This window comes from Streptomyces sp. NPDC085931, assembly GCF_044540565.1.
In the GTDB taxonomy this organism is placed as follows: Bacteria; Actinomycetota; Actinomycetes; order Streptomycetales; family Streptomycetaceae; genus Streptomyces.
Map to the genome: position 1 here is coordinate 348,346 of NZ_JBITSK010000008.1, position 56,932 is coordinate 405,277.

The window sequence follows — 56,932 nt, forward strand, 5'->3', positions numbered from 1 at the left end:
GCCGCCCCCCCGGGCCCCCCCGCCGGCCCCCCCCCCCCGCGCGGCGGCCCCGCCGGCGGGGCAACCCCCGGGGGGGGGGGGCCGCCCCGCGGGGGGCCCCCCCCCCCCGGGCGCCACGTTTCTGCTGGCTTCGCGGGCGGTCCCGCGGAGCGGTCAGCCCTCCTCGTGGGTGGCCACCGCGCGGCGCGCGTCCGCGTCCAGGACACCCCAGCTGATCAGCTGCTCGGTGAGCACCGAGGGCGACTGGTCGTAGATGACGGCGAGTGTGCGCAGGTCGTCCTGGCGGATCGAGAGCACCTTGCCGTTGTAGTCACCGCGCTGCGACTGGATCGTGGCCGCGTAGCGCTGCAGCGGGCCCGCCTTCTCGGCCGGCACCGTGGCCAGGCGCTCCAGGTCCAGGACCAGCTTCGGCGGCGGCTCGGCGGCACCGCCCGGGGTCGTGCCCGGGAGCAGCTCCTGCACCGGGACGCCGTAGAAATCCGCCAGCTCGGCAAGGCGCTGCACGGTCACGGCACGGTCACCGCGCTCGTACGAACCGACCACGACCGCCTTCCAGCGTCCCTGGGACTTCTCCTCGACACCGTGGAGGGAAAGGCCCTGCTGGGTGCGGATCGCCCGGAGCTTGGCCCCGAGCTGTTTGGCGTATTCGCTGGACATATAGCTCCCCGGCACTGTGTCGACGCGTCTGGCGTGGGTGCCAGCCCGCGCGGCTGGTAACTCACTGTGAGGTTACGCAGCGTTACTCTGCCGCGTCAAGCCGAATGGTCCGCACCGACTCTTCCGTGGTAGTGGCGCCGCGTTGGGCCGAATAGGTGATCCGAGGGGGCCGTTCGGGGGATCGCGGAGGCCTGCTACCGTGGATGGCGCAATCCCGACGTCCTTTAAGGTCCGTCCCGTGAGGCGGAGAAGGAGGTCCGTTTCGTATGGACACGCACGACTCGCAGTCCGATGCCCGGCCCGTTCTCGAAGGGCCCGACATCGCGCGGGTACTGACCCGCATCGCCCACGAGATCGTCGAGCGCGCCAAGGGCGCCGACGACGTGGTGCTCCTCGGCATCCCGACCCGGGGCGTCTTCCTCGCCCGGCGGATCGCCGACAAGCTGGAGCAGATCACCGAGCGCAAGGTCCCCTGCGGCTCGCTCGACATCACCATGTACCGCGACGACCTGCGCATGCACCCGCCGCGTGCGCTGGCCCGCACCGAGATCCCCGGTGACGGCATCGACGGCAGGCTGGTCGTCCTCGTCGACGACGTGCTCTTCTCCGGCCGCACCATCCGCGCCGCCCTCGACGCCCTGAACGACATCGGGCGCCCGCGCGCGGTGCAGCTCGCCGTGCTCGTCGACCGCGGTCACCGCGAACTGCCCATTCGCGCCGACTACGTCGGCAAGAACCTCCCCACGTCGTTGCGGGAGACGGTCAAGGTCCTGCTCGCCGAGGAGGACGGTCGCGACACCGTGCTGCTCGGTGCCAAGCCGGACGCCCAGTAGCGCCTCGGGCGTACGCCGCCGTCGTACGCCGGCTCAGTGCGCGCTCGCGCGCGCCCGTCTGCCCCGAATCTCCCGTTTGAACTGCCTTACGGAGCCTGACAGATGCAGCGTCATCTCATCTCGGCCGCCGACCTCACCCGTGACGACGCCGTCCTGATCCTCGACACCGCCGAGGAGATGGCCCGGGTCGCCGACCGGCCGATCAAGAAGCTGCCGACCCTGCGCGGCCGCACGATCGTCAACCTCTTCTTCGAGGACTCCACCCGCACCCGGATCTCCTTCGAGGCCGCCGAGAAGCGGCTGTCCGCGGACGTCATCAACTTCTCCGCCAAGGGCTCCAGCGTCTCCAAGGGCGAGTCCCTCAAGGACACCGCCCAGACCCTGGAGGCCATGGGCGTCGACGCCGTGGTCATCCGGCACGGCGCCTCGGGCGCCCCCTACCGGCTGGCGAACTCCGGCTGGATCGACGCGGTCGTCGTCAACGCCGGCGACGGCACCCACCAGCACCCCACCCAGGCCCTGCTGGACGCCTTCACCATGCGCCGCCGCCTGATCGGCCCGGACGCCGGACTCGGCCAGGACCTCGAAGGCAAGCGCATCACGATCGTCGGCGACGTCCTGCACAGCCGCGTCGCCCGCTCCAACGTCGACCTGCTGCACACCCTCGGCGCCGAGGTCACCCTCGTCGCCCCGCCCACCCTGCTGCCGGTCGGTGTCGAGACCTGGCCCTGCGCGGTCTCCTACGACCTGGACAGCACCCTGACCAAGTCCGACGCGGTGATGATGCTGCGCGTGCAGCGGGAGCGGATGAACGCCGCGTTCTTCCCCACCGAGCGCGAGTACTCCCGGCGCTACGGCCTGGACGGCGACCGCATGGCGCGGATGCCCGAGCACGCCGTCGTGATGCACCCCGGCCCGATGGTCCGCGGCATGGAGATCACCGCCGAGGTCGCCGACTCCGACCGCTGCACCGTCGTCGAGCAGGTCGCCAACGGCGTGTCCATCCGGATGGCCGTGCTGTACCTGCTGCTCGGTGGAAACGAGCCCGCCGTCACCCGCCCGCCCGTCTCCCACCACCACCCTTCCGACGAGCGCTCCGCGCACACCCCTTCTGCGGCCGAGGAGAAGTAAGACAGATGAGCAAGACCCTGATCCGTGGTGCGAAGGTGCTCGGCGGCGAGCCGCAGGACGTGCTGATCGACGGCGGGACGATCGCCGAGGTGGGCGCCGCACTGAGCGCCGAGGGCGCCGAGGTCGTCGAGGCCGGGGGCAAGGTGCTGCTGCCGGGCCTGGTCGACCTGCACACCCATCTGCGCGAGCCGGGCCGCGAGGACTCCGAGACCGTCCTCACCGGCACCCGGGCCGCGGCCTCCGGCGGCTACACCACCGTCTTCGCCATGGCCAACACCTTCCCGGTCGCCGACACCGCCGGCGTCGTCGAGCAGGTCTGGCGGCTCGGCAAGGAGCACGGCTACTGCGACGTCCAGCCGATCGGCGCCGTCACCGTCGGCCTCGACGGCAAGAAGCTCGCCGAGCTCGGCGCCATGCACGAGTCGGCCGCCGGCGTCACCGTCTTCTCCGACGACGGCAAGTGCGTCCACGACGCCGTGATCATGCGCCGGGCCCTGGAGTACGTGAAGGCCTTCGGCGGAGTCATCGCGCAGCACGCCCAGGAGCCGCGGCTGACCGAGGGCGCCGAGATGAACGAGGGCGTCGTCTCCGCCGAGCTGGGCCTCGGCGGCTGGCCCGCGGTGGCCGAAGAATCGATCATCGCCCGGGATGTCCTGCTCGCCGACCACGTCGGCTCCCGCGTCCACATCTGCCACCTGTCGACCGCCGGGTCCGTCGAGATCGTCCGCTGGGCCAAGTCCCGCGGCATCGCCGTCACCGCCGAGGTCACCCCGCACCACCTCCTCCTCACGGACGAGCTGGTGCGCACCTACAACCCGGTCTACAAGGTCAACCCGCCGCTGCGCACCGAGCGGGACGTGATGGCCCTGCGCGAGGCGCTCGCCGACGGCACGATCGACATCGTCGCCACCGACCACGCCCCGCACCCGCACGAGGACAAGGACTGCGAGTGGGCCGCGGCCGCCATGGGCATGGTGGGTCTGGAGACCGCGCTGTCGGTGGTCCAGGAGACGATGGTGGACACGGGCCTGCTGGACTGGGCCGGCGTCGCCGACCGCATGTCCTTCAAGCCCGCGCAGATCGGACAGGCCACGGGCCACGGCCGTCCCGTCTCGGCAGGTGAGCCCGCCAACCTCACCCTGGTCGACACGGCATACCGTGGGCCGGTGGAACCCGCGGGCTTCGCCTCGCGCAGCCGCAACACCCCCTACGAGGGCCGCGAGCTGCCGGGCCGTGTGACGCACACGTGGCTGCGGGGCAAGGCCACGCTCGTCGACGGGAAGCTCACGTGACACCTCAACTCCTGCTGGCCGCCGAGAAGGAATCGGCGCAAGTGACCGACTGGGCCGCCCGCATCGGCTGGGTCGTCGGCCTCGCCCTCTTCGTCGCGCTCGTCTACTGGCTGATGCGCGAGGGCTGGAAGTGGCGCGGCACCCTCCAGGGCGACCTGCCCGCGCTGCCCACCGCCCCGGCGGACCCGGGCCCGGCGCGCCTGACCATGAGCGGCCGCTACCACGGCTCCACCACCGCCGGGCAGTGGCTCGACCGCATCGTCGCGCACGGCCTGGGCACCCGCAGCCGCGCGGAGCTCACGCTCACCGACGCCGGACTGGACGTCGTGCGCCCCGGGGCGAGCGACTTCTTCGTCCCGGCGGCCGCCCTGCGCGAGGCCCGGCTCGACAAGGGCATCGCCGGCAAGGTGCTCACCGAGGGCGGCCTGCTGGTCGTCACCTGGGCGCACGGCGACCGGCTGATCGACTCCGGCTTCCGCTCCGACCACGCGGCCGAGCACAACGCGTGGGTCGAAGCCCTCACCACCATGATCGAAACGAACACCAGGGAAGGCGCCGAACGATGACCACCTCCACCAGGGGAGCCAAAACTCCCGCCGTACTCGTCCTGGAGGACGGCCGGGTCTTCCGCGGCCGCGCCTACGGGGCCGTGGGGGAGACCTTCGGCGAAGCGGTGTTCTCCACCGGCATGACCGGCTACCAGGAGACCCTCACCGACCCCTCCTACCACCGCCAGGTCGTGGTGATGACCGCCCCGCACGTCGGCAACACCGGCGTCAACGACGAGGACATGGAGTCCAAGCGCATCTGGGTCTCCGGCTACGTCGTGCGCGACCCCGCGCGCGTGCCGTCCAGCTGGCGCTCCCGGCGCACCCTCGACGAGGAGCTGGCCGCGCAGGGCGTCGTCGGGATCTCCGGCATCGACACCCGCGCCCTCACCCGCCACCTGCGCGAGCGCGGCGCCATGCGCGTCGGCATCTTCAGCGGCGACGCCGTCCGGGACGACGCGGCGCTCCTGGCGCGCGTGCAGGAAGCCCCGCAGATGAAGGGCGCGAACCTCTCCGCCGAGGTCGCCACCACCGAGCCGTACGTCGTGCCCGCGATCGGCGAGAAGAAGTTCACCGTCGCCGCCGTCGACCTCGGCATCAAGGGCATGACCCCGCACCGCATGGCCGAGCGCGGCATCGAGGTGCACGTGCTCCCCGCGACCGCGACCGTCGAGGACGTCTACGCGGTGAACCCGGACGGCGTGTTCTTCTCCAACGGCCCCGGCGACCCGGCCACCGCCGACCACGCCGTCTCCGTCATGCGGGGCGTCCTGGAGCGGAGCACGCCGCTGTTCGGCATCTGCTTCGGCAACCAGATCCTCGGCCGCGCCCTCGGCTTCGGCACCTACAAGCTGAAGTACGGCCACCGGGGGATCAACCAGCCGGTGCAGGACCGTACGACCGGCAAGGTCGAGGTCACCGCGCACAACCACGGCTTCGCCGTCGACGCCCCGCTCGACGAGGTCTCCGAGACCCCGTTCGGCCGCGCCGAGGTGTCGCACGTCTGCCTGAACGACAACGTGGTGGAGGGGCTGCAGCTGCTCGACCGCCCCGCCTTCAGCGTCCAGTACCACCCCGAAGCGGCAGCCGGCCCGCACGACGCCGCCTACCTGTTCGACCGCTTCGTTTCCCTGATGGAGGGCCAGCGTGCCTAAGCGCACCGATATCCAGTCCGTCCTGGTCATCGGCTCCGGCCCGATCGTCATCGGCCAGGCCGCCGAGTTCGACTACTCCGGCACCCAGGCGTGCCGCGTGCTGAAGTCCGAGGGCCTCAGGGTCATCCTCGTGAACTCCAACCCGGCGACGATCATGACCGACCCGGAGATCGCCGACGCCACGTACGTCGAACCGATCACCCCCGAGTTCGTCGAGAAGATCATCGCCAAGGAGCGGCCCGACGCGCTGCTGCCCACCCTGGGCGGCCAGACGGCCCTCAACACCGCCATCTCGCTGCACGAGAACGGCGTCCTCGACAAGTACGGCGTCGAGCTGATCGGCGCCAACGTCGAGGCCATCCACAAGGGCGAGGACCGCGACCGGTTCAAGCTGGTCGTCGAGGAGGTCCGCAAGAAGACCGGCCACGGCGAGTCCGCCCGGTCCTACATCTGCCACTCCATGGACGACGTGCTCAGGGGCGTCGAGGAGCTCGGCGGCTACCCGGTCGTGGTCCGTCCCTCCTTCACCATGGGCGGCGCCGGCTCCGGCTTCGCCCACGACGAGGAGGAGCTGCGCCGCATCGCCGGCCAGGGCCTCACGCTCTCCCCGACCACCGAGGTGCTCCTGGAGGAGTCCATCCTCGGCTGGAAGGAGTACGAGCTGGAGCTGATGCGCGACAAGAACGACAACGTCGTGGTCGTCTGCTCCATCGAGAACTTCGATCCCATGGGCGTGCACACGGGCGACTCCATCACCGTGGCGCCCGCGATGACGCTGACCGACCGCGAGTACCAGGTGCTGCGCGACGTCGGCATCGCGATCATCCGCGAGGTCGGTGTCGACACCGGCGGCTGCAACATCCAGTTCGCGGTGAACCCGGCCGACGGCCGCGTGATCGTCATCGAGATGAACCCGCGCGTGTCCCGCTCCTCGGCGCTCGCCTCCAAGGCGACCGGCTTCCCGATCGCCAAGATCGCCGCCAAGCTGGCCGTGGGCTACACCCTGGACGAGATCCCCAACGACATCACGCAGGAGACCCCGGCCTCCTTCGAGCCGACGCTCGACTACGTGGTCGTGAAGGCCCCGCGCTTCGCCTTCGAGAAGTTCCCGAGCGCCGACTCCACCCTCACCACCACCATGAAGTCGGTGGGCGAGGCCATGGCCATCGGCCGCAACTTCACCGAGGCCTTCCAGAAGGCCCTGCGCTCGCTGGAGAAGAAGGGCAGCCAGTTCACCTTCGTCGGCGAGCCGGGCGACAAGACGCAGCTGCTGGAGCAGGCCGTCCGCCCCACCGACGGCCGCATCAACACCGTCATGCAGGCCATCCGCGCCGGCGCCACGCCCGAGGAGGTCTTCGACTACACGAAGATCGACCCGTGGTTCGTCGACCAGCTCTTCCTGATCAAGGAGATCGCCGACGAGCTGGCCGAGGCGCCCGAGCTGACCGCCGACCTGCTGGCCGAGGCCAAGCGGCACGGCTTCTCCGACCAGCAGATCGCCGAGATCCGCGGCCTGCGCGAGGACGTCGTCCGCGAGGTCCGCCACGCGCTCGGCGTCCGCCCGGTCTACAAGACGGTCGACACCTGCGCCGCCGAGTTCGCCGCGAAGACGCCGTACTTCTACTCCTCCTACGACGAGGAGACCGAGGTCGCGCCGCGCGAGAAGCCGGCCGTCATCATCCTGGGCTCCGGCCCGAACCGCATCGGCCAGGGCATCGAGTTCGACTACTCCTGCGTCCACGCCTCCTTCGCGCTGAGCGACGCGGGCTACGAGACGGTGATGGTCAACTGCAACCCGGAGACCGTCTCGACCGACTACGACACCTCCGACCGCCTGTACTTCGAGCCGCTGACGCTGGAGGACGTGCTGGAGGTCGTGCACGCCGAGCGGCAGGCCGGACCCGTCGCGGGCGTCGTCGTCCAGCTCGGCGGACAGACGCCGCTGGGTCTGTCGCAGGCGCTGAAGGACAACGGCGTGCCGATCGTCGGCACCTCCCCGGAGGCCATCCACGCCGCCGAGGACCGCGGCGCCTTCGGGCAGGTCCTCAAGGAGGCCGGCCTCCCGGCCCCCAAGCACGGCACCGCCACCACCTTCGCCGAGGCCAAGGCCATCGCCGACGAGATCGGCTACCCGGTCCTGGTGCGCCCCTCCTACGTCCTCGGCGGACGCGGCATGGAGATCGTCTACGACGAGACCCGCCTGGAGTCCTACATCGCCGAATCGACCGAGATCAGCCCCTCGCGGCCGGTCCTGGTGGACCGCTTCCTCGACGACGCCATCGAGATCGACGTCGACGCCCTCTACGACGGCGAGGAGCTGTACCTCGGTGGTGTCATGGAGCACATCGAGGAGGCCGGCATCCACTCCGGCGACTCGGCGTGCGCCCTGCCCCCGATCACGCTCGGCGGCTTCGACATCAAGCGCCTGCGCGCCTCCACCGAGGCCATCGCCAAGGGCGTGGGCGTGCGCGGGCTGATCAACATCCAGTTCGCGCTCGCGGGCGACATCCTCTACGTCCTGGAGGCCAACCCGCGCGCCTCCCGGACCGTCCCCTTCACCTCGAAGGCGACGGCGGTGCCGCTGGCCAAGGCCGCCGCCCGCATCTCGCTCGGCGCCACCGTCGCCGAACTGCGCGCCGAGGGCCTGCTCCCGGCGCACGGCGACGGCGGCGAACTGCCGCTGGACGCGCCGATCTCCGTCAAGGAGGCGGTCATGCCGTGGTCGCGCTTCCGCGACGTGCACGGCCGCGGTGTCGACACGGTCCTCGGCCCGGAGATGCGCTCCACCGGCGAGGTCATGGGCATCGACGCCGTCTTCGGCACGGCGTACGCCAAGTCGCAGGCCGGAGCCTACGGGCCGCTGCCCACCAAGGGCCGCGCCTTCATCTCGGTCGCCAACCGCGACAAGCGCTCGATGATCTTCCCGGCGCGCGAGCTGGTCGCGCACGGCTTCGAGCTGCTGGCCACCTCCGGCACCGCCGAGGTCCTCAAGCGCAACGGCATCAACGCCACGGTCGTGCGCAAGCAGTCCGAGGGCCCCGGGCCGAACGGCGAGAAGACCATCGTCCAGCTCATCCACGACGGCGAGGTCGACCTCATCGTCAACACCCCGTACGGCACGGGCGGCCGCCTCGACGGCTACGACATCCGCACGGCGGCCGTGGCACGCTCCGTGCCCTGCCTGACGACGGTCCAGGCGCTCGCCGCCGCGGTCCAGGGCATCGATGCCCTCAACCGCGGCGACGTGAGCGTCCGCTCGCTCCAGGAACACGCGGAACACCTGACCGCGGCCCGCGACTAGCAGCCCCGAGGGGGACACCGGAAACGGTGTCCCCCTCTTCGTGAGGACACCGCGTCCTCGTGAGGACACCATGTACAAGATCTTCTTCCGTCTCGTCTTCAAACGGCTGGACCCCGAGCAGGCCCACCACCTGGCCTTCCGCTGGATCCGCCTGGCCGCCCGGGTGCCGGTGCTGCGCACCTTCCTCGCGGCCGCCCTCGCGCCCCGTCACAAGGAGCTGCGCACCGAGGCCCTCGGGCTGCGCATGCACGGCCCCTTCGGGCTCGCGGCCGGTTTCGACAAGAACGCCGTCGGCATCGACGGCATGGCCATGCTCGGCTTCGACCACGTCGAGATCGGCACGGTCACCGGCGAGCCGCAGCCCGGCAACCCCAAGAAGCGGCTGTTCCGCCTGGTCCAGGACCGGGCGCTGATCAACCGCATGGGCTTCAACAACGACGGCTCGCTGCGCGTCGCCGCCCGCCTGGCCTCCCGGACCCCCGTCTTCCGGACGGTCGTGGGTGTCAACATCGGCAAGACCAAGGCCGTACCCGAGCAGGAGGCCGTCGCGGACTACGTGAAGTCCGCCGAGCGCCTCGCGCCCTACGCCGACTACCTGGTGGTCAACGTCTCCTCCCCGAACACGCCCGGGCTGCGCGACCTCCAGGCCACGGAGGCGCTGCGCCCGCTGCTGAGCGCGGTCCGCGAGGCCGCCGACCGCACGGTGCCCGGCCGGCGCGTCCCGCTCCTGGTGAAGATCGCCCCGGACCTCGCCGACGAGGACGTCGACGCCGTGGCCGACCTCGCCGTGGAACTCGGCCTCGACGGCATCATCGCCACGAACACCACCATCGCGCGCGAGGGCCTCGGCCTGACGTCCGACGCGTCCCTGGTCGAGGAGACCGGCGGCCTGTCCGGGGCGCCCCTGAAGGAGCGCTCCCTGGAGGTCCTGCGCCGCCTCTACGCGCGCGTGGGCGACCGGATCACCCTGGTGGGCGTCGGGGGCGTGGAGAACGCCGAGGACGCCTGGCAGCGCATCCTGGCCGGTGCCACCCTGGTCCAGGGGTACAGCGCCTTCGTCTACGAGGGGCCGTTCTACGCCCGCGCCATCCACAAGGGTCTCGCCGCGCGCCTGCGCACGAGCCCGTACGCCACGCTCGCCGAAGCGGTGGGCGCCGACGTGAGGAAGACGGCATGAGTGGTCTCGAACCCTTCGGCGCGCGTCTGCGCCGGGCCATGGACGAGCGCGGCCCGCTGTGCGTGGGCATCGACCCGCACGCCTCCCTGCTGGCCGAGTGGGGCCTGAACGACGACGTGGCGGGTCTGGAGCGGTTCAGCCGCACGGTCGTCGAGGCGGTCGCCGACCGGGTCGCCGTGCTCAAGCCGCAGAGCGCGTTCTTCGAGCGCTTCGGCTCGCGCGGCGTCGCGGTCCTGGAGAAGTCCGTCGCCGAGGCCCGGGCGGCCGGCGCGCTGGTGGTGATGGACGCCAAGCGGGGCGACATCGGCTCGACCATGGCCGCCTACGCCGAGTCCTTCCTGCACAAGGACGCGCCGCTGTTCTCCGACGCGCTGACCGTCTCGCCCTACCTCGGCTACGGCTCGCTCGCCCCGGCCGTCGCGCTGGCCCGGGAGAACGGCGCCGGACTGTTCGTGCTGGCGCTGACCTCCAACCCGGAGGGCGGCGAGGTGCAGCACGCGCTGCGCCCCGACGGCCGGAACGTCGGAGCGACGATGCTGGCGCACCTGGCCGCCGAGAACGCGGGGGAGCGGCCCCTGGGCTCCTTCGGGGCGGTCGTCGGCGCCACCCTGGGTGACCTGTCGACCTACGACCTCGACATCAACGGCCCGCTGCTCGCGCCCGGCATCGGCGCCCAGGGTGCCACGCCGGCCGATCTTCCCCGGGTCTTCGGGGCGGCCGTGCGCAACGTCGTGCCGAACGTCAGCCGGGGAGTGCTGCGCCACGGCCCCGACACGGTCGCTCTGCGTGACGCGGCGGAACGCTTCGCGCAGGAGGTCAGGCACGCCGCGACGGCCCCCTGAGGCGGTCCAGACCATATCGCGAGACCTCCGATGAGTGGTCAGGGGGCCGCTCAAGTCTGAATACATCCTCAAATCCGGGGCAGTATGTCCTAAATGTCCGTTCAGATGAAGGCTGACCAGGACTTTTCCGCTGTTCTCGCTGACTCTGGCGGACTTGCCCGCTAGTCTCCGACGAGAGAGCGGGCAAGCGTGTGTTGCTCGTGGCTCCCCAGGTGTGGGGCGACTAGGTTCCTCACCGGTCCGTATCCGACAGTTCGACATCCGAGGTGACGTAGGCGTGGCTCTTCCGCCCCTTACCCCTGAACAGCGCGCAGCCGCGCTCGAAAAGGCCGCCGCGGCTCGCCGGGAGCGGGCCGAGGTCAAGAATCGACTCAAGCACTCCGGCGCCTCCCTCCACGAGGTCATCAAGCAGGGCCAGGAGAACGACGTCATCGGCAAGATGAAGGTCTCCGCCCTTCTTGAGTCCCTGCCGGGCGTGGGCAAGGTCCGCGCCAAGCAGATCATGGAGCGACTGGGCATCTCCGAGAGCCGCCGCGTGCGCGGTCTCGGGTCCAACCAGATCGCCTCCCTGGAGCGCGAGTTCGGCAGCACCGGCTCCTGAGCCGGGCGCTCCGGGCAAGCGCGTCCCGGGCACTCCCGGTTTGCTGGATAATCGCTGCATGGCAGCAACACCCCGGGGGGCGACCCCCGTACCCCCGGACGTAGGTCCGCGGCTGACCGTGCTCTCCGGCCCCTCCGGGGTCGGCAAGAGCACGGTCGTCGCTCATATGCGCAAGGAACACCCCGAGGTCTGGCTCTCGGTGTCGGCGACGACCCGCAAGCCACGCCCCGGCGAGCAGCACGGCGTCCACTACTTCTTCGTCACCGACGACGAGATGGACAAGCTGATCGCCAACGGCGAGCTGCTGGAGTGGGCCGAGTTCGCCGGCAACCGCTACGGCACGCCCCGTGCGGCCGTGCAGGAGCGCCTGGAGAAGGGCGAGGCCGTCCTGCTCGAGATCGACCTGCAGGGTGCCCGGCTGGTCCGGGAGTCGATGCCCGAGGCCCAGCTGGTGTTCCTGGCCCCTCCCTCCTGGGAGGAGCTGGTGCGCCGGCTCACCGGGCGGGGCACCGAACCGCCCGAGGTGATCGAGCGCAGGCTGGAAGCCGCCAAGATCGAACTCGCGGCCGAACCGGAGTTCGACACCACGCTGGTCAACACCTCCGTCGAGGACGTGGCGCGCGAGCTGCTAGCCTTGATGAACGTCGTGTGACCATCGCTGGCCGATCCGGCCCTCGCTGATCATCCCGACAGAATCTTTCCCATCCATCGGAAGGTAGAGCGTGTCCTCTTCCATCTCCGCGCCCGAGGGCATCATCAACCCGCCGATCGACGAGCTCCTCGAGGCCACCGACTCGAAGTACAGCCTCGTGATCTACGCGGCCAAGCGGGCCCGCCAGATCAACGCGTACTACTCGCAGCTCGGCGAGGGTCTCCTCGAGTACGTCGGTCCTCTCGTCGACACCCACGTCCACGAGAAGCCGCTCTCGATCGCCCTCCGCGAGATCAACGCGGGGCTGCTCACGTCCGAGGCCGTCGAAGGCCCGGCTCAGTAAGTAGTATTTGCAGCTTGATGCTGACTTTTCCACAGGCCCGGCAGACCGACTGCCGGGCCTGTGGTGTGTCATGGAGTCGTACGGCGGACCGGTCGCCGAGGTCCGGTCGCCGAGTCCGGGGAGAGACGGGGAGCAACGTGGACAAGCCGAAGGTCGTTCTGGGCGTCAGCGGCGGCATCGCCGCGTACAAGGCCTGCGAGCTGCTGCGGCGGCTGACGGAGTCGGGCCACGACGTGCGCGTGGTGCCCACCGCGTCCGCGCTGCACTTCGTCGGTGCCGCGACCTGGTCCGCGCTCTCCGGCAAGCCGGTCTCCACGGAGGTCTGGGACGACGTGCACGAGGTGCCGCACGTCCGCATCGGGCAGCACGCCGACCTGGTCGTCGTCGCCCCGGCCACCGCCGACCTGCTCGCCAAGGCGGCCCACGGCCTCGCCGACGACCTCCTCACCAACACCCTGCTCACCGCCCACTGCCCGGTCGTCTTCGCCCCCGCCATGCACACGGAGATGTGGGAGCACCCGGCCACCCAGGAGAACGTGGCGACGCTGCGCCGCCGCGGCGCCGTCGTCATCGAGCCGGCCGTCGGCCGCCTCACCGGCGTCGACACCGGCAAGGGCCGGCTGCCCGACCCGGCCGAGATCTTCGAGGTGTGCCGCCGTGTGCTCGCCCGGGGCGTGCGCGAGCCGGACCTCACGGGCCGGCACGTCGTGGTCAGCGCCGGGGGCACCCGCGAGCCACTGGACCCGGTCCGCTTCCTCGGCAACCGCTCCTCCGGCAAGCAGGGCTACGCCCTCGCCCGCACCGCCGCCGCCCGGGGTGCCCGCGTCACGCTGATCGCGGCCAACAGCGCCCTGCCGGACCCGGCGGGGGTGGACGTCGTCCCCGTCGGCACGGCCGTGCAGCTGCGCGAGGCGGTGCTGAAGGCCGCCGCCGACGCCGACGCCGTGGTCATGGCGGCGGCGGTCGCCGACTTCCGCCCGGCGGCGTACGCGACCGGGAAGATCAAGAAGAAGGACGACCGGGAGCCGGAGCCGATCGTCCTGGTGCGCAATCCGGACATCCTCGCCGAGATCTCCGCCGACCGGGCCCGCGCCCGACAGGTCGTCGTCGGATTCGCCGCGGAGACCGACGACGTCCTCGCCAACGGCCGCGCCAAGCTGAAGCGCAAGGGCTGCGATCTGCTGGTGGTGAACGAGGTCGGCGAGCGCAAGACGTTCGGCTCCGAGGAGAACGAGGCGGTCGTGCTCGGCGCCGACGGCAGCGAGACGCCGGTGGCGCACGGACCGAAGGAAGCCCTGGCCGAAACGGTGTGGGACCTGGTCGCCGAGCGGCTGCGCTGATGTTTCCGGCGCTTCGCGGTCCCGTGAAACCCGGCCAGTCGGGGCGTGGCGCCTCTGGCCAACGCCGCTCGGCATTGGGCAGAATGCCCGTGCCGCAGGTCACAGCACTCCCGAGTGGCGAGACGGGGGGACCGTGGCCGAAGCGTGACCCGTAAACTGTTCCACGGACGGCGCCGGGTGCAGCCCCCGCCGTCCGCCAATGATCAGCCAGCAGCCGCTGCAACCCCAGGGAGCGTTGTGTCCCGTCGTCTGTTCACCTCGGAGTCCGTGACCGAGGGTCACCCCGACAAGATCGCTGACCAGATCAGCGACACCATTCTCGACGCGCTCCTGCGCGAGGACCCGACGTCCAGGGTCGCCGTCGAGACCCTGATCACGACCGGACTGGTACACGTGGCCGGTGAGGTCACCACCAAGACGTACGCGGACATCGCGACGCTGGTCCGGAGCAAGATCCTGGAGATCGGCTACGACTCCTCGAAGAAGGGCTTCGACGGCGCCTCCTGCGGCGTCTCGGTGTCGATCGGCGCCCAGTCGCCCGACATCGCCCAGGGCGTGGACACGGCGTACGAGTCCCGTGTCGAGGGCGACGAGGACGAGCTCGACAAGCAGGGCGCGGGCGACCAGGGCCTGATGTTCGGCTACGCGACGGACGAGACGCCGACGCTGATGCCGCTGCCGATCTTCCTGGCCCACCGCCTGGCCAAGCGCCTGTCCGACGTGCGCAAGAACGGCACGATCCCCTACCTGCGCCCGGACGGCAAGACGCAGGTCACCATCGAGTACGACGGCGACAAGGCGGTCCGTCTGGACACCGTGGTCGTCTCCTCGCAGCACGCCTCCGACATCGACCTGGACTCGCTGCTGGCTCCCGACATCAAGGAGTTCGTCGTCGAGCCGGAGCTGAAGGCGCTCCTCGACGAGGGCATCAAGCTCGACACGGAGAACTACCGCCTGCTGGTCAACCCCACCGGCCGCTTCGAGATCGGCGGCCCGATGGGCGACGCCGGCCTCACCGGCCGCAAGATCATCATCGACACCTACGGCGGCATGGCCCGTCACGGCGGCGGTGCCTTCTCCGGCAAGGACCCGTCCAAGGTCGACCGTTCCGCCGCGTACGCGATGCGCTGGGTGGCGAAGAACGTGGTCGCCGCGGGCCTCGCCACCCGCTGCGAGGTCCAGGTCGCGTACGCGATCGGCAAGGCCGAGCCGGTCGGTCTGTTCGTCGAGACCTTCGGCACCGCCAAGGTCGACACGGACCGCATCGAGAAGGCGATCGACGAGGTCTTCGACCTGCGTCCGGCCGCCATCATCCGCGACCTCGACCTGCTCCGCCCGATCTACTCCCAGACGGCGGCCTACGGCCACTTCGGCCGTGAGCTTCCCGACTTCACCTGGGAGCGCACGGACCGCGTGGACGCGCTGCGCAAGGCGGCGGGGCTGTAACGAGCTCTCCAGGCTTCGGGCCCGGTTCCCCTCGGGGGCCGGGCCTTCGCCGTGTCCCGGGCCGGTCGCCGGGCGCCGCCGGATGTCAGTGGTGTTTGGTAAGAATGCAAGCGTGAGCAGCGAGAACGGACAGGCGGACGGCGGCGCGCAGGGTGCGCCGCCCGAGCAGCTCACGCTCATCCGGGAGAGCGTGCGCAAGGCGCAGACCCCCCGGGCCAAGCCGCGGACGTGGCGGGGCGCAGCGCTCGCCGGGGAACTGCCCGTCGCCCGGGTGCTCGTCGACAAGGGCGTGCTCCACCTCGACCGGTACTTCGACTACGCGGTCCCCGAGGAGCTGGACGCACAGGCCCAGCCGGGCGTGCGGGTGCGGGTGCGCTTCGGGGCCGGGCGGCACCGGGTGCGGGAGGGACGCCGTGAGGGCGGCGGGCTGATCGACGGCTTCCTCGTCGAGCGGCTGCCCGAGTCGGACTACTCCGGGCCGCTGGCCGCCCTCGCCCAGGTCGTGTCGCCCGAGCCGGTGCTGAGCGAGGAGCTGCTGGGGCTGGCCCGGGCGGTCGCCGACCGGTACGCGGGCAGCCTCGCCGACGTCCTGCAGCTCGCCGTACCGCCACGCAACGCGCGGGCCGAGCAGCGCGCCTCCCCGGAGCCCCTGCCGCCGCCCCCGGCGCCCGAGGCCGGGTCCTGGCAGCGGTACGAGCGGGGAGCGGCCTTCCTGGAGTCGCTGGCCTCCGGCGGTGCGCCCCGGGCCGTGTGGAACGCGCTGCCGGGGCCGCAGTGGAGCGAGGAGCTGGCCCGGGCGGTCGCGGCGACACTGGCCTCGGGCCGTGGTGCGCTCGTCGTGCTGCCCGACGGACGGGCCGTCGCCCGGGTCGATGCCGCGCTGACCTCCCTGCTGGGGGAGGGGCGGCACGCGGTGCTCACCGCGGACGCCGGGCCCGAGAAGCGGTACGCGCAGTGGCTCGCCGTGCGGCGGGGCTCCGTGCGGGCGGTGGTCGGGACCCGGGCCGCGATGTTCGCCCCGGTCCAGGACCTCGGCCTGGTCGCCCTCTGGGACGACGGGGACGACAGCCACAGCGAGCAGCACGCCCCGCAGCCGCACGCCCGCGAGGTGCTCCTGCTGCGGGCCGCCCAGGACCGGTGCGGCTTCCTGCTGGGGAGCTGGGCCTGCACGGTGGAGGCCGCGCAGCTCGTCGAGAGCGGCTGGGCGCGGCCGCTGGTGGCCGGGCGGGAGCAGGTGCGCGCCGCCGCCCCGCTGGTGAGGACCGTCGGGGACGGGGATCTCGCGCGCGACGAGGCCGCCCGGGCCGCCCGGTTGCCGACCCTCGCCTGGCAGGCCGTCCGGGAGGGCCTGCGGCACGGACCGGTGCTGGTCCAGGTGCCCCGGCGGGGCTATGTGCCGCGCATGGCCTGCGCCACCTGCCGGGCGCCCGCACGGTGCCGGCACTGCTCGGGGCCGCTGGAGGCGCGGGACGGGGGCGCCCTGTGCTGTGGCTGGTGCGGCCGCGCGGAGGAGAGCTGGCACTGCCCGGAGTGCGGCTCCTTCCGGCTGCGCGCCTCGGTGGTGGGGGCGCGGCGGACGGCCGAGGAACTCGGGCGGGCCTTCCCCGCGGTGCCGGTGCGCACCTCGGGGCGCGAGCACGTGCTGGACACGGTGCCCGGGGCGCCCGCGCTGGTGGTGAGCACGCCGGGTGCCGAGCCCGTCGCCGAGGGCGGCTACGCGGCGGCGCTGCTGCTGGACGGGTGGGCCATGCTCGGGCGGCCCGATCTGCGGGCCGGGGAGGACGCCCTGCGGCGCTGGATCGCGGCCGCGTCGCTGGTCCGGCCGCAGTCCGCCGGCGGCACGGTGGTGGTCGTGGCCGAGCCGACGCTGCGGCCCGTGCAGGCGCTCGTCCGGTGGGACCCCGTGGGGCACGCGGTGCGGGAGCTGGCCGAGCGGGCGGAGCTGGGATTCCCGCCGGTGTCCCGGATGGCGGCCGTGTCGGGTCCGCCGGAGGCGGTGGCCGACTTCCTCCGTACGGCCGGACTGCCGCCGGAGGCCGAGGTGCTGGGGCCGGTCCCGCTGCCGGTCACCGCGGCCGGGCGTCCGCGGCGCACGGGGGCGCCGCCGCCGGGGGAGCAGTGGGAGCGGGCGCTGGTGCGGGTGCCGCCGGGGCGGGGGGCGGCGCTGGCCGCCTCGCTGAAGGCCGCGCAGGCCGCGCGGATGGCCCGGGGGAGCGGCGCGGGAGCCGGAGTGTGGGTGCGGGTCGACCCGGCCGACATCGGTTGAGGGGATCGCCGGAGAGCACCGCTCTGGGCCGACCCACAGGGGTGTGGTCCCCTGGGGGTGTCTCCCGAGTGCGGTCTTCCGGTCGTGGTCGACGTCCCGGTGCCGGGACATGCGGCTGCCCTCCCGGTGGGGGTCCGGGAGGGCGGGGCAAAGGACCTGTCAGCCGTTGCGCGGGCCGGGGAAGGCCGTGGGCCGCGCCTCGTCGCGCAGGGCCGGGCTGCCGGCCGTGGGCTGCGTCGGCATGGAGCGGGCCGCGGGGACCGTCGGGACGGTGGGCAGGCCGGTGGTCACGTTGACCGCGCGGCCGCCGGCCGGCTCCGGTGTGCGCTCCGGCTCGGCGGTGGCGGTCTGGGCCGTGGCCCGGCGCGCGCCGTAACGGCGGTGCACCGCCTGTTTGGTGACGCCCAGTGCGGAGCCCACGGCGTCCCACGAGAAGCCGAGTGAGCGGTCGAAGTCCACGGCCGCCGTCACCAGGGTCTCGACACTGTCCCGCAGCTCCTGGGCGAGACGTACCGTCGGGGCGGGGGCGCGTCCGTAGACGACGAAGCCCGTGGAGGGGCCGGAGCGGCGCGGGCGGTAGACGTTGCCCAGTTGGGCGGTGAGGGTGCGCAGTGCGTCCACCTGCCGGCGGACCCGCTCGATGTCCCGCACCAGCAAGTGCAGGCTGGCCCGAGCCTGGGCGTCGTGGGTTGCGTGGTCGGCCATGAACAAGCCTCTCGAACCGGCGTTGAAAGGAATGGGCCGCGATCGCGGCCCGTTGTGGTCAACTCTGTCTTGACCAACGCGGATTCGCCCCGCTGGTCACGGTGTGGGGGCGTGGGAGCATATGCGTGCGCCCGTTTGCGCGGGGCGTGCGCCTCGGTCTTCGGCCTTCGGCTCTCGTCTCCCGTCCGGGCACGGCCCGTGACCGCCGCCCGGGAAGGCCGGGCTGTCCCGGGCGGGCCGGGCGCCGTCCGCGGCTGTCCGCCCCACGGCTCATAGACTTGTGTGCCGCCCGTCGTCCGCCCCCGCCCGAGAGGCCACCACCACCCCATGAAGCTCGTCTTCGCCGGTACCCCCGAGGTCGCCGTTCCCGCTCTGGACGCTCTTCTCGCCTCCGGGCGGCACGAGGTGGCCGCCGTCGTGACCCGGCCCGACGCGCCGGCCGGGCGCGGGCGCAGGCTCGTCGCGTCGCCCGTCGCCGAGCGGGCGGAGGAGGCCGGGATCGAGGTGCTGAAGCCGGCGAAGCCGAAGGACCCCGAGTTCCTGGAGCGCCTGCGGCAGATCGGCCCCGACTGCTGCCCCGTCGTCGCCTACGGCGCGCTGCTGCCTCGGGTCGCCCTCGACATCCCCGCGCACGGCTGGGTCAACCTGCACTTCTCGCTGCTGCCGGCCTGGCGGGGCGCCGCGCCCGTGCAGCACGCCATCATGGCCGGGGACGAGATCACCGGGGCCTCCACGTTCCTGATCGAGGAGGGGCTCGACTCGGGGCCGGTCTACGGCACGGTGACCGAGGAGATCCGGGCCACCGACACCAGCGGGGACCTGCTCACCCGCCTCGCCTTCGCCGGGGCCGGGCTGCTCGCGGCGACCATGGACGGGATCGAGGACGGCACGCTGAAGGCCGTACCGCAGCCGGCCGAGGGCGTCAGCCTCGCTCCCAAGGTCAACGTCGAGGACGCCCACCTCGACTGGACCGCGCCCGCGCTGCGCGTGGACCGGGTGGTGCGGGGCTGCACGCCGGCGCCCGGCGCCTGGACCACGTTCCGCGGTGAGCGGCTCAAGCTCATCCAGGCCGCCCCGGTGCCCGAGCGGACGGACCTCGCCCCGGGGCAGATCGCGGCCGGGAAGAACAACGTGTACGTCGGCACCGGCTCGTACGGCGTCGAGCTGCTGTGGGTGCAGGCCCAGGGCAAGAAGCCGATGCGGGCGGCGGACTGGGCCCGCGGCGTGCGGATCGCGGAGGGCGAGCGGCTCGGAGGCTGAGCGGCCACCCCGGGGCGCGGCGGGGTCGTCGAGGCACCGGTGTGGGGCCGGGCGTGGGGCTCCGGGGGCGTAGTGGTGTCGTCGAGGCACCCGAGTCCGCGGCGCGAGCCGTGTCGTCAGCCTGGCCCCGGCGCGAGCCGTGTCGCGGCGTAGGGTGGGGCGCGCACGTCCCCTCATACCCGGAGCACCTTTTTCGTGAGTGACCAGCCCCGTCGGCCCCGCCCGTCCGGCAAGCCCTACCGGCGCCCCCAGAAGGACCCCGTCCGCATCCTCGCCTTCGAGGCGCTGAGGGCCGTGGACGAACGGGACGCCTACGCCAACCTCGTGCTGCCGCCGCTGCTGCGCAAGGCGCGGGACAAGGGCGACTTCGACGCACGGGACGCGGCGCTCGCCACCGAGCTGGTGTACGGGACGCTGCGGCGGCAGGGCACGTACGACGCGATCATCGCGACCTGCGTCGACCGGCCGCTCGGTGAGGTCGACCCGCCCGTGCTGGACGTGCTCAGCCTCGGCGCGCACCAGTTGCTCGGCACGCGGATCCCGACGCACGCGGCCGTGTCCGCCACCGTCGAACTCGCCCGGGTCGTGCTCGGTGACGGGCGGGCCAAGTTCGTCAACGCCGTGCTGCGCAAGGTGGCACGGCACGACCTGGACGGCTGGCTGGAGCGGGTCGCGCCGCCCTACGAGGAGGATCCCGAGGACCATCTCGCCGTCGTGCACTCGCACCCGCGGTGGGTCGTGTCCGCGCTGTGGGACTCCCTGGGCGGCGGGCGCGCGGGCATCGAGGAGCTGCTGCGGGCCGACAACGAGCGGCCCGAGGTCACACTCGTGGCGCGGCCCGGCCGGGCCACCGCCGAGGAACTGCTGGGTGAGGACGCCGCCGTACCGGGGCGCTGGTCGCCGTACGCCGTGCGGCTGAGCGAGGGCGGTGAACCCGGTGCCGTTCCGGCCGTGCGGGACGGGCGCGCGGGGGTGCAGGACGAGGGCAGCCAGCTCGTGGCGATGGCCCTGGCCGACGCGCCGCTGGACGGGCCCGACCGGCGCTGGCTGGACGGGTGCGCCGGACCCGGTGGCAAGGCCGCGCTGCTGGGCGCCCTGGCCGCCGAGCGGGGCGCCCTGCTGGTCGCCTCCGAGAAGCAGACCCATCGCGCCGGGCTCGTGGCCAGGGCGCTGGAGGGCAACCCGGGGCCGTATCAGGTGATCGCCGCGGACGGGACCCGGCCCGCGTGGCGGCCCGGCAGCTTCGACCGGGTGCTGGTCGACGTGCCCTGCACCGGCCTCGGCGCCCTGCGGCGCCGCCCGGAGGCGCGCTGGCGGCGCCGTCCGCAGGATCTGGAGGGCTTCGCGCCGCTGCAGCGCGGGCTGCTGCGCACCGCCCTGGAGTCCGTGCGGGTCGGCGGTGTCGTGGGCTACGCGACCTGCTCGCCGCACCTCGCCGAGACCCGGGCCGTCGTAGCGGACGTCCTCAAGCAGCACCCGGACACCGATCTCATCGACGCCCGGCCGCTGCTGCCGGGCGTGCCGGACCTGGGTGACGGGCCCGACGTGCAGCTGTGGCCGCATCTGCACGGGACCGACGCGATGTACCTGGCGCTCATCCGCCGGACCGGCTGACCCCCGCCCCGGCGCTCTCCCGGGCCGCCGCACCGCCGTCCTCCCCGGCCAGCCGGTGCGGCCACCACACCCTGGGGCCCACGTCCAGGAAAAGGGACGTCACCAGGACCGAGCGCACGATGAACGTGTCGATGAGGACGCCGAGGGCGACCGCGAAGCCGATCTCCGCGAAGCCGACCATCGGCAGGGTGCCGAGGGCGGCGAAGGTGCCGGCCAGCACCAGTCCGGCGGAGGTGATGACCGCTCCGGTGGCGGCCAGGCCGGTGACCACGCCCGCTCTCGTGCCCTGCCGGGCCGCCTCCTCGCGGATGCGGGTGGTCAGGAAGATGTTGTAGTCGATGCCGAGGGCCACCAGGAAGACGAAGACGAACAGCGGGAAGTCGGTCGCCTCGCCCGCGTAGTCGAAGACGTACCGGAACGCGAGCGCGCTGAGGCCGAGCGCCGCCGCGAACGACAGGATCACCGTCCCGATCAGCAGCAGCGGGGCGATCAGCGCCCGCAGCAGGACGCCGAGGATCAGCAGGACGACGAGCAGTACCAGCGGGATGATCAGCACGTTGTCGTGCGTGGTCGCCCGGTCCATGTCGAGCAGGGCCGCCGTGCCGCCGCCCACCTGGGCGTCGGCGTCCGGCACCGCGTGCACGGCGTCCCGGACCCGCTCCACCGTCTGCTTGGCGGCCTCGCTGTCGGCCGGGGCGGTCATGGTGGCCTCGAACAGGACCCTGCCCTCGAAGACCGGTTTTGTGCCGGGCGGCAGGCCGAGGGACTGCGGGACCACCCCCGGTGTCGCCGCGACCGCGCGGCCCACCCGCACGGCCTGCGCCTGGTTGCTGATGATCACCAGGGGATCACCGCTGCCCGCCGGGAAGTAGCGCGCCGACACCTCCTGGCCGGTGATCGAGTCGGGTTTCCCGGTGAACGCGTCGGCGTTGCCGATGCCCTCCGCGCGCAGCTGGATCAGGCCCAGCGAGCACACCGCCAGGGCCAGGGCCGTCCCGGCCCAGATCATGCGGGGGCGGCGGGCGATCCGGCGCCCGGTGCGCGCCCAGATGCCGTGCTCGGTCGGGTCGGGCGCGCCGTGGTGCGGGATCACCGGCCAGAAGATCCACCGGCCGACGACCACCAGCAGCGCCGGGAAGAGGCTCAGCATCGCGAGCAGGGCGACCGCGATGCCCATCGCGGCGACCGGGCCGAGGCCCCTGGTCGAGTTCATCTCGGCGGCCAGCAGCACCAGCATGCTCAGCACGACCGTCGCGCCGGAGGCCAGCACCGCGGGGCCCGCCCTGTGCAGCGCCAGGGCCATCGCCTCGTGCCGGTCCTCGTGCCGGCGCAGCTCCTCCCGGTAGCGGGCGACCAGCAGCAGGGCGTAGTCCGTGCCCGCGCCGAAGACGAGCACCGTGAGGATGCCGGCGCTCTGCCCGTTGACGGTCAGCCCCGCGTGCTCGGCCAGCAGATAGATCAGGGCCTGCGAGGCGAACAGGGCGCACACCACCGCGATCAGGGGGATCAGCAGCAGAGTCAGGCTGCGATAGGTGATCAGCAGCATGACGATGACCACTGCCATCGCCGAGAACAGCAGCGTCGAGTCGATGCCCTCGAAGGCCTCCGCGAAGTCCGCGGAGGTGCCGCCCGGGCCGGTGATGTGCACGGCCAGTCCGCCGGCGCCCTCGCCGACGTCGTCCCGGATGGAGTCGACGGCCGGGGCGATCCGCTCCCAGCCCTTCTCGTCCATCGTGATCGGCACGAAGACCTGCGCCGCGCGCGGATCGCCCTGCCGGTCGAAGACCGGGCCCCGGGTCCGCTCGCCCATGATCCCGTGGTCGCGCAGCTGCCTCAGCTGCCGGACGTCCTCGGCGATCTCGGCCCGGTCCCGCGCGGTCAGCCCGCTGTCGCGGGCGTAGATCACGATCGCCGGGATCTGCTCCGGCCGGAAGTCCTCCGACGCCTCCAGCACCTGCGTCGACTCCGCGGAGCCCGGCAGCCACGACGCCGCGTCGTTGTCCTGCGCGTCGGTGAGCTTCATGGCGAAGGGCGCGGCGATGAAGAGGACCACCAGCCACAGCCCCACCACCAGCCACTTGGCCCGCCGTCCGCAGACGAGATGTGCGACGCCGTGTCTCATGCCGACTCCCTCCGCGGCACCGCCCGTCCGGGGGCACGGGGCACCGCGCGAGCAACCGCACGCGGCCCGTGGCCGCCGTACCACCTTTCCGACCCGGGACCGATGCCCACAACCCCTCGGGGGCATGGCAGTCTTAGGTCATGGCCGTGCAGATCAACCCCAGCATCCTCTCCGCCGACTTCGCCCGCCTCGCGGACGAGGCGAAGGCCGTGGAGGGAGCCGACTGGCTCCACGTCGACGTCATGGACAACCATTTCGTCCCGAACCTCACGCTCGGCGTGCCGGTCGTGGAGTCGCTCGCCCGTGCGACGGACACCCCGCTGGACTGCCATCTGATGATCGAGGCCCCCGATCGCTGGGCGCCCCAGTACGTGGAAGCGGGGGCCGGTTCCGTCACCTTCCACGTCGAGGCCGCCGCCGCCCCGGTCCGGCTCGCGCGGGAGATCCGGGCCAAGGGCGCCCGCGCCTCCATGGCGCTCAAGCCCGCGACCCCCGTCGAGCCGTACGAGGACCTGCTCCCCGAGCTCGACATGCTGCTGATCATGACGGTCGAACCGGGCTTCGGGGGACAGGCCTTCCTCGACATCATGCTTCCGAAGATTCGCCGCACCCGCGAGTTGATCAGCAAGCACGGCCTGGAGCTCTGGCTCCAGGTCGACGGCGGAGTCTCCGCCTCGACCATCGAGCGCTGCGCCGACGCCGGAGCCGACGTCTTCGTGGCCGGATCGGCGGTCTACGGGGCGAACGACCCGGCAGAGGCGGTACGTGCACTACGCACGCAGGCCGAGGCGGCCACGGCGAAGGCCTCCTGGGCCTGCGACCACTGAGCCACAGCAAAGTGAACGGCTCTCATCAGGGCTGATCATCCGCGCCGGATCTGCAAGGATGAACGGCGAATCCAGAGTGTGAACAGCAGTGAGGAGATCGCCGTGTCGGGTATGTCGGCGGGCCGGTCAGCCATGCGGATGGGACCCGCTGAGCTGGTGCAGGCGGCGGCCATGGCCCGCCGCTTCTACCTCGAGGGCAAGTCCAAGATCCAGATCGCGGAGGAGTTCGGCGTCAGCCGCTTCAAGGTGGCCCGGGTCCTGGAGACCGCCCTCGAACGGGACCTCGTACGAATCGAGATCCGGGTGCCTGCGGAACTGGACGCCGACCGCTCGGACGCGCTCCGCGCCCGGTACGGCCTCAGGCACGCCGTCGTGGTCGAGTCGCCGGCCGAGGCCGAGGAGACGCCCGACCCGGAGAACCTGGGAGAGGTGGCCGCCGACCTGCTCGGCGAACTGGTCGACGAGGGCGACGTGCTGGGCCTGGCCTGGGGCCGCTCCACCATCCACATGGCGGCGGCCCTCGACCGGCTGCCGCCCTGCACGGTGGTGCAGCTGACGGGCGTGTACGACGCCGGGACCGCCGAGCGCGGCTCGGTCGAGGCCGTGCGCCGCGCCGCCCAGGTGTCCGGCGGGGACGCCCACCCCATCTACGCGCCCATGCTGCTGCCCGACGCGGCCACGGCCACGGCGCTGCGCAACCAGACGGGCATCGCCCGGGCCTTCGAGCACTTCGACAAGGTCACCGTCGCCTGCGTCTCCATCGGGTCCTGGGAGCCGGGCATCTCCACGGTGCACGACATGCTCAGCGACGAGGAGCGGGCGCACTACGCCTCCCTCGGTGTCGCCGCCGAGATGTCCGCGCACCTCTTCGACGCCGAGGGCCGCCGGGTCGGACGGGACCTGGGCGAGCGGTGCATCACCGTCAAGGCCGACCAGCTGCGCCGCATCCCCGAGGTCGTCGCGATCGCGGGCGGGCAGCGCAAGGGGCCGGCGATCGACGCGGTGCTGCGCTCCGGTCTGGTCACCAGCCTGGTGACGGACACGTCGGCCGCGGACTACCTGATGACGGCGGGGCCGGCGCCCAGGCCCGCGCTCAACCGGGCCGACCCGGACGGGATCTGACGGGTGGCGGACCAGGCGCACGGGGTACCGGACGACCCGGCCGGACGGATCGTCCTCGTCCTGGACCTCGACGGGGTCACGGACAAGGCGGGACTGATGGACCGCTGCGCCCGTGACCTGTCCCTGCCCGAGTGGTTCGGGCGCAACTGGGACGCCCTCGCCGACTGCCTGGCCGACCCCGCGCTCTGGCCCGAGGGCGCGGGGGAGCGGGGGCTGCTGGTCGTCGTGACGGGCTGGCGGGCCTACGCGGCGGCGCGACCCGAGGAGTGGCAGGTCGCCGAGGAGATCTTCGCCGAGGCGACGGACCGGGGCCCGGGGCTCTTCGTGACCCTGGGCTCCTGACCCCGCGTCCTTGGACGAACCTCCGAACGGCCCCCTGACCAGCCTGGACGATCCGCCGGGGGCCGTTCGCCCGCCCGGCATGGGACAATGAAGTACGTGCTCTTTCCCCCTGGCCGGCCGGTCGGGGGGTCACCTCTGAACGACTGGGATGTGCAGCACGTGCGTTTCCTCAATGACATCCAGCCCGGGTACGACCTGACGTACGACGACGTCTTCATGGTGCCGAGCCGCTCCGCGGTGGGCTCCCGGCAGGCCGTCGACCTCAGCTCCCCGGACGGCACGGGCACCACCATCCCGCTCGTCGTCGCCAACATGACCGCCATCGCCGGCCGTCGCATGGCCGAGACCGTGGCCCGCCGCGGCGGCCTGGTGGTGATACCCCAGGACATCCCGATCGACGTCGTCACCGAGGTCGTCTCCTGGGTCAAGAGCCGCCACCTGGTGCTGGACACCCCGATCATCCTGTCCCCGCACCAGACCGTCGCGGACGCCCTCGCGCTGCTGCCCAAGCGGGCGCACAACGCCGGTGTCGTCGTCGACGAGGACCACAAGCCGGTCGGCGTGGTCACCGACACGGACCTGTCCGGCGTGGACCGCTTCACGCAGCTCTCCGAGGTGATGTCCCGGGACCTGCTGCTCATCGACGCGGACCTGGACCCGGGCGAGGCCTTCGCCACCCTGGACCACGCCAACCGCCGCTATGCCCCCGCGGTCAACGAGGACGGCACGCTCGCCGGCATCCTCACCCGCAAGGGCGCCCTGCGGGCCACGCTGTACACCCCGGCCACCGACGCGCGGGGCCGGCTGCGCATCGCCGCCGCCGTCGGCATCAACGGTGACGTCGCGGGCAAGGCCGAGCAGCTGCTGGCCGCGGGCGTCGACACGCTCGTCATCGACACCGCGCACGGCCACCAGGAGTCGATGATCAGCGCCCTGAAGCTGGTGCGCGACCTCGACCCGCAGGTCCCGATCGTCGCCGGCAACGTGGTGGCCGCCGCGGGCGTGCGCGACCTCATCGAGGCGGGCGCCGACATCGTCAAGGTCGGTGTCGGACCCGGCGCCATGTGCACCACGCGCATGATGACCGGCGTCGGCCGGCCGCAGTTCTCCGCCGTGCTGGAGTGCGCGGCCGAGGCCAGGAAGTTCGGCAAGCACGTGTGGGCCGACGGCGGCGTCCGCCACCCCCGCGACGTGGCCATGGCGCTCGCCGCCGGCGCGTCCAACGTGATGATCGGCTCCTGGTTCGCCGGCACCTACGAGTCCCCGGGCGACCTCCAGCACGACGCCCAGGGCCGCGCCTACAAGGAGTCCTTCGGCATGGCCTCCGCCCGCGCCGTGCGCAACCGCACCTCCGAGGAGTCGGCGTACGACCGGGCGCGCAAGGCCCTGTTCGAGGAGGGCATCTCCACCTCCCGCATGTTCCTCGACCCGGCCCGCCCGGGCGTCGAGGACCTGATCGACTCGATCATCGCGGGCGTCCGCTCCTCCTGCACCTACGCCGGTGCCGCCTCCCTGGAGGAGTTCGCCGAGAAGGCCATCGTCGGCATCCAGAGCGCCGCCGGCTACGCCGAGGGCAAGCCGCTGCACGCCAGCTGGACCTGACCGGCCCCAACTGCCGTCCGTACGGCCCCCGTTCGACCTGCCCGGCAGGGAGAGTCGGGGGCCGTTCGCATGCGCCCGCGCAACGGTCGAAAGCGGCGGTGCAACGAACCTCCGGTCCGCCTCCAGGTACGCAATGATCTTGCGCGGATGCGCAAGGTTGCTGCATTTCGACAGCAACGCCCCTCCTCATAGGCTGTCGCCTCGTACGTGGCGTGGCGGGGACTTACGCTCGGCGGGTCCCTGCTCAAGGGTGCCCGCGGTCCCTGCCGCCCTGACCGCAGCGATGAAGGAGCCAGCGCGTGCTCGACCAAGGCGCACCCCCGCAGAATCCAGGCCGGCCGGCCGCCCCCTCGTCCCCGGGAATCGGCGCGCGCCTCATGCGCCGCAAGCCGGTGGAACGCCTGGTCGCTGAGGGTGGCCAGGGTGAGGGAGGGTCGCTGCGGCGCACCCTGGGGCTCTGGCAGCTCACCATGATCAGCATCGGCGCCACCCTCGGCACCGGCATCTTCGTGGTCCTCGGCGAGGCCGTCCCGAAGGCGGGCCCGGCCGTCACGCTCTCCTTCGTCATCGCCGGTCTGACCGCCCTCTTCTCGGCCCTGTCGTACGCCGAACTGGCGGGCACCATCCCGGTCTCCGGCTCCTCGTACTCGTACGCGTACGCAACGATGGGCGAGCTGATCGCCTGGATCTGCGGCTGGTGCCTGGTCCTGGAGTACGGCGTGTCCGTCGCCGCCGTCGCGGTCGGCTGGGGCGAGTACCTCAACGAACTGCTCGACGGGACCATAGGCGTCACCATCCCGGCCGCCCTGTCCGCCCCGCCCGGTGACGGCGGCGTGTTCAACCTGCCCGCGCTGATCGTCGTCCTGCTCGCCATGGCGTTCCTGCTGGGCGGTGCCCGCGAGTCCGCCCGCGCCAACACGATCATGGTCATCGTGAAGATCGCCGCCCTGGTGCTGTTCTGCGCCATCGGCGTGCAGGGCTTCCGCTCCGGCAACTACGAGAACTTCATGCCGCTCGGCATGGCCGGGGTCAGCGCCGCCGGTGCCACGCTGTTCTTCTCCTACATCGGCTTCGACGCCGCCTCCACCGCCGGAGAGGAGGCAAAGGACGCCCAGCGCGACCTGCCCCGCGCGATCATGCTGTCGCTGGTCATCGTCACCGCGCTGTACGTCCTCGTCGCCGCCGTCGCCGTCGGCGCCAAGCCCTGGCGGAACTTCACCGACTCCGAGGCCGCCCTCGCCCAGATCATGCGCGAGGTCACCGGCCAGACCTTCTGGGGCACGCTGCTGGCCTTCTGCGCCGTCATCGCCATCGCGAGCGTCGTGCTGACCGTGCTCTACGGCCAGACCCGCATCCTGTTCGCCATGTCCCGCGACGGGCTGGTGCCCAAGGTGTTCGCGCGGGTCCACCCGAAGACCGGCACGCCCCGCGCCAACACCCTGATCGTCTCCCTGTTCTGCGGTGTACTGGCCGCCGCGATCCCGCTCGGGCAGCTCGCCGACGCCACCAGCATCGGCACCCTGTTCGCCTTCGCGCTGGTCAACGTGGCCGTCGTGGTGCTGCGCCGGACCAAGCCGGACATGCCGCGCACCTTCCGCGTGCCGCTCTCGCCGGTCCTGCCCGCGCTGGGTTTCGCCTTCTGCGTCTGGATGATGGGCAGTCTGTCGACCGTGACCTGGGTGGTCTTCGGTGTCTGGATGGCCGCCGGGCTCGTGTTCTACTTCGTGTACGGCTACCGCCGTTCCCGACTGGCTCCATCCGAGAAGTGAACGACCCACAGTGCTGAACGATCTCGACGAACGCATCGTGCACGCCCTCGCCGAGGACGCCCGCCGCTCCTACGCCGACATCGGCCACCTCGTCGGCCTGTCCGCGCCCGCCGTCAAACGGCGCGTGGACCGGCTGCGGGCCACCGGGGCCATCACCGGCTTCACCGTCCGCGTGGACCCGGGGGCCCTCGGCTGGGAGACCGAGGGGTTCGTCGAGATCTACTGCCGCGGCAACACCTCCCCGGAGACCATCCAGCGCGGTCTGGAGCGCTACCAGGAGGTCGTGGCCGCCTCCACCGTCACCGGGGACGCGGACGCGATCGCCCAGGTCTTCGCCTCCGACATGCGGCACTTCGAACGGGTCCTGGAGCGCATCGCCGGGGAGCCGTTCGTCGAGCGGACCAAGTCCGTGCTCGTGCTGTCGCCGCTGCTGCGGCGCTTCTCGTCGGGGTCGCCCACGTAAAGCACGGGCCGATCCGAACGACAGGCCCTAGCATCGGTGTCATGACCTGGCGACATTGATCCACGCGCCGTGCCTCCCGGGGACCGCCCCGGCCGCCGTACCTCCGGCGTCCGATCGGTCCTGACGGGAAGGCCCCATGACACTCACCCCCGCACGCGTGCCCGCCACCGGCGTCCGGCGGCTGACGACCACGCTGTACGGCTACGCGTTCCTCGACGACTTCGTCCTGCTCTACCCGGTGTACGCGCTGCTGTTCGCCGACACCGGCCTGTCGCTCTGGCAGATCTCCTCCCTGTTCGCCCTCTGGTCGATCACCGCGGTGGCGCTCGAAGTGCCCTCCGGTGCCTGGGCCGACGCCGTCTCGCGTCGCCGGCTGCTGTGGATCGGCCCGCTGCTCACCGCCGCCGGCTTCGCGCTGTGGGTGGCGGTCCCGTCGTACGGGGCCTTCGCGGCCGGCTTCGTCCTGTGGGGCGCCGGCGGGGCGCTCGGCTCCGGAGCGCTGGAGGCCCTCGTCTACGACGAACTGGACCACCTGGGCGCCGCCGGCCGGTACGCGGGGGTCATGGGCCGGGCCCGGGCCGCACGGCTGACGGGCACCGTGTCCTCCCTCGGCCTCGCGGGGCCCGTGTTCGCCCAGGGCGGGTACGCGGCCGTCGGTGCCGCCAGCGTCCTGGCCTGTGCGCTGACCGCCCTCACCGCGACCCGGTTCCCCGAGCACCGGAAGCGCCCGGGGACCACGGGCGAGAACTGGGCGGCGACCCTGCGCACCGGGCTCGCCCAGGCCTGCCGGGACCGGGCGGTGCGCGGCGCCCTGCTGCTGGTGCCGGCCGTCGCCGCGGTGTGGGGCGCGCTCGACGAGTACACGCCGCTGCTGGTCCGGGACACCGGCGTCGCGGAGGCGACCGTGCCCTACCTGATCATGCTGATCTGGGCGGCCGTCACCCTCGGCAGCCTCCTGGCCGGACCGGCCGAGCGCCTCGGCACCGCCGGGTTCGCGGCCCTGCTCGCCGGTGGAGCGCTCGCCCTGGCCGTCGGCGCCGCCTCCCGTTCACCGGCCGGCATCGCCCTCGTCGGCCTCGCCTTCGCCGGATTCCAGCTGGCGGAGGTGGTGGCCGACGTCCGCCTGCAGCACCGCATCGACGAGTCCCGCCGGGCCACGCTCACCTCCGTGGCGGGCCTGGGCACCGAGCTGGCCACGGTCGCCGCCTTCGGCGCGTACGCGCTGCTCGGTGCCGGCCGGTCCCACGGCACCGTCTTCGCGGTGCTCGCGGTGCCCTACCTGGTGACCGCCCTGGTACTGCTCAGAAATCGGGCCGCCACGGCACGACGGTGAAGTCGCCCGTCCCCTTCGCGACCTTCTCGAAGGGGGCGGAGCTCACGCACTTGGGCAGCCCGTCCATCTCCACGGGGGTGCCCGTGGCGGCCCAGCTGTAGCCGAGCCGGTCGTGGCGGCCGAGGTCGTGGACGGTGACCCCGACCCGTTTGCCCTCGGCGCCCGGCAGGTCGGACTCGGTCACGATGCCCGAGACGACGGCGACCTTGCCGCCGGTCACCAGGCAGTCGACGGCGACCTCCGCCCGGGCGCCCTCGCCGTTGAGGTAGTGGCTGAACTCGAAGGTGCCCGTGGCCTTCATCGGATCGGCCTTGTCCTGCGCGGCCAGGTGCGCGTCGAAGGAGAAGGTGATGTCGTCCCCGGCCGAGCGGTACAGCTTGGCTGTGCCGGTGAGGGCCGCCGCCTCGCGCGGCCGGTCCGCCTCCGGCGCCGCCGCCTCGCGCGGCCGGGGTGTCTCCGACGCGGTCGCGGCCGAGGCCGCCCCGGCGGTGAGCAGCAGTGCGGAGCCGAGCACGGCGATCTTCGTACGGCGCTTCATTTCGGTCCCTTTCCGCAGGTCGTGTGGACAGCCCTCACTCTCCCGGCCCGGCGCGCGCGGCACATCGCGCCGCGGACGGGACCCCGCCTCCGCCGCGCGGCGGGCAGGCCCGGACCGGGCCGGGCCCAGGGGAGGAGCGGGGCTAGGCCCGAAGTCGCGCAACGAATCGCCGCCGGCCCCGGCCGGCACGCAACGAACCGTTCACCGGCGCGCAACGGCTCCTGCTTGTCCGCCCTGGTCAGCCGCCCGTACCGTCTACGTGGCCCCGCCAACCGTCCTGTGGGCCCCCAGCCACCCTTCGCCCGGTGAGGAACACGCATGCGCACCGCCCTGCTCCAGAGCTCCGGCCGCCCCGGCTCCACCGTCGAGAACCTCAAGGTCCTCGACGAGGCCGCGGGCCGGGCCGCCGCCGCGGGCGCCGGGCTGCTGCTCACCCCGGAGATGTTCCTGACCGGCTACGCGATCGGCGACGACATCGCCCGGCTCGCCGAGCCCGCCGACGGCGACTGCGCCGACGCGATCGCCGAGATCGCGACGAGCCACGGCCTGGCGATCGCCTACGGCTACCCCGAGCGGGCCGGCGAGACGGTGTTCAACTCCGCCCAGCTGATCTCCGCCGACGGCACACGCCTCGCGAACTACCGCAAGACCCACCTCTTCGGCTGCTTCGAGCGCGACCACTTCACGCCCGGCGAGCGGCAGGTCGTCCAGGCGGAGATCGACGGCGTGCGCGTCGGCATCCTCATCTGCTACGACGTGGAGTTCCCGGAAAACGTGCGCGCCCACGCCCTGGCCGGCACCGACCTGCTGGTCGTCCCGACCGCGCAGATGCACCCGTTCCAGTTCGTCGCCGAGTCGATGATCCCGGTGCGCGCCTTCGAGAACCAGATGTACGTCGCGTACGTCAACCGGGTCGGCCCGGAGGGCGAGTTCGAGTTCGTGGGCCTGTCCACGCTCGCCGGGCCCGACGGCATCGCGCGGACCCGGGCCGGGCGGGGCGAGGACCTCGTCCTGGCCGACGTCGACCCGGCCTTCCTCGCCGCGTCGCGCGAGAACAACCCGTATCTGCGGGACCGGCGCCCCGGCCTGTACGGGTCGCTCGTCTGACACCCCCTGAACCGCCCGTTCGTTTCTGTGCAAGGAGTCCGTACCCCATGACGTCCACCGTGCCCAACGCTGTCGAGCACGCAGACGCGCAGCAGCCGCCGATCACCATGTTCGGCCCGGACTTCCCGTACGCGTACGACGACTTCCTCGCCCACCCGGCCGGTCTCGGGCAGATACCCGCGACCGAGCACGGCACGGAGGTCGCGGTCATCGGCGGCGGCCTGTCCGGCATCGTCGCCGCGTACGAGCTGATGAAGATGGGCCTCAAGCCCGTCGTCTACGAGGCCGACCAGATCGGCGGGCGGCTGCGCACCGTCGGCTTCGAGGGCTGCGACGCGTCCCTCACCGCCGAGATGGGCGCGATGCGCTTCCCGCCGTCCTCCACGGCCCTGCAGCACTACATCGACCTCGTCGGCCTGCAGACGCGGCCCTTCCCCAACCCGCTCTCCGAGGCCACGCCGTCGACCGTCGTCGACCTCAAGGGCGAGTCCCACTACGCCGAGACGATCGACGACCTGCCGCAGGTCTACCGGGACGTCGCCGACGCCTGGGGCCGCTGCCTGGAGGAGGGCGCCGACTTCTCCGACATGAACCGCGCCCTGCGCGAGCGGGACGTCCCGCGCATCCGCGAGATCTGGTCCAGGCTCGTCGAGAAGCTCGACAACCAGACCTTCTACGGCTTCCTGTGCGACTCCGAGGCCTTCAAGTCCTTCCGGCACCGCGAGATCTTCGGCCAGGTCGGCTTCGGCACGGGCGGCTGGGACACCGACTTCCCCAACTCCATCCTGGAGATCCTCCGCGTCGTCTACACCGAGGCCGACGACCACCACCGCGGCATCGTGGGCGGCTCGCAGCAGCTGCCGCTGCGCCTGTGGGAGCGCGAGCCGCAGAAGATCGTCCACTGGCCCCTGGGGACCTCGCTGGCGAGCCTGCACGAGGGCCGCGAGCCCCGCCCGGCCGTCACCCGGCTGCACCGCACGGCCGGCAACCGCATCACGGTGACCGACGCGCGCGGCGACATCCGCACCTACAAGGCGGCGATCTTCACCGCCCAGTCCTGGATGCTGCTGTCGAAGATCGACTGCGACGAGTCGCTGTTCCCGATGGACCACTGGACGGCCATCGAGCGCACCCACTACATGGAGAGCTCCAAGCTGTTCGTGCCGGTGGACCGCCCGTTCTGGCTGGACAAGGCCGTCGACGACAGGGGAAATCCGACCGGCCGGGACGTCATGTCGATGACGCTCACCGACCGCATGACCCGCGGCACCTACCTGCTCGACGACGGCCCCGACAAGCCCGCCGTCATCTGCCTGTCCTACACCTGGTGCGACGACAGCCTGAAGTGGCTGCCGCTGTCCGCGAACGAGCGGATGGAGGTCATGCTGAAGTCGCTCGGCGAGATCTATCCCAAGGTCGACATCCGCAAGCACATCATCGGCAACCCGGTCACCGTCTCCTGGGAGAACGAGCCCTACTTCATGGGCGCGTTCAAGGCCAACCTGCCCGGCCACTACCGCTACCAGCGGCGCCTGTTCACGCACTTCATGCAGGACCGGCTGCCCGAGGACAAGCGCGGCATCTTCCTCGCCGGGGACGACATCTCCTGGACGGCCGGCTGGGCCGAGGGCGCGGTCCAGACCGCCCTCAACGCGGTCTGGGGCGTCATGCACCACCTCGGCGGCACGACCGACCCGACCAACCCGGGCCCGGGCGACGTGTACGACGAGATCGCGCCCGTCGAACTGCCGGAGGACTAGTTCCACAGCGGAGGTGTGGCCGGCGGTGCGGCCAGGGGCGTGAGCAGCATGCGCCCCGCCAGGCCGACCGCCGTGTCCAGCCGCTCGGTGAACTCCCCGGCGATGTCGGGGAGCGTGCGCAGCGCCCACAGGGCCCGGGCCGCCGTCCAGGCCGCCTCCCGGGCCCGCTCCAGGCTCCAGGAGCCGAGCAGATGGGTCAGCGGGTCGGCGATCTGCAGAAGGTCGGGGCCCGGCATCAGATCCTCGCGGATGCGCTCCTCCAGCGACACGAGGAGATCGCCCACGGTGTCGAACTCGTCCTCCAGCTCGGCCGGAGCGCAGTCGAGCGTACGGCAGGTGTCCACGACGGCCAGCGCCAGATCGTGCCCGATGTGCGCGTTGATGCCCGCCAGCGCGAACTGCACCGGGCGTACCCCGGGATGGCGGCGGAACTGGAACAGCGGCCGCCAGCAGGCCGGTGCGCGCCGGTCCCGCGCCGCCGCGTCGACCGCGTCCAGGTACCGCTGCGCGAACCGGACGTCCAGCGTGATCGCCGCGTACGGGTCGGCGAACCGCCCGGTGTCGACGTACCGGTCCACCGTCTGCGTCACGGTGAGGTAGACGCGGTTGAAGACCGCCACGCCGTCGCCCGGAGGCAGTGCCGCGTCGAGGGCGCGCAGCCGGCGGACGACGCCGTCGACGGGTGTGTCCACGGCCGGGGGGACTTGTTCGCATCGCGGCATGCGGGCAGAGTCCCAGCTCTAGGCTGGCGGGAGTACCGGCGGGCCCGGCGCTTCCCCGGAACGGGGGAACACCGCCCGCCGCAGGGGGAGGGGGAGCAGCACCGTGGCAGGCTCGCGTGCCCAGCGCCTGGCCGCCCGCAGGGCCGCGCGCAGGCGTGCCGCCCGGCGTGGCGCGATGGTCGCGGCGGCCTCCGTCGTCGTCGTGGCCGGTGTGGTCGCCGGGACGCTGTCCGCGTTCGACGGCGGCCGCCGTGGCTCCGACCGGGCCAGGACTCCCGAGGTGACCGCCTCTCCGCGGCTGGCGCCCCTGCCCGCGGTGCCGTCCCCGTCCCTCTCCCCGTCCCCGTCCCCGTCCGCGGCGCGGTCGTCGGCTTCCGCGAGCGCCGATGTCCCGCCCCCGCCGTCCCCGTCGGGGAGCAGGGCCGTGCGGCACCAGCGCGGCGCCCCGGCCGCCGGCCGGCTCTACCGCCACCCCGACTCCCAGGTGCTCGACTGGGTGCGCGCCCACCCCGGCGACCCCCGGCACGCGGTCATCGCGTCCCGTATCGCCGAGCAGCCGGCCGCGGTCTGGTTCGCCGAGTACGCGCCCGGCACCATCACCGCCCGGGTCGCCGCCGTCACCTCGGGCGGGGCGGCCCAGGGCCGGGTGCCCGTCCTCGTGCCGTACGCGATCCCCGGCCGGGACTGCGGCGGCCACTCCCAGGGCGGGGCGCCCGACCTGGACGCCTACGACGCCTGGATCGACCGGTTCGCCGCCGGGCTGGGCTCCGGCGAGGTCATCGTCGTGCTGGAGCCGGACTCGGTCGCCCAGGCCGAGTGCCTCCCGGCCGGTGCCCGCGCGGACCGCTTCGCCTCGCTGGCCCGGGCCGGACGCGTCCTGAAGGACGCCAACCCCAGGGCCCGCGTCTACTTCGACGCCGGGCACTCGGGCTGGAACGCGCCCGGCAGGCAGGCCGCCTGGCTGCGCCAGGCCGGTGCGGCCTCGCCCGCGTCCTCGGACGGGATCTTCAGCAACGTCTCCAACTTCCACACCACCGCCGACGAGATCGCCTACGACCGGCGGGTCCTGGCGGCGCTCGGCGGCCCGGCGGGCCTCGGCGCCGTCATCGACACCAGCCGCAACGGCAACGGCGCCCCGGCCGACGGCGAGTGGTGCGACCCCGCGGGCCGCCGGCTCGGCCGCACCCCGACCCTGACCACCGGCGAGCCCCGGATCGACGCCTACCTGTGGGTCAAGCTGCCGGGGGAGTCGGACGGCTGCAAGGGCAGGCCCGGCACGTTCACCGCGTCCTACGCCTACGACTTGGCGTCGTCGTAGGAGGAGGTGCCCTCGTCCAGCAGCGGCGTCTGCGTCTTCAGGTGGGCCGGGGCGAAGGCGCGCAGCGCGTGGTAGCCGGTGATGACCACCAGCGTGCCGAGCGCGATGCCGCTCAGCGAGAAGGTGTCCGTGATCTCCATGGAGACGTTGCCGACGCCGATGATGATGCCCGCCGCGGCCGGGACCAGGTTCAGCGGATTGCGCAGGTCCACCTCGGCGTTGATCCAGATCTGCGCGCCGAGCAGGCCGATCATGCCGTACAGGATGACGGTGATGCCGCCGAGCACCCCGCCCGGGATCGCCGCGACGACCGCGCCGAACTTCGGGCAGAGGCCGAACAGCAGGGCGAAGCCGGCGGCGGCCCAGTAGGCGGCCGTGGAGTAGACGCGGGTCGCGGCCATCACGCCGATGTTCTCGGAGTACGTGGTGGTGGGCGGGCCGCCGACCGCGGTGGACAGCATCGAGCCGACGCCGTCGGCCGCGATCGCCGTGCCGAGCTTGTCGTCCAGCGAGTCGCCGGTCATCTCGCCGACCGCCTTCACGTGCCCGGCGTTCTCCGCGACCAGCGCGATGACGACCGGCAGGGCGACCAGGACCGCCGACCACTCGAACGACGGGCCGTGCAGCGTCGGCAGCCCGATCCAGTCGGCCTGGCCCACGCCGGAGAGGTCGAGACGCCAGTGATCGGTGACCTTGCCGCTGCCGTCCGCCGAGTGGATCTTCCCGAAGACCAGGTCGAACACCCAGGAGACGCCGTAGCCGAAGACCAGGCCCAGGAAGATCGCGATCCGGGACCAGAAACCGCGCAGGCAGACCACCGCCAGGCCGGTGAACAGCATCACCAGCAGGGCCGTCCACTGGTCCTGCGGCCAGTAGGTCGAGGCTGTCACCGGGGCCAGGTTGAAGCCGATCAGCATCACCACCGCGCCGGTGACGATCGGGGGCATGGCGGCGTGGATGATCCGCGCCCCGAACCTCCGCACGGCGAGCCCCACGAGGAACAGCGCGGCGCCGACGACGAACACCGCGCCGGTCACGGTGGCGCTGCTGCCGCCCTGCGCGCGGATCACCGCCGCCACCCCGACGAAGGAGAGGGAACAGCCCAGGTAGCTGGGCACCCGGCCGCGCGTGGCCAGCAGGAACACCACGGTCGCGACACCCGACATCATGATCGCCAGGTTGGGGTCCAGGCCCATCAGGACCGGGGCCACGAAGGACGCGCCGAACATGGCCACCACGTGCTGGGCGCCGAGCCCGGCGGTGCGAGGCCAGGAGAGCCGCTCATCGGGCCGGACCACCGCACCGGGGGCCGGGACGCGTCCGTCGCCGTGCAGTTTCCAGCGGACGCCGAGATCCATGGGGGTGTCGCTTTCGTCGTGCGGGCAGCTGAGTCCGGACCATTGTCCGGGCTGCCGGGGCATGCTCCGTACACGTGAGCGGACGCTTAGGATGGCGGTCGATGCAGTGACCACCGATCCGCACGCCCAGGAGCCCCGCCCGTGACCGCCGAAGCCCTGACCAGCCCCGCCCTGTCCCACGGCCGGCTGGTCCCCGTGACCGTCCACTTCGACGACCTGGACGCGCTCGGCCTGCTGCACAACGCCCGCTACCCGCTCATGGTCGAGCGGGCCTGGGCCGAGCTGTGGCGGGAGAGGGGCATCCGCTTCGAGGGCGACTGGGCCGCCGCCGGGGACGCCTGCAACGCGGTGAAGGAGCTGACGATCACCTACGAGGCTCCGGTGACGCGGCCCGGCCCCTACGCCGTGCACCTGTGGCTGGAGCGGCTCGGCACGACCGGGCTGACGTACGGCTTCCGGTTCTGCTCGGCGGACGGCGGCACCACCTACGCCCGGGGGACGCGGGTGCTGGTCCGGCTGGACGCCGCCACGCTGCGCCCCGCCCCCTGGAGCGAGGAATTCAGGGCCGCCGGCCGGGAACTGCTGCGTCCGGGCGGCTGATCTTCACCCGGTCGCCCGGACGCAGCACCCGCGCGAAGGCGACCAGGCCGCCGGAGAGCACCGTCACCAGGCAGAACGACACCATCAGACTGGTCGCCTGGGCCAGCATCCCGATCGCGCTCGGCGCGATCAGGCCCGAGGTGTAGGTGATGGTCGCGACGCCGGCGATGGCCAGACTCGGGTTGGCGCCGCTGCGGCCCGCCGCGGCGAAGCACAGCGGCACGACGACGGCGATGCCCAGCCCCATCAGGGCGAATCCGGCCATCGCCACCGCCGGGTGCTGGGCGACGACGATCAGCAGGCCGCCGAGCACGGCGAACACCCCGCTCGCCCGCACGGTCCGCACCGCGCCGAAGCGGTCCACGACCTTGTCGCCGGCGATCCGGGCGACGGCCATGGTGAGCGTGAAGCCCGTCGTGCAGGCCGCCGCGAGACCGGCCGAGGTCTCCAGCTGCTCCCGCAGGTACACCGCCGACCAGTCCAGACTCGCGCCCTCCGCGAACACCGCGCAGAACCCGATCGCGCCGATGAGCAGCGCCGAGCGGGGCGGCAGCGCGAACCGGGGCGGCGGCTCCTCGTCCTCGGCGGGCTGCAGGTCGAGCACCCACTGGCACGAGAGCACACCGGCGACGGTGAGGACCGCGGCGGCCAGGACGTGGTGCAGCCGGGCGTCCGAGCCGAGGTGTGCGGCGAGCGTGCCGGCCGCCGAGCCGATCAGCGCGCCCGCGCTCCACATGCCGTGCAGTCCGGACATGATCGACCGGTCCAGGCGGTTCTCGACCTCGACGCCCAGCGCGTTCATCGCCACGTCCGCCATGCCCGCCGTGGCGCCGTACACGAACAGCGCCAGGCACAGCGTGAGCAGGTTCGGGGCCAGCGACGGCAGCACCAGCGACAGCGTCCACAGGGCGATCAACCCGCGCAGCGCGTTGCGGGCGCCGAAGCGGTGGCTGACGCTGCCGGCCAGCGGCATGGCGAGGGAAGCGCCGAGCGCGGGGAAGGCCAGGGCGAGGCCCAGCTGGCCGGCGCTCACACCGGCGTGGTCCTGGATCCACGGGACCCGGGTGGCGAACGAGCCGGTCACGGCGCCGTGCACCGCGAAGACGGCGGCCACGGCGTACCGCGCCCGCTTCACCTCGCGCTGTGCGTCGACCACGTTGCCCATTCTGCGGTCCCCCTCCTGCTCGCTTCGTGTGCACCACATCGTGCGGGCGTAAACTATCAGGAACCCTGCCTGATAATAAGAGGGCCTCCCGTCGGATCGCGGCCGAGCGGTCCGACGATCTGGAAGGATCCCGGCATGCCCGCATCCCCCAGCACCGCCCGGGCCATCAACGACCGGCTCGCCCTGCGTCTGCTCCAGCAGGAGGGCCCGCTGACGGCAGGGCAGTTGAAGCAACTGACCGGACTGTCCCGGCCGACCGTCGCCGACCTCGTCGAGCGCCTCACCGAGGCCGGCCTGATCGCGGTCGTCGGCGAGGCGGGGGAGCAGCGGCGCGGACCCAACGCCAAGGTGTACGGCATCGTCGCCGACCGGGCGCACCTGGCCGCGCTGGACGTCCGCACCGAGGGCGTCTCCGTGGCCGTCGCCGACCTGGTGGGGCGGGTGTTGGCCGAGGCGTCGGCGCCGATCGACGGGGAGACGGGCACGGGCCCCGCCGTGGAGCAGGCGGTCGCGCTGGTCGAGCGCGCGGTCAAGGAGGCCGGCGCCGACCGGCTGCACACCGTCGGCATCGGGGCGCCCGGGCTGATCGACCCGGCCAGCGGCGAGCTGCGCGACTCCTCCGGGCTGCCCGAGTGGCACCGCAGGCTGGTCGCCGCCCTCCAGGAGCGGCTGCCCGAGACGCGGGTGAGCGTGGAGAACGAGACCAACCTCGCGGCCGTGGCCGAGCAGCGCGACGGCGCCGCCCGCGACCGGGACACCTTCGTCCTGCTGTGGCTGGGGCACGGCACGGGAGCGGCGGTGGTGCTCGACGGGGCGCTGCGCCGCGGTGCCTCCGGCGGTACCGGCGAGATCGGCTTCCTGCCCGTGCCGGGCACCAGCGCGCTGCCGACCGCGACCGACTGCGAGGGCGGCTTCCACTCCCTGGCCTCGGCGGCGGCGGTGGTGGACCTCGCCGCGCGCTGCGGTGTGCCGGCGGCCGCAGGCCGGCCGGCCTCGGCCGGCGGAGCGCTGCGGGCGGCGGTCGGACTGGTCCGGGACGCGGCGGCCGGGAACACCGCGCCCGGAGCCGCGTTCCTGGACGCCCTCGCCGACCGGCTGGCCGTCGGAGTCGCCTCGGTCGCCGCGATCCTCGACCCCGGGTGCGTGGTGCTCGGCGGTGAGGTCGGACAGGCCGGAGGCGCCGGGCTCGCCGCGCGGGTGACCGAGCGCCTCGCCCGGATGACCCCGCTGCCCACCGAGGTGCGCGCCACCACCCTGGGCGGCGGCGCGGTCCTGCGCGGCGCGCTGCTGACGGCGCGCGACCGCGCGCAGGAGCAGCTCTTCACCTCTCCGGAACGGCCTCTTCCGGAACGGCCTCTTCCGGAACGGCCTCTTCCGGAACGGCCGCTTCCGGAGCGGTCGCTCCCGGAACGGCCGCTTCCGTAGGGGCGGGGCGCGAGCGCCTGGGAAGGCCCGACGGCGGGCAAGGGCCGTCGTCACCGCCGCCGGGCCGGTCCGTGGGGGGTGGGGAGTGCCGACCCTGGCGCTGACCCTAGAAAGGACTAGACCACAGCGTCAATAGGTGCGTACCAAGCCGAGTCCCCGGCCGGGGGCGGCAGTTGGCGCACCGTCGCGCACGGGAAGGGCCGGACCACGTTCTGTGAGGCAGCCCACACCGTTCGCCCGTCTGGACCTCGATCGGGCGTGGCACACTGGCCGTGTACCAGTAGCAGCGCACTCCGGGGTCGGTGAAAGTCCGAACCGGCGGTTACAGTCCGCGACCCGGTCGCCTCCAGCGACCGGTTGACCAGGTGAAATTCCTGGACCGACGGTTAAAGTCCGGATGGGAGGCAGTGCGCGGCGAGCGGGCATCCGTGCGCGCCGCCCGAGCGGTCCGTTGTGAAGGCGGGCTCCGTCCGGCGTCGTCCCCGGTGTTCCCGTTCGTGTCATCTGTCGTCATCGACAGCCCCGGAGTCCGTGCCCGAAGAGGCAGGAGGACCCGGGAAGTGTTCACCGGAATCGTCGAAGAGCTGGGCGAGGTCACCGCCGTCGAGACCCTCGACGACGCCTGTCGCTTCCGCCTGCGCGGCCCCGTCGTCACCCAGGGCGCGAAACACGGCGACTCCATCGCCGTCAACGGCGTCTGCCTCACGGTCGTCGACCACGAGGGCGACGAGTTCACCGCCGACGTCATGGCCGAGACCCTGAACCGCTCCAGCCTCGGTGCCCTGAAGGCCGGATCCCGGGTCAACCTCGAACGCCCCATGGCCGTCGGCGACCGTCTCGGCGGGCACATCGTGCAGGGCCACGTCGACGGCACCGGCGAGATCCTGGAGCGCACGCCCTCGGAGAACTGGGAGATCGTGAAGATCTCCCTGCCCGCCGACCTCACCCGGTACGTCGTCGAGAAGGGCTCCATCACCGTCGACGGCATCAGCCTCACCGTCGTCGACGCCGGCCCCGACCACTTCACGGTCAGCCTCATCCCCACCACCCTCGACCTGACCACGCTCGGCCACAAGCAGCCCGGCGACCCGGTCAACCTCGAAGTGGACGTCATCGCCAAGTACGTCGAGCGCATGCTGGGCGACCGGGCCCAGGGGGTGGCGAAGTGAACTCGCTCAACTCCGAGGCCTTCACCCTCTTCGGCCAGCACATCCTCTGGTCGGACATGATCGGCAACCTCTTCGGCCTCGCCGCCCTCGCCCTCGGCTGGCGGCGCTCCATCTGGACCTGGCCCGTGCAGTTCCTGGCCGGCCTCATCCTCTTCGGCGCCTTCTTCGGCCACCTCACCGGCAGCGCCGGCAAGCAGGCGGTCGTCATGGTCGTCGCCCTGTACGGCTGGTGGCAGTGGCAGCGCGGCAGGGGCCAGGGCGAGGACGGCCACATCGCCGTCCGGTTCGCCACCTGGCGCGAGCGCGCCGCCATGGCCGCGGCGGCCGCCGCCGGCACGGTCGCGGTGGCCCTGCTCTTCACGGCGTACCCGAAGCTGTCCTGGGACCCCTGGCCGGACGCCTACATCTTCGTCGGCACGGTCGTCGCCATGTACGCCCAGGCCCGCGGCATGGTCGAGTTCTGGTTCGCCTGGCTGCTCGTCGACCTCGTCGGCGTGCCCCTCAACTTCGCCAACGGCTACGCCTTCTCCGGCTTCGTCTACGTCATCTACGGCGCGCTCGTCCTGTGGGGCCTGCGCGACTGGTGGCTGCGCTCGCGTCAGGCCGCGCGGCCCACCCTGGAAGGAGCGCCGGCATGAGTGCCGCACCGATCCTGTACCGCACCGACGGGGAGTTCGAGGACCTCGTGCTCGACCCCGTCGAGCAGGCCATCGCCGACATCGCCGCCGGCCGCCCGGTCGTGGTCGTCGACGACGAGGACCGGGAGAACGAGGGCGACCTCGTCATCGCCGCCGAGAAGGCGACCCCCGAGATCGTCGCCTTCATGATGAGCGAGTGCCGCGGCCTGATCTGCGCCCCCATGGAGGGCGACGAGCTGGACCGGCTGAAACTCCCGCAGATGGTCGAGGACAACACCGAGTCGATGAAGACCGCCTTCACGGTCTCCGTCGACGCCTCCGCCGCCCACGGCGTGAGCACCGGCATCTCCGCCGCCGACCGCGCCACCACCCTGCGGCTGCTCGCCGACGGCGTGTCCGGACCCGGCGACTTCGTCCGCCCCGGCCACATCTTCCCGCTGCGCGCCCGCCCCGGCGGCGTCCTGACCCGCAACGGCCACACCGAGGCCGCCGTCGACCTCGCCCGCCTCGCCGGCCTGCGCCCGGCCGGTGCCATCGTCGAGATCGCCGGCGAGGACGGGCGCATGCTGCGCCTGCCCGAGCTGGTCCCCTTCGCCCGCAAGCACGGCCTGACGATCATCTCCATCGAGGACCTGATCGCCTACCGCCGCGGCAGCGAACCCACCGTCCGCCGCGAGGCCAGGACGCAACTGCCCACCGCCCACGGCACGTTCACCGCCCTCGGCTACCGCTCCACCGTCGACGGCGTCGAGCACGTCGCCCTGGTGCACGGCGACATCGGCGACGGCCGGGACGTCCTCGTCCGCGTCCACTCCGAATGCCTCACCGGCGACGTGTTCGGCTCGGCCCGCTGCGACTGCGGCCCCCAGCTGGAGGCCTCCCTGGCCCGCATCCGGGACGAGGGCCGCGGCGTGGTGGTGTACCTGCGCGGTCACGAGGGCCGAGGCATCGGCCTGATGTCCAAGCTGCGCGCCTACGAACTCCAGGAGCGCGGCCGCGACACCCTGGACGCCAACCTCGAACTGGGCCTGCCCGCCGACGCCCGCGACTACGGCGCGGGCGCGCAGATCCTCGCCGACCTCGGCGTGCGCAGCGTGCGGCTGCTGACCAACAACCCCGACAAGACCGACGCCCTCACCCGGCACGGCATCACGGTCGAGGCCCGTGTGCCGATGCCGGTCAGCGCCGGCGAGCACAACCTCCGCTACCTGCGCACCAAGCGGGACCGGATGGGCCACGACCTGCCCTGGCTGGACACGACCACCGTGCCGGCCTGCGGCAACCAGTAACGAAGCACACAAGGGAGCAACGTGAGCGGCAAGGGTGCACCGGAACTGTCCGTACGCAATGTGGGTGATCTCCGGGTCGCCGTCATCGCGGCGCAGTGGCACGAGAAGGTGATGGACGGTCTGGTGGACGGCGCCCTGCGCGCCCTGCACGACCTCGGCATCGACGAGCCGACCCTGCTCCGGGTCCCCGGCAGCTGGGAGCTGCCGGTGGTCGCCAAGGTCCTCGCGGGCCGCGGCTACGACGCGATCGTCGCCCTCGGCGTCGTCATCCGCGGCGGAACCCCCCACTTCGACTACGTGTGCCAGGGCGTCACCCAGGGCCTGACCCAGGTGTCGGTCGACACCGGCGTCCCCGTCGGCTTCGGCGTGCTCACCTGCGACACCGAGGAGCAGGCCCTGGACCGCGCGGGCATCGAGGGCTCCAGCGAGGACAAGGGACACGAGGCCGTGACGGCCGCGGTGGCGACGGCGGCCACGCTCCGCTCGGTATCCGAACCCTGGCGCTGACGAAAGGCGTACGTGGCATAGGCTGAGCGTCACCATGTCCAAGAAGACGTTCGAGGAGCTCTTCACCGAGCTCCAGCACAAGGCCGCCCACGGCGACCCCGCCACTTCCCGCACCGCAGAACTGGTCGGCAAGGGCGTCCACGCCATCGGCAAGAAGGTCGTCGAGGAGGCCGCCGAGGTGTGGATGGCCGCCGAGTACGAGGGCAAGGAGGCGGCCGCCGAGGAGATCTCGCAGCTGCTGTACCACGTCCAGGTGATGATGGTCGCCCGCGGCATCTCCCTCGACGACGTCTACGCCCACCTGTAAGCCGCACCCGTTCCCGCCCCGCCCCACGCAAAGGAAGCCGACCTCATGCTGCGCATCGCCGTCCCCAACAAGGGTTCCCTGTCAGGACCTGCGGCGGAGATGCTGCATGAGGCCGGCTACCAGCAGCGCCGGGAGTCCAAGGAGCTGCGGATCGTCGACCCGACCAACGAGGTCGAGTTCTTCTACCTGCGCCCCCGCGACATCGCGATCTACGTCGCCTCCGGGCAGCTCGACATCGGCCTCACCGGCCGGGACCTGCTCATCGACTCCGGCGCCGACGCCGAGGAGATCCTCCCGCTCGGCTTCGCCCGCTCCACCTTCCGCTACGCCGGCAAGCCCGGCACCATCAGCGGCCTGGCCGACCTGGCCGGCAAGACCGTCGCCACCTCCTACGAGGGGATCGTCGCCGGCCACCTCGCCGAGCACGGCATCGACGCCTCCGTCGTCCACCTCGACGGCGCCGTCGAGACCGCCATCCAGCTCGGCGTCGCCCAGGTCATCGCCGACGTCGTCGAGACCGGCACCTCCCTGCGCAACGCGGGCCTGGAGGTCGTCGGCGAGCCGATCATGCAGTCCGAGGCCGTCGTGATCCGCCGCACCGGCGCCGACCCCGATGACCCCAAGGTCCAGCAGTTCCTGCGCCGCCTCCAGGGCGTCCTGGTCGCCCGCACGTACGTGATGATGGACTACGACTGCCGCGTCGAGCAGCTGGAGAAGGCCGTCGCCCTCACCCCCGGCCTGGAGTCGCCGACCGTCTCCCCGCTGCACAACGAGGGCTGGGTCGCCGTCCGCGCGATGGTCCCCGCCAAGGAGGCGCAGCGGATCATGGACGACCTGTACGACATCGGCGCCCGGGCCATCCTGACCACGGCCATCCACGCCTGCCGGCTGTAAGAGGGGCGTACGCCGATGTCCGACCTGCCCACCCTGCCCGTCACGTTCCGGCCGGGCAGCACCCGCCTCGTGCTGCACGGCGCCGCCGTCGCGATCCTCGTGGTGATCACGGCCGTCGCGATGCTGCTGGAGCAGCTCAGCCCCGCCGAGCGCCTCAGCTTCGTCGTCACGGCGCTCCTGCTGGACGCCGTGCTGCTCCTGCTGGCGCGGCCCAAGGTCGTCGCCGACGAGGACGGCGTCACCGTGGTGAACCTCACGAACAAGCGCCGGCTGGCCTGGGCGGAGATCCTCCAGGTGACCCTCCGCCCCGGTGACCCCTGGGTGTTCCTCAACCTCAGCGACGGCACCAGCCTGCCCGCCCTGGGCATCCAGCCCGGCATCGCCAAGCAGCGCGCCATCGCCGACGCCCGGGCCCTGCGGGCGCTCGTCGAGGCCCGTTCCGTCGCGGACCCCGAGCGGCGCCCCGACTGAGGCGTGGCCATTCGCACGGCCGTCGCCACTGCCGCACCGGGCGGTGTCTTGATTAATCTGTTGGCGGAGGCGCTACGGACGCGCCTTCGCCGCTGCTGCCCCGCCCGGTGCGCAGAGGCTTCCTGCTGACAGAGGAGTGACCCCCTCCGGCGATGGACGGATCGTCCTGCAGTACCTGCGCCGCCCCCTGCCGACATAGCGCGGACCGAGTCCGCGCTCGCGCACAGGCGGCGGCATCATGACCATCCCCCTGCTGCTTCTGGCAGCCGCGTTCCTGCTGATTCTCGCCAACGGATTCTTCGTGGCGGCCGAGTTCGGACTCGTGACGGTCGAACGGCCCGAGGCCGAGAAGGCCGCCGCCGAGGGCGACCGGCGCGCCCAGCGCGTCGTCGAGTCACTGAAGGAACTGTCCTTCCAGCTCTCCGGCACCCAGCTGGGCATCACCATCACCTCCCTGGTCGTCGGCATGCTCGCCGAGCCGGCGCTGGCCGAGCTGCTGCACGGCCCGTTCATCTCGATCGGCGTCCCCGAGGGCGCCGTCTCCGGTGTCACGGTCGTCGTCGGCATGCTGGTGGCCTCCGCCGTGCAGATGGTGATCGGCGAGCTGCTGCCCAAGAACTGGGCGGTGTCCCGGCCGCTGCAGGTCGCGCGTTTCGTCGCGGCGCCGCAGCACGTCTTCGCCCGGCTGTTCCGCCCGGTCATCGCGGGCCTCAACGCCGTCGCGAACCGGCTCGTACGGGCCCTCGGCTTCGAGCCCGCCGAGGAGCTGGCCTCCGCCCGCACCCCCGGCGAGCTGGTCTCCCTGGCCCGCCACTCCGCCCTGGCCGGCGCCCTCGAACAGGACACGGCCGACCTCTTCGTGCGGACCCTGTCCCTGGGCGAGCTGACCGCGCAGCACGTGATGACACCGCGCGTGAAGGTCAGCGCCCTGCAGTCCTCGGCCACCGCCGAGGACGTGGTCAACCTGACCCGCGCCACCGGCCTGTCCCGCTTCCCCGTCTACCGGGAGCGGATCGACGAGGTCGTCGGCATGGTCCACCTCAAGGACGCCCTGGCCGTGCCCGTCCAGGACCGGCTGCGCACCCCCGTGGGCCGCATCGCCCGCCCGGCGCTGCTCGTCCCCGAGACCCTGCCCGTCAAGCCCCTGCTGACCCGGTTGCGCAGCGAGCAGCCCATCGCGGTCGTCGTCGACGAGTACGGCGGCACGGCCGGTGTCGTCACGCTGGAGGACATCGTCGAGGAACTCGTCGGCGAGGTCCGCGACGAGCACGACGGGCACGACCTGCCCGAGCTGGCGGCCGCGCCGCCGGAGGAGGGCAGGCCCGCCTGGGACGTCGACGGCAGCTGCCGCGTCGACGTGCTCCAGCGCATAGGCCTCGACGTCCCCGAGGGCCCGTACGAGACCGTCGCCGGCCTGATCGCCGACCTGCTGGGCCGGATCCCGGCCGTCGGCGACCGGGCGGAGCTGCCCGGCTGGCGCCTCGCGGTGCGCCAGGTCGGGCACAACCGCGCGGAGCGCGTCCGGCTCGTGCGGACCGCCCCGGTGACCGCCAAGGCGGAGGCCGTCCGATGAGCGTGCTCCAACTGCTCTTCGCCGCGCTGCTCGTGCTGGCCAACGGCTTCTTCGTGGGCGCCGAGTTCGCGCTGGTCTCGGTACGCCGCAGCCAGATCGAACCGCTCGGCACCGCCCGCGCCCGGCAGGTCCTGTACGGGCTGGAGCGGCTGCCGCAGATGATGGCGGCGGCCCAGTTCGGCATCACGGTCTGCTCCCTGACCCTGGGAGCGGTCGCCGAACCGACCGTGGCCCACCTGCTGGAGCCGGTCTTCGAGCGGATCCACCTGCCCGAGGGCGTGATCCACCCGCTCACGTACGTGATCGCGCTGGCCGCGGTGGTCTTCTTCCACCTCGTCATCGGCGAGATGGTCCCGAAGAACCTGGCGATGGCCGCGCCCGAGAAGGCCGCGCTGTGGCTCAGCCCCGGCCTGGTCTGGTTCGCCCGCTTCTGCAAGCCGGTCACCGTCGCCCTCGGCGCCGTGTCCCAGGGCATCCTGCGGCTCTTCCACGTCGAGCCCAAGGACGAGGTCGAGGCCGTCTTCACCAGCGAGCAGCTCAACCGGCTGGTGGAGGACGCGGGACAGGCGGGCCTGCTCGACCCGGAGGAGGCCGAGCGCCTGGAGGACGCGCTGGAGCTGGGCTCCCGCCCGGTGACGGACGTCCTGCTCAAGCGCGAGTCGCTCGTGACGGTCAGCCCCTCGGTCACCCCGGCGCGGATCGTCGAACTGACGGCCCGCACCGGCTACTCCCGTTTCCCGGTGGCCGCGGACAACGGCGCGTTCATGGGCTACCTGCACGTCAAGGACGTCCTGGACCTGGAGGACTCGGACCGGGCCGTGCCCCAGCAGCTGTGGCGGCCCATGACGACCCTGCGGTCGGAACTGCCGCTCGACGACGCGCTGACGGTGATGCGGCGGGCCGCGACGCACCTGGCGCAGGTGGCCGACGGCTCGGGCCGGGTGCTCGGGCTGGTCGCGCTGGAGGACGTGCTGGAGCTGCTGGTCGGAGAGGTGCGGGACCCCGCCCACCGCCAGGTGCGCGAGGTACGGCTGACCGAGCCGAGGTCGGGCGAGGAGGTGCTGGCGACGTAGCGGGCCGGTACCTCACCGGTACTCACAGTCCGGGCGGATCCTGCGGGCCCCGCCCGGACAGCACCTCCCCGTACGCCTGCATCAGATCCGGCAGCCGCAGGGTCGCCAGGTCCTCGCGCCCCAGAGCCCCGGGGTACCCCGACAGCCGCAGATCCCGGTAGGCGCAGCTCTTCTCGTACAGCGTCCGCAGGAACCGCCCGTTGCCCAGCTCGTCGATCCAGCCCTGGTCCACCACGTGCCCGGCGATGGAGCGCAGCTCGTCGAGGGCCTCCTCGTCCCAGACGTCGCCGTTCTCGGCGGCCAGCACCTTGCCGATCTCGGTGAGTTCGAGGGGGCGGTAGGACGGGAAGTCGACGCGGGTGGTGAAGCGGGAGGACAGCCCGGGGTTCGCGGCGAGCAGCCGGTCCATGCCCTCCGGGTAGCCGGCCAGGATCACCACGAGGTGGTCGCGGTTGTCCTCCGCCCGCTTCAGCAGCACCTGGAGCGCCTCGTCACCGTAGGCGTCGCCCTTGCCGTAGCCCGAGTTCGACAGCGCGTACGCCTCGTCGACGAAGAGGACGCCGCCGAGGGCCGAGTCGATCAGCTCGTTCGCCTTCACGGCGGTCTGCCCGAGGTACTCGCCGACCAGATCGGCGCGCTGGGCCTCCACGAGATGGTCGCCGCCGAGCAGCCCGAGGGCGTAGAAGACGCGGCCCAGAATGCGGGCGACGGTGGTCTTGCCGGTGCCGGAGGGGCCGGAGAAGACGAAGTGGCGTTTCGGCGGCTGGACCGGCAGCCCCTGGCCGGCCCGCAGCCGGGCCATGTTCAGCTGCGCCGACAACGCCTTGACCTGGCGTTTCACCGGCTCCAGCCCGACCATCCGCTCCAGCTCGGCGAGCGCCTCCTCCAGTAACGCCGGATCGGTGGGCCCGGTGGGCAGGGACGGCGTCGGGCCGGTCCGCTCGCGCACGGACGGGCTCGTGACCGGCGGCAGGGGAGTGGACAGGGGCGGCTCCAGGTCGGGCAGTCTCAGCTCGCGCCCCTCGGTGCCGAAGAGCGGGTCGAAGCCGTCCGGCCCGTCCACGGCGTCCTGCCCGGCGCCGGTGAGCGTGATCGCCGCCAGGCCGGCGGCGTCCTCGTAGCCGTCGCCCTCGGCGATCGCGGCGAGCCGGGCCGAGGTGTCCATGAACGCCGGGTCGACCCGGTGCACGGCCCGGTACAGGGGGAGCGCGGCGGCGCTGCGGCCGGTGCCCTCGTGGGCCCGGGCCAGCCAGTAGCGCAGCTCCTTGCGCTGGGGCTGTTCGCTGCGGCAGCGCATCAGCGCGGCGGACAGCAGCGGTTCGGCCTGCCCGTACATCTCCAGCCGCACCCGGGCCATGCCGCCGAACAGCCCCGCCTCGATGCCGAGCATGGGGTCGTCGAGCAGGGGGTCGGTGTGCCGGACCAACTGCTCCCAGTCCTTGACCAGATAGGCGCGGCAGGCGTGCAGGAAGCGGACCTGGTGGTCGGTGTCCACGGGCGGCAGCCCGGCCAGCGCCCGGTCCAGCTCGGGGACGTGGCGGCCGTCCAGCCAGTGCGAGGCGTGCGCGAGCAGCAGGTCGCGCGGGCTCTCCAGCACGGGCTGCACCCACCAGCCCAGCCAGTACCAGGAGTTGAGCGGGCGGCGGTAGCGGGTGCGCTGTTCCCCGAAGCGGTCACGGTGGCGGAACATCCGCAGCAGCGCGGTCGTCGTGTCGATGCGCAGCGCGTGCAGCCCGAGCCAGCCGTCGGCCATCCCGGGATCCATCCGCACGGCGGCACGGAACTCCTCCTCGGCCTGCGGATAGGCGCCCATGGTGTACGCGTCCACGCCCCGCAGCCAGGCGAGGTCGGCCGGGGCCTGCGGGCCCTGCGTGCCGAAGTCCATCCCGTCCCCCACGAAGCGTGCCCCCGTCGGTCTGCCAACGAGCCGTCCCCCGGCCGGCTGCCCTGCTCGAACCGCTGTGCCGCGGACCGGAGTTGCACCGTGCGCGCAGCAACCGTCCGCGGGTCGCGACGAGGGCATCGTACCCGCGGGGGCGGCGCGGCCGTAGGGTGCCGCACGGGCCGTTCGGCGAGGTCGGAGGGGTTGCGGGACGGTCGCGGCCGTGACCGAGGGTGAGCGTTCGATGCCGCGTGGCGCCCTGAGGGCCGGGAGAAGACAGAACGAAGCCCCCGGTCACGGGGGAACAACCGGGGGCCTCGCGTCCTGGGGCGGCCCTCGACGGCCGCACATTGAGAACGTAAGACCTGTACGGCCCGCCGGTCAAGCCGAGTTGAGGCAGTCCGGGAAGATGTCCCGCACGGCTCTTCACAAGTTCACCACACTGCGGGCGGTCCGTCACCCTGCGTGAGCGGCGGATCCGGCGGCGGGCTTCCCACAGGCCCCGTGAGCACCTCGTATCCCTCTTCGATCTGCCGTACCAGGACATCGGCGAACGGCCGGGAGGGGTCCTCGGCGAAGTGCCGGCGCTCGGCAGGGACCCAGCCGTTCCAGAACTCCCGCTGCTCCTCCCCGTCCCGGCAGCGACCCCGCGCCCAGGCCTCCTCGCGCGGCAGGTCCAGCCACAGCAGCAGGGCCAGACGGGGGCGGAGCGCGCGGCGTCCCGCACCGACGCCCTCCAGCAGGAGTACCGGGGCGGGCGGCAGCGGGCGGGGCGGGCCGAAGCGGCGGGCCCGCCAGTCGTAGGGGGAGTAGTGCGCGGTCCGGCCCCGGGCCAGCGGTTCGATCACCTGCTCCAGCAGCCGCCCGGTCCAGTCGAAGAGTGCGTCGTGGCTGGCGATGTCGTCCAGGCGCAGCACCGGGGCGCCGCCCAGCGCCCGCGCCAACTCCCCGCTGAACGTGGTCTTCCCCGAACCGGCGTGCCCGTCGATCCCGACGAGCCGGACGGGACCGCAGGAGGGGGGCAGGCGGCGGATCCGGCAGGCCAGTTCGCCGAGGGCGGGCCCCGGTGCGGGGCGGAAGGGCGCATTCATCTCGCCCAGCACTCTAACGACGGGCTCGCGCGGCCCGCGACGATGGGCTCGCGCGGCCCCGATGACGGTCATGCGCGGCTCCGGCGGGGGGCTCGCGTGGCTCCGACGGCGGGCGTGTGTCGCTCCGGCGATGGGCTTGTGCTGCTGCGGTGCCGCTCCGACGGCGGGCTCGCGCGGCCGCGAGGATGGGCTCGCGTGGCTCCGGCGACGGGCACGCCCCCCTGCGGCGTCGCTCCGGCGACGGGCATGCGCCGCTGCGGCGTCGCTCCGGCGGCGGGCTCGCCCGGCCCCGACAGCGGGCATGCGCCGCTCCGGCCACGGGCACGCGCCGCTCCGGCGGTGGCGCTGCCGGCGGTGCCGCAGGCCGGCGCCGGCGGGTGCCACAGGTCGAGGCCAATATTGGTGGGCGTGGCGCGGGTCGAAGTGCTGGCAGGACCCGGCGGGCTGTGCTCATATGTGGCGCACACACGGACGCGACCGACCGTGTGCCGGACCTGCCCCGCCCCTGCCCGACTCCGACCACCGGGGGTCCCGCCATGAGCAGAGTCGACCAGCCGTCCCGCAGAACCGTTCTGGCCGCCCTGGCCGCCGCCGCCGTCACCACGAGCGCGGGCCCGGCGGCCGCCGAACCCGAGGGCACCATGACGACCGACCTCGCCGCCGCCGACCGGGCGGCCCCGGCCCGGACCGTGGACAACCGGGCCTGGTTCTCCTACGGCGACTGGTGCTCCGGAACCGCCCGGGGCACCCGCGCCGTCGCCGGCGGCCATCCGGGCCTGATCCTCGCCACGCCCGCCGGAACCACCGCCTACACGGACCCGCACACCGGCACCACCGCCTCCTGGGAGTACGGCACCTGGACGTCCGCCGCGCACCGGTTCGCCGTTCCCGCCACGGAGGCGATCGTCTCCTGGAACGCGCACACCCCGCCCGGCACCTGGATCCAGATCGAGGCGCGGGCCACCTACTCGGACGGCACCAGCAGCCCCTGGTACGTGATGGGCCGGTGGGCCGCAGGCGACCAGGACATCCGCCGCACCTCGGTCGACGACCAGAGCGACGGCCGCAGCACCGTCTGGACGGACACCCTGGCGGTCGACGACCCGTCGGCCGGACTGCGCCTGACCGCCTGCCGGCTGCGCCTGACCCTGTACCGCACGCCGGGCAGCGGCGCCACGCCCACCGTGCGGCGGCTGCACGCGATGGGCTCCGACGTCCCCGCCCGCTTCACCGTCCCGGCCTCCCGGCCCAATCTCGCGAGGGAACTGGCCGTCCCGCGCTACTCGCAGGAGATCCACAAGGGCCAGTACCCCGAGTACGACAACGGCGGCGAGGCCTGGTGCAGCCCCACCTCCTCCCAGATGGTCATCGAGTACTGGGGCGGCCGGCTCACTCCCGAGCAGCTGGCCTGGGTGAACCCCGCGTACGCCGACCCGCAGGTCTGCCACGCCGCCCGGTTCACCTACGACCACCAGTACGGCGGCTGCGGCAACTGGCCGTTCAACGCCGCCTACGCGGCCACCTTCGAGGGCCTCGGGGGCGTGGTCACCCGGCTCGGCTCGCTGACCGACCTGGAGACGCTGATCGCGGCCGGCGTCCCGGCCATAACGTCCCAGTCGTTCACCAAGGGGGAGCTGACCGGGGCCGGGTACGGCACGGCGGGGCACCTCATGACCGTCATCGGGTTCACCGCCGACGGCGACGTGATCGCCAACGACCCGTACTCCGAGAGCAACGAGGCCGTGCGGCGCGTCTACCGGCGGCGCGAGTTCGAGAACATCTGGCTGCGGACCAAGCGGTACAACAGCTCCGGCGCCGTCGCCTCCGGCACCGGGGGAGTCTGCTACCTCTACTTCCCGGCGAGCCCGACCACGGCCCAGCGCAGGGCCCTGGCGGCCGTGGGCGTGCGCGTGTGACCAAGCTCTCGGCCGCATAAGCCGCTCCGGGTGGCAAGGTGGGACACAACTCCGGGGGGAAGTCCGTCCGCACCACCGAACGAGCGAGAACCATGACCGCGCACTCCGCCACCGCCACCACCGCCGGCGTCCGCACCGGCGGCCCTCGAGAAGACGGCCCGAAGATCGTCGAGCACGTCATGGGCTGGGCCCTGGTCGTGGTCGTCGCGATGCTCGTGACCCAGCTCGGGCTGCTGTGACCTGACCCACGCCCGGGGTGTGGGGCCTGCCATACTGCGAAGGTCCCGCACCCGCCCGTGAGACCAGGGTCGAAATTGAATATCAGCCCCCAGCCCGCCGCGCGCCCCCGGGCCCGCGGCACCGAGCGCTCGACGGCGCGCCGTGCCGAACTCATCGCCATCGGGCGGAGGTTGTTCGCCGACACGTCCTACGACGCCCTGTCGATGGACGACATCGCCCGGCAGGCGCACGTCGCCAAGGGGCTGATCTACTACTACTTCCAGTCCAAGCGCGGCTACTACCTGGCCATCATCCAGGACTCCGTCACCGAGCTGATCACGCTGGCCGCGAGCGGTCCCGAACTGCCCCCGGTCGACCGGGTCCAGCGCACCGTCGACAGCTATCTGCGGTACGCCGAGCACCATCAGGCCGCGTACCGCACGATCGTCAGTGGCGGCGTGGGCTTCGACGCCGAGGTGCACGCCCTGCGTGACGGGGTGCGCGCGGCCGTCGTCGCCACCATCGCCGAGGGGGCGTACGGCCGCGCGGACGTCGGCCCGCTGGCGCGCATGGCCCTGCTCGCGTGGGTGTGCAGCGTCGAGGGGGCCACGCTGGAGTGGATCGACCGTCCGGACCTGCCCCGCGCGACCATGCGCGAGCTGCTGGTGAAGACGCTCGGCGGCACCCTGCGGGCCATCGAGGAGCTGGACCCGGCCCACCGGGCTCCCGAACCCGCCCGCCGGGGCGGGTGAGCCGGAGCGCACGCGAAAGGGGCGGAGCGTCCGCACGGACCCTCCGCCCCCTCGATCATCCGGGGCCTACCTGATGGCCTTGATGAGCTCACCGCCCGCGGTGTCGCCGCTCAGCTCCCAGAAGAACGTGCCGCCCAGACCCTGCTGGTCCTTGTAGTTCATCTTGGTCGCGATGGTCGCGGGGGTGTCGTAACTCCACCAGTCGCTGCCGCACTTGGCGTACGCCGTGCCGGCCACCGTCCCCGTCGCCGGGCACTTGGTCTTGAGGACCTTGTAGTCCTCGATACCCGGTTCGTACGTGCCGGCCGCCGGGCCGGTCGCGGTGCCGCCGGGCGCCGCCTGGGTGACGCCGGTCCAGCCGCGGCCGTAGAAGCCGATGCCCAGCAGCAGTTTCGAGGCGGGGATGCCGAGGCCCTTGAGCTTCGCGATGGTCGCGGAGCTGTGGTTGTCCGCCTTCGGGATGCCGGCGTACGAGGTCAGCGGGGAGTGCGGGGCCGTCGGTCCGGCGGCGTCCCAGGCGCCGAAGAAGTCGTACGTCATCGGGTTGTACCAGTCGACGTACTGGGCGGCGCCCGCGTAGTCCGCGGCGTCGATCTTGCCGCCCGGGGTGGCGTCGGCGGTGATCGCCGCGGTGACCAGGTTCTGCGAGCCGAACTTGGCGCGCAGCGCCTGCATCAGGTTCTTGAAGGCGGCTTTGCCGCTGGTGTCGCAGGTGGCACCGCAGGCGTTCGGGTACTCCCAGTCGATGTCGATGCCGTCGAAGACGTCGGCCCACTTGGAGTTCTCGACCAGGTCGTAGCAGGACTGGGCGAACGCGGCCGGGTTCTTCGCGGCCTCGCCGAACCCGGCCGACCAGGTCCAGCCGCCGAAGGACCACAGCACCTTGAGGTTCGGGTGCTTCTGCTTCAGCTTGCGCAGCTGGTTGAAGTTGCCGCGCAGCGGCTGGTCCCAGGTGTCGGCCTTGCCGTCGACGGACTCGGCGGCGGTGTACGCCCGGTCGGTGGCGGCGTAGGCGTCGCCCATGGCGCACTTGCCGCCGGTGACGTTGCCGAAGGCGTAGTTGATGTGGGTGAGCTTGGCGCCCGAGCCGGACGTCTCGATGTCCTTGACGTGGTACTTGCGGTCGTAGGTGCCCCATTCGGTGAAGTACCCGAGGACCTTCGAGCCGGCCTTGGCCTGCGGGGCGGCCTGGACGTCTGCGGCGGCCTCCTGAGCCGAGGTCGCCGCGGTGGCGGAGGTGCCGGCGCCGGCCAGCAGCCCGGCGCCGAGGACGGCGCAACAGGCCGCGGACACGATGGCCCGGAAGCGGGAGGGGTGGGGGGTGGGCATCCGGTGTCTCCTCGTGGGGGGAGGGGAACGCCGCGCTCATTGGCATGAACGCGGTGAGTCGGTGGAGCGAAACAGTAGGAGGACTAGACCAGTTGGTCAATGGTGCGGACCAATTTCGCCGCCACGGGCGCCCCCCGCCCTTTCTTGAAGTAAGCGGTCGTTAACTGGTGACGCCATGCGTCCGATCGGGCATACTCACAGCGCACAGCCGCTGGTCAGCAGCTTCCGCGACCCGGGACTGCAAGCATCGGCCAGGCACCAGAACGACCCGGCGGCGCCGCCCCCACCCTTGGGCACGTCCGCCAGCGCCCGACAGGGAGGAGAGCGTCGCCATGCCCGACCGCGCCCCGCAGCCGGTGGACCGGCAACTGCCCACGGAGGAGGCCCGGGACCTGATCTCGCTCGTCCGCGACATCGCGCAGCAGGAGATCGTCCCGAAGGCGGCCGAGGAGGAGGACGCCGGCCGGTTCCCGCGCGAGCTGTTCACCCTGCTCTCCCGCTCCGGCCTGCTCGGCCTGCCCTACGACTCCGAGTACGGCGGCGGCGACCAGCCCTACGAGGTGTACCTGCAGGTCCTGGAGGAACTCGCGGCGGCCCGCCTCACCGTCGGCCTCGGCGTCAGCGTGCACACCCTGGCCTCCTACGCCCTCGCCGCCTACGGCACCAAGGAGCAGCAGGTCGAGCACCTGCCCGCGATGCTCGGCGGCGGCCTCCTCGGCGCCTACTGCCTCTCCGAGCCGCACTCCGGGTCGGACGCCGCCGCCCTGCGCACCCGCGCGGTGCGGGACGGCGACGACTGGGTGATCAACGGCTCCAAGGCCTGGATCACCCACGGCGGCATCGCCGACTTCTACACGGTCATGGCGCGCACCGGCGAGGAGGGCCCGCGCGGGATCACCGCCTTCCTGGTGCCCGGGGACGCGCCGGGGGTGAGCGCCGCGCCGCCCGAGAGGAAGATGGGCATGAAGGGCTCGCCCACCGCCCAGGTCCACTTCGACGAGGTGCGGGTGCCCGACGCGCGGCGCATCGGCGAGGAGGGGCTGGGCTTCGCGATCGCCCTGTCGTCCCTGGACTCCGGGCGGCTCGG

51 protein-coding genes and 1 riboswitch (1 of these 52 cut by a window edge) are annotated in these 56,932 nt (G+C 72.6%); of the genes, 41 read left to right on the forward strand and 10 right to left on the reverse strand.

Features of this window, described 5'->3' with window-relative positions; genetic code table 11:
* Positions 1–153 precede the first annotated feature (153 nt).
* Positions 154–657 carry a transcriptional regulator BldD gene (gene bldD, locus ACIGAN_RS19720; RefSeq protein ID WP_010046440.1) on the reverse strand — a complete coding sequence of 168 codons (504 nt, stop codon included), beginning with the start codon at positions 655–657 and terminating at the stop codon, positions 154–156.
* Between the two features lie 266 nt (positions 658–923).
* On the opposite strand from bldD, the gene pyrR reads away from it, so the two are divergent.
* From pyrR to ACIGAN_RS19790, 14 genes are all read left to right on the forward strand, one after another.
* Positions 924–1,490: a bifunctional pyr operon transcriptional regulator/uracil phosphoribosyltransferase PyrR gene (pyrR, locus tag ACIGAN_RS19725; RefSeq protein WP_333937440.1), complete on the forward strand. Its 567-nt coding sequence runs from the start codon at positions 924–926 to the stop codon at positions 1,488–1,490.
* 102 nt (positions 1,491–1,592) lie between these two features.
* Positions 1,593–2,621 (forward strand): aspartate carbamoyltransferase catalytic subunit, encoded by a 1,029-nt coding sequence (locus ACIGAN_RS19730; protein ID WP_365096785.1) that lies wholly within the window; start codon positions 1,593–1,595, stop codon positions 2,619–2,621.
* 5 nt (positions 2,622–2,626) lie between these two features.
* Positions 2,627–3,913: a dihydroorotase gene (locus tag ACIGAN_RS19735; protein WP_365096788.1), complete on the forward strand. Its 1,287-nt coding sequence runs from the start codon at positions 2,627–2,629 to the stop codon at positions 3,911–3,913.
* The gene (locus ACIGAN_RS19740; RefSeq protein WP_399859039.1) at positions 3,910–4,479 is read left to right on the forward strand and encodes a PH-like domain-containing protein; all 570 of its coding nucleotides are present in this window, start codon (positions 3,910–3,912) and stop codon (positions 4,477–4,479) included. The genes ACIGAN_RS19735 and ACIGAN_RS19740 overlap by 4 nt, the downstream gene beginning before the upstream one ends.
* Entirely contained in the window at positions 4,476–5,615 is a 1,140-nt protein-coding gene (gene carA / locus ACIGAN_RS19745) for a glutamine-hydrolyzing carbamoyl-phosphate synthase small subunit (RefSeq protein ID WP_399859042.1), read from the forward strand. The genes ACIGAN_RS19740 and carA overlap by 4 nt, the downstream gene beginning before the upstream one ends.
* On the forward strand, positions 5,608–8,916 hold the full coding sequence (carB, locus tag ACIGAN_RS19750) for a carbamoyl-phosphate synthase large subunit (protein WP_399859045.1): 3,309 nt from the start codon (positions 5,608–5,610) through the stop codon (positions 8,914–8,916). The genes carA and carB overlap by 8 nt, the downstream gene beginning before the upstream one ends.
* Before the next feature lie 70 nt (positions 8,917–8,986).
* Entirely contained in the window at positions 8,987–10,093 is a 1,107-nt protein-coding gene (locus ACIGAN_RS19755; protein WP_399859048.1) for a quinone-dependent dihydroorotate dehydrogenase, read from the forward strand.
* Positions 10,090–10,935, forward strand: a complete 846-nt coding sequence (pyrF, locus tag ACIGAN_RS19760; RefSeq protein WP_365096802.1) for an orotidine-5'-phosphate decarboxylase — start codon at positions 10,090–10,092, stop codon at positions 10,933–10,935. Before ACIGAN_RS19755 ends, pyrF begins: the two co-directional genes overlap by 4 nt.
* A gap of 277 nt (positions 10,936–11,212) precedes the next feature.
* Positions 11,213–11,536, forward strand: a complete 324-nt coding sequence (locus ACIGAN_RS19765) for an integration host factor (protein WP_003977346.1) — start codon at positions 11,213–11,215, stop codon at positions 11,534–11,536.
* 58 nt (positions 11,537–11,594) lie between these two features.
* Complete coding sequence (gene gmk, locus ACIGAN_RS19770; protein WP_365096805.1) at positions 11,595–12,188, forward strand: guanylate kinase; 594 nt, start codon at positions 11,595–11,597, stop codon at positions 12,186–12,188.
* 70 nt (positions 12,189–12,258) lie between these two features.
* Positions 12,259–12,531, forward strand: coding sequence for a DNA-directed RNA polymerase subunit omega (rpoZ, locus tag ACIGAN_RS19775; RefSeq protein WP_003988945.1), 273 nt, complete (start codon positions 12,259–12,261; stop codon positions 12,529–12,531).
* Positions 12,532–12,668: 137 nt separating this feature from the next.
* Positions 12,669–13,871, forward strand: coding sequence for a bifunctional phosphopantothenoylcysteine decarboxylase/phosphopantothenate--cysteine ligase CoaBC (coaBC, locus tag ACIGAN_RS19780; RefSeq protein ID WP_399859051.1), 1,203 nt, complete (start codon positions 12,669–12,671; stop codon positions 13,869–13,871).
* Positions 13,872–14,108: 237 nt separating this feature from the next.
* Positions 14,109–15,317 (forward strand): methionine adenosyltransferase, encoded by a 1,209-nt coding sequence (gene metK / locus ACIGAN_RS19785; protein ID WP_365096810.1) that lies wholly within the window; start codon positions 14,109–14,111, stop codon positions 15,315–15,317.
* 112 nt (positions 15,318–15,429) lie between these two features.
* Positions 15,430–17,583 carry a primosomal protein N' gene (locus ACIGAN_RS19790; protein WP_399859054.1) on the forward strand — a complete coding sequence of 718 codons (2,154 nt, stop codon included), beginning with the start codon at positions 15,430–15,432 and terminating at the stop codon, positions 17,581–17,583.
* A gap of 159 nt (positions 17,584–17,742) precedes the next feature.
* Here ACIGAN_RS19790 and ACIGAN_RS19795 read toward each other — a convergent pair whose 3' ends face one another.
* Entirely contained in the window at positions 17,743–18,288 is a 546-nt protein-coding gene (locus ACIGAN_RS19795) for a hypothetical protein (RefSeq protein ID WP_365096816.1), read from the reverse strand.
* A gap of 327 nt (positions 18,289–18,615) precedes the next feature.
* Here ACIGAN_RS19795 and fmt point away from each other — a divergent pair, with 327 nt between their 5' ends.
* Positions 18,616–19,548, forward strand: coding sequence for a methionyl-tRNA formyltransferase (gene fmt, locus ACIGAN_RS19800; protein ID WP_399859056.1), 933 nt, complete (start codon positions 18,616–18,618; stop codon positions 19,546–19,548).
* A gap of 195 nt (positions 19,549–19,743) precedes the next feature.
* Positions 19,744–21,162 (forward strand): RsmB/NOP family class I SAM-dependent RNA methyltransferase, encoded by a 1,419-nt coding sequence (locus tag ACIGAN_RS19805; RefSeq protein ID WP_399859058.1) that lies wholly within the window; start codon positions 19,744–19,746, stop codon positions 21,160–21,162.
* On the opposite strand, the gene ACIGAN_RS19810 is transcribed toward ACIGAN_RS19805, so the two are convergent.
* On the reverse strand, positions 21,143–23,284 hold the full coding sequence (locus tag ACIGAN_RS19810) for an MMPL family transporter (RefSeq protein ID WP_399859061.1): 2,142 nt from the start codon (positions 23,282–23,284) through the stop codon (positions 21,143–21,145). The two genes, ACIGAN_RS19805 and ACIGAN_RS19810, sit on opposite strands and share 20 nt — an antisense overlap.
* 140 nt (positions 23,285–23,424) lie before the next feature.
* Here ACIGAN_RS19810 and rpe point away from each other — a divergent pair, with 140 nt between their 5' ends.
* From rpe to ACIGAN_RS19845, 7 genes are all read left to right on the forward strand, one after another.
* Complete coding sequence (gene rpe, locus ACIGAN_RS19815) at positions 23,425–24,111, forward strand: ribulose-phosphate 3-epimerase (RefSeq protein WP_356445106.1); 687 nt, start codon at positions 23,425–23,427, stop codon at positions 24,109–24,111.
* 78 nt (positions 24,112–24,189) lie between these two features.
* On the forward strand, positions 24,190–25,233 hold the full coding sequence (locus ACIGAN_RS19820) for a sugar-binding transcriptional regulator (RefSeq protein ID WP_365096828.1): 1,044 nt from the start codon (positions 24,190–24,192) through the stop codon (positions 25,231–25,233).
* A 3-nt stretch (positions 25,234–25,236) separates the two neighbouring features.
* Entirely contained in the window at positions 25,237–25,575 is a 339-nt protein-coding gene (locus ACIGAN_RS19825; RefSeq protein ID WP_399859065.1) for a barstar family protein, read from the forward strand.
* A gap of 159 nt (positions 25,576–25,734) precedes the next feature.
* Positions 25,735–27,177, forward strand: a complete 1,443-nt coding sequence (locus tag ACIGAN_RS19830) for a GuaB1 family IMP dehydrogenase-related protein (RefSeq protein ID WP_365096833.1) — start codon at positions 25,735–25,737, stop codon at positions 27,175–27,177.
* Between the two features lie 299 nt (positions 27,178–27,476).
* Positions 27,477–28,946, forward strand: coding sequence for an amino acid permease (locus ACIGAN_RS19835; RefSeq protein WP_365740779.1), 1,470 nt, complete (start codon positions 27,477–27,479; stop codon positions 28,944–28,946).
* A 10-nt stretch (positions 28,947–28,956) separates the two neighbouring features.
* Entirely contained in the window at positions 28,957–29,409 is a 453-nt protein-coding gene (locus ACIGAN_RS19840; RefSeq protein ID WP_031116678.1) for an Lrp/AsnC family transcriptional regulator, read from the forward strand.
* Positions 29,410–29,545: 136 nt separating this feature from the next.
* A complete protein-coding gene (locus ACIGAN_RS19845; RefSeq protein WP_399859068.1) occupies positions 29,546–30,742 on the forward strand; it encodes an MFS transporter in 1,197 nt (398 codons plus the stop codon).
* Here the strand turns inward: ACIGAN_RS19845 and ACIGAN_RS19850 are convergent.
* A complete protein-coding gene (locus ACIGAN_RS19850) occupies positions 30,711–31,280 on the reverse strand; it encodes a Repetin (protein ID WP_365096840.1) in 570 nt (189 codons plus the stop codon). The two genes, ACIGAN_RS19845 and ACIGAN_RS19850, sit on opposite strands and share 32 nt — an antisense overlap.
* 318 nt (positions 31,281–31,598) lie before the next feature.
* Here ACIGAN_RS19850 and ACIGAN_RS19855 point away from each other — a divergent pair, with 318 nt between their 5' ends.
* Positions 31,599–32,387: a carbon-nitrogen hydrolase family protein gene (locus tag ACIGAN_RS19855; RefSeq protein ID WP_399859072.1), complete on the forward strand. Its 789-nt coding sequence runs from the start codon at positions 31,599–31,601 to the stop codon at positions 32,385–32,387.
* Positions 32,388–32,434: 47 nt separating this feature from the next.
* The gene (locus ACIGAN_RS19860; RefSeq protein WP_399859073.1) at positions 32,435–34,147 is read left to right on the forward strand and encodes a flavin monoamine oxidase family protein; all 1,713 of its coding nucleotides are present in this window, start codon (positions 32,435–32,437) and stop codon (positions 34,145–34,147) included.
* On the opposite strand, the gene ACIGAN_RS19865 is transcribed toward ACIGAN_RS19860, so the two are convergent.
* Positions 34,144–34,869, reverse strand: coding sequence for a DUF5995 family protein (locus ACIGAN_RS19865; RefSeq protein WP_365740783.1), 726 nt, complete (start codon positions 34,867–34,869; stop codon positions 34,144–34,146). The two genes, ACIGAN_RS19860 and ACIGAN_RS19865, sit on opposite strands and share 4 nt — an antisense overlap.
* A gap of 175 nt (positions 34,870–35,044) precedes the next feature.
* On the opposite strand from ACIGAN_RS19865, the gene ACIGAN_RS19870 reads away from it, so the two are divergent.
* A complete protein-coding gene (locus ACIGAN_RS19870) occupies positions 35,045–36,187 on the forward strand; it encodes a glycoside hydrolase family 6 protein (protein ID WP_399859204.1) in 1,143 nt (380 codons plus the stop codon).
* On the opposite strand, the gene ACIGAN_RS19875 is transcribed toward ACIGAN_RS19870, so the two are convergent.
* Positions 36,166–37,545 (reverse strand): uracil-xanthine permease family protein, encoded by a 1,380-nt coding sequence (locus ACIGAN_RS19875; RefSeq protein ID WP_365096851.1) that lies wholly within the window; start codon positions 37,543–37,545, stop codon positions 36,166–36,168. The genes ACIGAN_RS19870 and ACIGAN_RS19875 overlap by 22 nt on opposite strands.
* Before the next feature lie 141 nt (positions 37,546–37,686).
* Here ACIGAN_RS19875 and ACIGAN_RS19880 point away from each other — a divergent pair, with 141 nt between their 5' ends.
* A complete protein-coding gene (locus ACIGAN_RS19880) occupies positions 37,687–38,145 on the forward strand; it encodes an acyl-CoA thioesterase (protein ID WP_399859077.1) in 459 nt (152 codons plus the stop codon).
* Here ACIGAN_RS19880 and ACIGAN_RS19885 read toward each other — a convergent pair.
* Positions 38,105–39,310 (reverse strand): MFS transporter, encoded by a 1,206-nt coding sequence (locus tag ACIGAN_RS19885; protein WP_365740786.1) that lies wholly within the window; start codon positions 39,308–39,310, stop codon positions 38,105–38,107. The two genes, ACIGAN_RS19880 and ACIGAN_RS19885, sit on opposite strands and share 41 nt — an antisense overlap.
* A gap of 135 nt (positions 39,311–39,445) precedes the next feature.
* Between ACIGAN_RS19885 and ACIGAN_RS19890 the strand changes: the two genes are divergently transcribed.
* The 10 genes from ACIGAN_RS19890 to ACIGAN_RS19935 all read left to right on the forward strand — a co-directional run bounded on the left by ACIGAN_RS19890 (position 39,446) and on the right by ACIGAN_RS19935 (position 48,656).
* The gene (locus tag ACIGAN_RS19890; RefSeq protein ID WP_399859080.1) at positions 39,446–40,735 is read left to right on the forward strand and encodes an ROK family transcriptional regulator; all 1,290 of its coding nucleotides are present in this window, start codon (positions 39,446–39,448) and stop codon (positions 40,733–40,735) included.
* 284 nt (positions 40,736–41,019) lie between these two features.
* Positions 41,020–41,150, forward strand: a riboswitch (FMN riboswitch).
* Between the two features lie 145 nt (positions 41,151–41,295).
* Complete coding sequence (locus ACIGAN_RS19895; protein WP_365740788.1) at positions 41,296–41,904, forward strand: riboflavin synthase; 609 nt, start codon at positions 41,296–41,298, stop codon at positions 41,902–41,904.
* Positions 41,901–42,542 (forward strand): nicotinamide riboside transporter PnuC, encoded by a 642-nt coding sequence (locus ACIGAN_RS19900; RefSeq protein WP_399859082.1) that lies wholly within the window; start codon positions 41,901–41,903, stop codon positions 42,540–42,542. Before ACIGAN_RS19895 ends, ACIGAN_RS19900 begins: the two co-directional genes overlap by 4 nt.
* The gene (locus ACIGAN_RS19905; protein WP_399859084.1) at positions 42,539–43,831 is read left to right on the forward strand and encodes a bifunctional 3,4-dihydroxy-2-butanone-4-phosphate synthase/GTP cyclohydrolase II; all 1,293 of its coding nucleotides are present in this window, start codon (positions 42,539–42,541) and stop codon (positions 43,829–43,831) included. The genes ACIGAN_RS19900 and ACIGAN_RS19905 overlap by 4 nt, the downstream gene beginning before the upstream one ends.
* A 21-nt stretch (positions 43,832–43,852) precedes the next feature.
* Positions 43,853–44,338: a 6,7-dimethyl-8-ribityllumazine synthase gene (ribH, locus tag ACIGAN_RS19910; RefSeq protein WP_031116695.1), complete on the forward strand. Its 486-nt coding sequence runs from the start codon at positions 43,853–43,855 to the stop codon at positions 44,336–44,338.
* A 34-nt stretch (positions 44,339–44,372) separates the two neighbouring features.
* A complete protein-coding gene (locus tag ACIGAN_RS19915; RefSeq protein WP_007491392.1) occupies positions 44,373–44,645 on the forward strand; it encodes a phosphoribosyl-ATP diphosphatase in 273 nt (90 codons plus the stop codon).
* 45 nt (positions 44,646–44,690) lie between these two features.
* The gene (gene hisG / locus ACIGAN_RS19920) at positions 44,691–45,539 is read left to right on the forward strand and encodes an ATP phosphoribosyltransferase (protein ID WP_365096872.1); all 849 of its coding nucleotides are present in this window, start codon (positions 44,691–44,693) and stop codon (positions 45,537–45,539) included.
* Between the two features lie 15 nt (positions 45,540–45,554).
* A complete protein-coding gene (locus ACIGAN_RS19925; RefSeq protein WP_365096875.1) occupies positions 45,555–46,010 on the forward strand; it encodes a PH domain-containing protein in 456 nt (151 codons plus the stop codon).
* Positions 46,011–46,248: 238 nt separating this feature from the next.
* Positions 46,249–47,583 (forward strand): hemolysin family protein, encoded by a 1,335-nt coding sequence (locus ACIGAN_RS19930; RefSeq protein ID WP_365096878.1) that lies wholly within the window; start codon positions 46,249–46,251, stop codon positions 47,581–47,583.
* Positions 47,580–48,656, forward strand: coding sequence for a hemolysin family protein (locus tag ACIGAN_RS19935; protein ID WP_365740791.1), 1,077 nt, complete (start codon positions 47,580–47,582; stop codon positions 48,654–48,656). Before ACIGAN_RS19930 ends, ACIGAN_RS19935 begins: the two co-directional genes overlap by 4 nt.
* 22 nt (positions 48,657–48,678) lie before the next feature.
* On the opposite strand, the gene ACIGAN_RS19940 is transcribed toward ACIGAN_RS19935, so the two are convergent.
* Both ACIGAN_RS19940 and ACIGAN_RS19945 read right to left on the reverse strand, forming a co-directional pair.
* A complete protein-coding gene (locus tag ACIGAN_RS19940; RefSeq protein ID WP_365096883.1) occupies positions 48,679–50,541 on the reverse strand; it encodes an AAA family ATPase in 1,863 nt (620 codons plus the stop codon).
* Between the two features lie 431 nt (positions 50,542–50,972).
* Complete coding sequence (locus ACIGAN_RS19945) at positions 50,973–51,629, reverse strand: hypothetical protein (protein ID WP_399859207.1); 657 nt, start codon at positions 51,627–51,629, stop codon at positions 50,973–50,975.
* Positions 51,630–52,165: 536 nt separating this feature from the next.
* On the opposite strand from ACIGAN_RS19945, the gene ACIGAN_RS19950 reads away from it, so the two are divergent.
* From ACIGAN_RS19950 to ACIGAN_RS19960, 3 genes are all read left to right on the forward strand, one after another.
* Complete coding sequence (locus ACIGAN_RS19950) at positions 52,166–53,545, forward strand: peptidase C39 family protein (protein WP_399859091.1); 1,380 nt, start codon at positions 52,166–52,168, stop codon at positions 53,543–53,545.
* 92 nt (positions 53,546–53,637) lie between these two features.
* A complete protein-coding gene (locus ACIGAN_RS19955) occupies positions 53,638–53,784 on the forward strand; it encodes an SCO1431 family membrane protein (RefSeq protein ID WP_365740793.1) in 147 nt (48 codons plus the stop codon).
* Between the two features lie 75 nt (positions 53,785–53,859).
* The gene (locus tag ACIGAN_RS19960; protein ID WP_365740794.1) at positions 53,860–54,516 is read left to right on the forward strand and encodes a TetR/AcrR family transcriptional regulator; all 657 of its coding nucleotides are present in this window, start codon (positions 53,860–53,862) and stop codon (positions 54,514–54,516) included.
* Between the two features lie 66 nt (positions 54,517–54,582).
* Here ACIGAN_RS19960 and ACIGAN_RS19965 read toward each other — a convergent pair whose 3' ends face one another.
* Positions 54,583–55,845 (reverse strand): glycoside hydrolase family 18 protein, encoded by a 1,263-nt coding sequence (locus ACIGAN_RS19965; RefSeq protein ID WP_399859094.1) that lies wholly within the window; start codon positions 55,843–55,845, stop codon positions 54,583–54,585.
* Positions 55,846–56,177: 332 nt separating this feature from the next.
* Here ACIGAN_RS19965 and ACIGAN_RS19970 point away from each other — a divergent pair, with 332 nt between their 5' ends.
* Positions 56,178–56,932 carry the 5' portion of an acyl-CoA dehydrogenase gene (locus tag ACIGAN_RS19970; protein WP_399859096.1) on the forward strand. 418 nt of this gene lie beyond the right edge of the window, so 755 of the gene's 1,173 nt are visible here — the first part of the coding sequence; its start codon is at positions 56,178–56,180; its stop codon lies off the right edge, out of view.

Bases quoted from the DNA above. Each gene is read 5' to 3' on its own strand.
- ACIGAN_RS19875 (WP_365096851.1), bottom strand. From the start codon at position 37,545: ATGGATCTCGGCGTCCGCTGGAAACTGCACGGCGACGGACGCGTCCCG.
- ACIGAN_RS19890 (WP_399859080.1), top strand. From the start codon at position 39,446: ATGCCCGCATCCCCCAGCACCGCCCGGGCCATCAACGACCGGCTCGCC.
- ACIGAN_RS19870 (WP_399859204.1), top strand. From the start codon at position 35,045: ATGGTCGCGGCGGCCTCCGTCGTCGTCGTGGCCGGTGTGGTCGCCGGG.
- ACIGAN_RS19950 (WP_399859091.1), top strand. From the start codon at position 52,166: ATGAGCAGAGTCGACCAGCCGTCCCGCAGAACCGTTCTGGCCGCCCTG.
- ACIGAN_RS19940 (WP_365096883.1), bottom strand. From the start codon at position 50,541: ATGGACTTCGGCACGCAGGGCCCGCAGGCCCCGGCCGACCTCGCCTGG.
- ACIGAN_RS19850 (WP_365096840.1), bottom strand. From the start codon at position 31,280: ATGAAGCGCCGTACGAAGATCGCCGTGCTCGGCTCCGCACTGCTGCTC.
- ACIGAN_RS19905 (WP_399859084.1), top strand. From the start codon at position 42,539: ATGAGTGCCGCACCGATCCTGTACCGCACCGACGGGGAGTTCGAGGAC.
- fmt (WP_399859056.1), top strand. From the start codon at position 18,616: ATGAAGCTCGTCTTCGCCGGTACCCCCGAGGTCGCCGTTCCCGCTCTG.
- ACIGAN_RS19755 (WP_399859048.1), top strand. From the start codon at position 8,987: ATGTACAAGATCTTCTTCCGTCTCGTCTTCAAACGGCTGGACCCCGAG.
- ACIGAN_RS19915 (WP_007491392.1), top strand. From the start codon at position 44,373: ATGTCCAAGAAGACGTTCGAGGAGCTCTTCACCGAGCTCCAGCACAAG.
- ACIGAN_RS19930 (WP_365096878.1), top strand. From the start codon at position 46,249: ATGACCATCCCCCTGCTGCTTCTGGCAGCCGCGTTCCTGCTGATTCTC.
- ACIGAN_RS19735 (WP_365096788.1), top strand. From the start codon at position 2,627: ATGAGCAAGACCCTGATCCGTGGTGCGAAGGTGCTCGGCGGCGAGCCG.
- ACIGAN_RS19885 (WP_365740786.1), bottom strand. From the start codon at position 39,310: ATGGGCAACGTGGTCGACGCACAGCGCGAGGTGAAGCGGGCGCGGTAC.
- ACIGAN_RS19795 (WP_365096816.1), bottom strand. From the start codon at position 18,288: ATGGCCGACCACGCAACCCACGACGCCCAGGCTCGGGCCAGCCTGCAC.
- ACIGAN_RS19810 (WP_399859061.1), bottom strand. From the start codon at position 23,284: ATGAGACACGGCGTCGCACATCTCGTCTGCGGACGGCGGGCCAAGTGG.
- ACIGAN_RS19965 (WP_399859094.1), bottom strand. From the start codon at position 55,845: ATGCCCACCCCCCACCCCTCCCGCTTCCGGGCCATCGTGTCCGCGGCC.
- ACIGAN_RS19855 (WP_399859072.1), top strand. From the start codon at position 31,599: ATGCGCACCGCCCTGCTCCAGAGCTCCGGCCGCCCCGGCTCCACCGTC.
- gmk (WP_365096805.1), top strand. From the start codon at position 11,595: ATGGCAGCAACACCCCGGGGGGCGACCCCCGTACCCCCGGACGTAGGT.
- pyrR (WP_333937440.1), top strand. From the start codon at position 924: ATGGACACGCACGACTCGCAGTCCGATGCCCGGCCCGTTCTCGAAGGG.
- ACIGAN_RS19845 (WP_399859068.1), top strand. From the start codon at position 29,546: ATGACACTCACCCCCGCACGCGTGCCCGCCACCGGCGTCCGGCGGCTG.
- hisG (WP_365096872.1), top strand. From the start codon at position 44,691: ATGCTGCGCATCGCCGTCCCCAACAAGGGTTCCCTGTCAGGACCTGCG.
- ACIGAN_RS19925 (WP_365096875.1), top strand. From the start codon at position 45,555: ATGTCCGACCTGCCCACCCTGCCCGTCACGTTCCGGCCGGGCAGCACC.
- ACIGAN_RS19955 (WP_365740793.1), top strand. From the start codon at position 53,638: ATGACCGCGCACTCCGCCACCGCCACCACCGCCGGCGTCCGCACCGGC.
- ACIGAN_RS19860 (WP_399859073.1), top strand. From the start codon at position 32,435: ATGACGTCCACCGTGCCCAACGCTGTCGAGCACGCAGACGCGCAGCAG.
- pyrF (WP_365096802.1), top strand. From the start codon at position 10,090: ATGAGTGGTCTCGAACCCTTCGGCGCGCGTCTGCGCCGGGCCATGGAC.
- bldD (WP_010046440.1), bottom strand. From the start codon at position 657: ATGTCCAGCGAATACGCCAAACAGCTCGGGGCCAAGCTCCGGGCGATC.
- ACIGAN_RS19935 (WP_365740791.1), top strand. From the start codon at position 47,580: ATGAGCGTGCTCCAACTGCTCTTCGCCGCGCTGCTCGTGCTGGCCAAC.
- carA (WP_399859042.1), top strand. From the start codon at position 4,476: ATGACCACCTCCACCAGGGGAGCCAAAACTCCCGCCGTACTCGTCCTG.
- ACIGAN_RS19730 (WP_365096785.1), top strand. From the start codon at position 1,593: ATGCAGCGTCATCTCATCTCGGCCGCCGACCTCACCCGTGACGACGCC.
- rpe (WP_356445106.1), top strand. From the start codon at position 23,425: ATGGCCGTGCAGATCAACCCCAGCATCCTCTCCGCCGACTTCGCCCGC.
- ACIGAN_RS19945 (WP_399859207.1), bottom strand. From the start codon at position 51,629: ATGAATGCGCCCTTCCGCCCCGCACCGGGGCCCGCCCTCGGCGAACTG.
- ACIGAN_RS19865 (WP_365740783.1), bottom strand. From the start codon at position 34,869: ATGCCGCGATGCGAACAAGTCCCCCCGGCCGTGGACACACCCGTCGAC.